48 protein-coding genes and 36 pseudogenes (1 of these 84 cut by a window edge) are annotated in these 57,487 nt (G+C 37.6%); 49 read left to right on the top strand and 35 right to left on the bottom strand.

The annotated features are described in order from the left end of the window. The 6 genes and pseudogenes from istB to AYJ55_RS33050 form a co-directional block, all read right to left on the bottom strand. A pseudogene (gene istB, locus AYJ55_RS11040) lies at positions 1–372 on the bottom strand (IS21-like element helper ATPase IstB) (it extends 369 nt beyond the left edge of the window). Next, positions 365–784, bottom strand: a pseudogene (locus AYJ55_RS11035) (helicase HerA-like domain-containing protein); the annotation flags it as partial. The pseudogenes AYJ55_RS11035 and istB, both read right to left, overlap by 8 nt. A gap of 174 nt (positions 785–958) precedes the next feature. Further along, positions 959–2,005, bottom strand: coding sequence for a 3-deoxy-7-phosphoheptulonate synthase (locus AYJ55_RS11030; protein ID WP_063656377.1), 1,047 nt, complete (start codon positions 2,003–2,005; stop codon positions 959–961). A gap of 138 nt (positions 2,006–2,143) precedes the next feature. After that, positions 2,144–2,749: pseudogene (locus AYJ55_RS11025) on the bottom strand (kinase/pyrophosphorylase). A 106-nt stretch (positions 2,750–2,855) separates the two neighbouring features. Beyond that, the gene (locus AYJ55_RS25860; RefSeq protein WP_063653499.1) at positions 2,856–3,344 is read right to left on the bottom strand and encodes an IS630 family transposase; all 489 of its coding nucleotides are present in this window, start codon (positions 3,342–3,344) and stop codon (positions 2,856–2,858) included. A 17-nt stretch (positions 3,345–3,361) separates the two neighbouring features. Then, positions 3,362–3,679 (bottom strand): annotated as a pseudogene (locus AYJ55_RS33050) (IS630 transposase-related protein); the annotation flags it as partial. Between the two features lie 29 nt (positions 3,680–3,708). Here AYJ55_RS33050 and AYJ55_RS35910 point away from each other — a divergent pair. Further along, a pseudogene (locus AYJ55_RS35910) lies at positions 3,709–3,906 on the top strand (IS701 family transposase); the annotation flags it as partial. Positions 3,907–4,236: 330 nt separating this feature from the next. Here AYJ55_RS35910 and AYJ55_RS11015 read toward each other — a convergent pair. Next, a pseudogene (locus AYJ55_RS11015) lies at positions 4,237–5,108 on the bottom strand (IS982 family transposase). Positions 5,109–5,226: 118 nt separating this feature from the next. Here AYJ55_RS11015 and AYJ55_RS30695 point away from each other — a divergent pair. Further along, positions 5,227–5,406 (top strand): annotated as a pseudogene (locus AYJ55_RS30695) (IS701 family transposase); the annotation flags it as partial. Between the two features lie 239 nt (positions 5,407–5,645). Here the strand turns inward: AYJ55_RS30695 and AYJ55_RS28735 are convergent. Further along, positions 5,646–5,888 (bottom strand): annotated as a pseudogene (locus AYJ55_RS28735) (IS701 family transposase); the annotation flags it as partial. 181 nt (positions 5,889–6,069) lie between these two features. Between AYJ55_RS28735 and AYJ55_RS11005 the strand changes: the two are divergent. The 5 genes and pseudogenes from AYJ55_RS11005 to AYJ55_RS10980 all read left to right on the top strand — a co-directional run bounded on the left by AYJ55_RS11005 (position 6,070) and on the right by AYJ55_RS10980 (position 9,340). Further along, a complete protein-coding gene (locus tag AYJ55_RS11005; protein WP_063656373.1) occupies positions 6,070–6,969 on the top strand; it encodes a transposase family protein in 900 nt (299 codons plus the stop codon). Positions 6,970–7,132: 163 nt separating this feature from the next. Continuing rightward, positions 7,133–7,864 (top strand): annotated as a pseudogene (locus tag AYJ55_RS11000) (IS91 family transposase); the annotation flags it as partial. Positions 7,865–7,984: 120 nt separating this feature from the next. Then, a pseudogene (locus AYJ55_RS33045) lies at positions 7,985–8,478 on the top strand (transposase); the annotation flags it as partial. 40 nt (positions 8,479–8,518) lie between these two features. Then, complete coding sequence (locus AYJ55_RS10985) at positions 8,519–8,884, top strand: IS630 transposase-related protein (RefSeq protein ID WP_063655504.1); 366 nt, start codon at positions 8,519–8,521, stop codon at positions 8,882–8,884. 90 nt (positions 8,885–8,974) lie between these two features. After that, positions 8,975–9,340, top strand: a complete 366-nt coding sequence (locus AYJ55_RS10980) for a transposase (RefSeq protein WP_281181110.1) — start codon at positions 8,975–8,977, stop codon at positions 9,338–9,340. An 84-nt stretch (positions 9,341–9,424) separates the two neighbouring features. Here AYJ55_RS10980 and AYJ55_RS33040 read toward each other — a convergent pair. Then, positions 9,425–10,038, bottom strand: a pseudogene (locus tag AYJ55_RS33040) (transposase); the annotation flags it as partial. Positions 10,039–10,119: 81 nt separating this feature from the next. Between AYJ55_RS33040 and AYJ55_RS28730 the strand changes: the two are divergent. Next, positions 10,120–10,296 (top strand): transposase, encoded by a 177-nt coding sequence (locus AYJ55_RS28730; protein WP_162505479.1) that lies wholly within the window; start codon positions 10,120–10,122, stop codon positions 10,294–10,296. 3 nt (positions 10,297–10,299) lie between these two features. After that, a complete protein-coding gene (locus AYJ55_RS30690; RefSeq protein WP_187153230.1) occupies positions 10,300–10,443 on the top strand; it encodes a hypothetical protein in 144 nt (47 codons plus the stop codon). Between the two features lie 1,091 nt (positions 10,444–11,534). On the opposite strand, the gene ydiK is transcribed toward AYJ55_RS30690, so the two are convergent. Continuing rightward, positions 11,535–12,644, bottom strand: a complete 1,110-nt coding sequence (gene ydiK, locus AYJ55_RS10965) for an AI-2E family transporter YdiK (protein ID WP_063656367.1) — start codon at positions 12,642–12,644, stop codon at positions 11,535–11,537. A 266-nt stretch (positions 12,645–12,910) separates the two neighbouring features. Here ydiK and AYJ55_RS25845 point away from each other — a divergent pair. The 14 genes and pseudogenes from AYJ55_RS25845 to AYJ55_RS10900 form a co-directional block, all read left to right on the top strand. Continuing rightward, a pseudogene (locus tag AYJ55_RS25845) lies at positions 12,911–14,299 on the top strand (FAD-binding oxidoreductase); the annotation flags it as partial. Positions 14,300–14,327: 28 nt separating this feature from the next. Beyond that, positions 14,328–14,645 (top strand): annotated as a pseudogene (locus AYJ55_RS33035) (IS630 transposase-related protein); the annotation flags it as partial. 17 nt (positions 14,646–14,662) lie between these two features. Then, positions 14,663–15,151, top strand: coding sequence for an IS630 family transposase (locus AYJ55_RS25835; protein WP_063653499.1), 489 nt, complete (start codon positions 14,663–14,665; stop codon positions 15,149–15,151). A 262-nt stretch (positions 15,152–15,413) separates the two neighbouring features. Continuing rightward, positions 15,414–15,854 carry a (Fe-S)-binding protein gene (locus AYJ55_RS10950; RefSeq protein WP_063656362.1) on the top strand — a complete coding sequence of 147 codons (441 nt, stop codon included), beginning with the start codon at positions 15,414–15,416 and terminating at the stop codon, positions 15,852–15,854. Between the two features lie 122 nt (positions 15,855–15,976). Beyond that, on the top strand, positions 15,977–16,312 hold the full coding sequence (locus tag AYJ55_RS10945) for a (Fe-S)-binding protein (protein ID WP_063656360.1): 336 nt from the start codon (positions 15,977–15,979) through the stop codon (positions 16,310–16,312). A gap of 344 nt (positions 16,313–16,656) precedes the next feature. Beyond that, the gene (locus tag AYJ55_RS35905) at positions 16,657–16,857 is read left to right on the top strand and encodes a hypothetical protein (protein ID WP_063656358.1); all 201 of its coding nucleotides are present in this window, start codon (positions 16,657–16,659) and stop codon (positions 16,855–16,857) included. Further along, positions 16,854–17,264: a hotdog fold thioesterase gene (locus AYJ55_RS10935; RefSeq protein WP_063656356.1), complete on the top strand. Its 411-nt coding sequence runs from the start codon at positions 16,854–16,856 to the stop codon at positions 17,262–17,264. Before AYJ55_RS35905 ends, AYJ55_RS10935 begins: the two co-directional genes overlap by 4 nt. Before the next feature lie 313 nt (positions 17,265–17,577). After that, complete coding sequence (sufA, locus tag AYJ55_RS10930) at positions 17,578–17,949, top strand: Fe-S cluster assembly scaffold SufA (protein ID WP_187153238.1); 372 nt, start codon at positions 17,578–17,580, stop codon at positions 17,947–17,949. A gap of 12 nt (positions 17,950–17,961) precedes the next feature. Further along, a complete protein-coding gene (gene sufB / locus AYJ55_RS10925; RefSeq protein WP_063656352.1) occupies positions 17,962–19,461 on the top strand; it encodes a Fe-S cluster assembly protein SufB in 1,500 nt (499 codons plus the stop codon). A gap of 44 nt (positions 19,462–19,505) precedes the next feature. Then, positions 19,506–20,246, top strand: a complete 741-nt coding sequence (gene sufC, locus AYJ55_RS10920; protein ID WP_063656492.1) for a Fe-S cluster assembly ATPase SufC — start codon at positions 19,506–19,508, stop codon at positions 20,244–20,246. After that, positions 20,227–21,546: a Fe-S cluster assembly protein SufD gene (sufD, locus tag AYJ55_RS10915; RefSeq protein WP_063656350.1), complete on the top strand. Its 1,320-nt coding sequence runs from the start codon at positions 20,227–20,229 to the stop codon at positions 21,544–21,546. Before sufC ends, sufD begins: the two co-directional genes overlap by 20 nt. Before the next feature lies 1 nt (position 21,547). Beyond that, positions 21,548–22,804 (top strand): cysteine desulfurase SufS, encoded by a 1,257-nt coding sequence (sufS, locus tag AYJ55_RS10910; RefSeq protein ID WP_063656348.1) that lies wholly within the window; start codon positions 21,548–21,550, stop codon positions 22,802–22,804. 31 nt (positions 22,805–22,835) lie between these two features. Then, positions 22,836–23,264 (top strand): cysteine desulfuration protein SufE, encoded by a 429-nt coding sequence (sufE, locus tag AYJ55_RS10905; RefSeq protein ID WP_063656346.1) that lies wholly within the window; start codon positions 22,836–22,838, stop codon positions 23,262–23,264. Positions 23,265–23,344: 80 nt separating this feature from the next. After that, the gene (locus AYJ55_RS10900; RefSeq protein ID WP_162505478.1) at positions 23,345–24,262 is read left to right on the top strand and encodes a L,D-transpeptidase family protein; all 918 of its coding nucleotides are present in this window, start codon (positions 23,345–23,347) and stop codon (positions 24,260–24,262) included. Positions 24,263–24,439: 177 nt separating this feature from the next. Here the strand turns inward: AYJ55_RS10900 and AYJ55_RS10895 are convergent, their stop codons facing one another. Beyond that, on the bottom strand, positions 24,440–24,676 hold the full coding sequence (locus AYJ55_RS10895) for a major outer membrane lipoprotein (protein ID WP_063656344.1): 237 nt from the start codon (positions 24,674–24,676) through the stop codon (positions 24,440–24,442). 247 nt (positions 24,677–24,923) lie between these two features. On the opposite strand from AYJ55_RS10895, the gene AYJ55_RS28720 reads away from it, so the two are divergent. Both AYJ55_RS28720 and AYJ55_RS10890 read left to right on the top strand, forming a co-directional pair. Further along, positions 24,924–25,133: a hypothetical protein gene (locus AYJ55_RS28720; protein ID WP_162505477.1), complete on the top strand. Its 210-nt coding sequence runs from the start codon at positions 24,924–24,926 to the stop codon at positions 25,131–25,133. Between the two features lie 238 nt (positions 25,134–25,371). Continuing rightward, positions 25,372–25,806, top strand: a pseudogene (locus AYJ55_RS10890) (transposase); the annotation flags it as partial. 545 nt (positions 25,807–26,351) lie between these two features. On the opposite strand, the gene pykF reads toward AYJ55_RS10890, so the two are convergent. The 3 genes from pykF to sodB form a co-directional block, all read right to left on the bottom strand. After that, on the bottom strand, positions 26,352–27,764 hold the full coding sequence (gene pykF / locus AYJ55_RS10885) for a pyruvate kinase PykF (protein WP_063656340.1): 1,413 nt from the start codon (positions 27,762–27,764) through the stop codon (positions 26,352–26,354). Between the two features lie 422 nt (positions 27,765–28,186). Further along, the gene (locus AYJ55_RS28715; RefSeq protein WP_162505476.1) at positions 28,187–28,396 is read right to left on the bottom strand and encodes a hypothetical protein; all 210 of its coding nucleotides are present in this window, start codon (positions 28,394–28,396) and stop codon (positions 28,187–28,189) included. Between the two features lie 192 nt (positions 28,397–28,588). Further along, positions 28,589–29,170, bottom strand: a complete 582-nt coding sequence (gene sodB / locus AYJ55_RS10880; RefSeq protein ID WP_063656338.1) for a superoxide dismutase [Fe] — start codon at positions 29,168–29,170, stop codon at positions 28,589–28,591. A gap of 244 nt (positions 29,171–29,414) precedes the next feature. Between sodB and AYJ55_RS10875 the strand changes: the two genes are divergently transcribed. Continuing rightward, on the top strand, positions 29,415–29,762 hold the full coding sequence (locus tag AYJ55_RS10875) for a Grx4 family monothiol glutaredoxin (RefSeq protein WP_063656336.1): 348 nt from the start codon (positions 29,415–29,417) through the stop codon (positions 29,760–29,762). Positions 29,763–29,834: 72 nt separating this feature from the next. On the opposite strand, the gene rnt is transcribed toward AYJ55_RS10875, so the two are convergent. After that, positions 29,835–30,476 (bottom strand): ribonuclease T, encoded by a 642-nt coding sequence (gene rnt / locus AYJ55_RS10870; protein WP_063656334.1) that lies wholly within the window; start codon positions 30,474–30,476, stop codon positions 29,835–29,837. Positions 30,477–30,594: 118 nt separating this feature from the next. After that, the gene (gloA, locus tag AYJ55_RS10865) at positions 30,595–31,005 is read right to left on the bottom strand and encodes a lactoylglutathione lyase (RefSeq protein WP_063656332.1); all 411 of its coding nucleotides are present in this window, start codon (positions 31,003–31,005) and stop codon (positions 30,595–30,597) included. Positions 31,006–31,858: 853 nt separating this feature from the next. Here gloA and AYJ55_RS25830 point away from each other — a divergent pair. Beyond that, positions 31,859–32,005 (top strand): annotated as a pseudogene (locus tag AYJ55_RS25830) (hypothetical protein); the annotation flags it as partial. Positions 32,006–32,027: 22 nt separating this feature from the next. Here the strand turns inward: AYJ55_RS25830 and AYJ55_RS10860 are convergent. Next, the gene (locus AYJ55_RS10860) at positions 32,028–32,516 is read right to left on the bottom strand and encodes an IS630 family transposase (protein ID WP_063653499.1); all 489 of its coding nucleotides are present in this window, start codon (positions 32,514–32,516) and stop codon (positions 32,028–32,030) included. Beyond that, positions 32,485–32,850: an IS630 transposase-related protein gene (locus AYJ55_RS10855; protein WP_063653415.1), complete on the bottom strand. Its 366-nt coding sequence runs from the start codon at positions 32,848–32,850 to the stop codon at positions 32,485–32,487. Before AYJ55_RS10855 ends, AYJ55_RS10860 begins: the two co-directional genes overlap by 32 nt. A gap of 35 nt (positions 32,851–32,885) precedes the next feature. Here AYJ55_RS10855 and AYJ55_RS25825 point away from each other — a divergent pair. Together AYJ55_RS25825 and AYJ55_RS25820 are read left to right on the top strand one after the other, a co-directional pair. After that, positions 32,886–33,032: pseudogene (locus AYJ55_RS25825) on the top strand (MarR family transcriptional regulator); the annotation flags it as partial. A 367-nt stretch (positions 33,033–33,399) separates the two neighbouring features. Beyond that, a pseudogene (locus AYJ55_RS25820) lies at positions 33,400–33,605 on the top strand (helix-turn-helix domain-containing protein); the annotation flags it as partial. 18 nt (positions 33,606–33,623) lie between these two features. Here the strand turns inward: AYJ55_RS25820 and AYJ55_RS10850 are convergent. Beyond that, a pseudogene (locus AYJ55_RS10850) lies at positions 33,624–34,030 on the bottom strand (transposase); the annotation flags it as partial. A gap of 75 nt (positions 34,031–34,105) precedes the next feature. Between AYJ55_RS10850 and AYJ55_RS10845 the strand changes: the two are divergent. From AYJ55_RS10845 to AYJ55_RS25810, 4 genes and pseudogenes are all read left to right on the top strand, one after another. Continuing rightward, a pseudogene (locus tag AYJ55_RS10845) lies at positions 34,106–34,575 on the top strand (transposase family protein); the annotation flags it as partial. A gap of 37 nt (positions 34,576–34,612) precedes the next feature. Then, on the top strand, positions 34,613–34,978 hold the full coding sequence (locus AYJ55_RS10840) for an IS630 transposase-related protein (protein ID WP_063653415.1): 366 nt from the start codon (positions 34,613–34,615) through the stop codon (positions 34,976–34,978). Continuing rightward, positions 34,902–35,435: an IS630 family transposase gene (locus tag AYJ55_RS10835; protein WP_162505291.1), complete on the top strand. Its 534-nt coding sequence runs from the start codon at positions 34,902–34,904 to the stop codon at positions 35,433–35,435. Before AYJ55_RS10840 ends, AYJ55_RS10835 begins: the two co-directional genes overlap by 77 nt. Before the next feature lie 65 nt (positions 35,436–35,500). After that, positions 35,501–35,728, top strand: a pseudogene (locus AYJ55_RS25810) (IS481 family transposase); the annotation flags it as partial. 351 nt (positions 35,729–36,079) lie between these two features. Here AYJ55_RS25810 and AYJ55_RS10830 read toward each other — a convergent pair. Further along, a complete protein-coding gene (locus AYJ55_RS10830; RefSeq protein ID WP_063656328.1) occupies positions 36,080–36,547 on the bottom strand; it encodes an outer membrane lipoprotein in 468 nt (155 codons plus the stop codon). A gap of 443 nt (positions 36,548–36,990) precedes the next feature. On the opposite strand from AYJ55_RS10830, the pseudogene AYJ55_RS33025 reads away from it, so the two are divergent. After that, positions 36,991–37,484: pseudogene (locus tag AYJ55_RS33025) on the top strand (transposase); the annotation flags it as partial. Positions 37,485–37,548: 64 nt separating this feature from the next. Here the strand turns inward: AYJ55_RS33025 and AYJ55_RS25805 are convergent. The 3 genes and pseudogenes from AYJ55_RS25805 to AYJ55_RS35900 all read right to left on the bottom strand — a co-directional run. After that, the gene (locus AYJ55_RS25805) at positions 37,549–38,133 is read right to left on the bottom strand and encodes a transposase family protein (protein WP_162505474.1); all 585 of its coding nucleotides are present in this window, start codon (positions 38,131–38,133) and stop codon (positions 37,549–37,551) included. Then, entirely contained in the window at positions 38,081–38,443 is a 363-nt protein-coding gene (locus tag AYJ55_RS28700) for a helix-turn-helix domain-containing protein (RefSeq protein ID WP_063656324.1), read from the bottom strand. Before AYJ55_RS28700 ends, AYJ55_RS25805 begins: the two co-directional genes overlap by 53 nt. A gap of 88 nt (positions 38,444–38,531) precedes the next feature. Continuing rightward, positions 38,532–38,644, bottom strand: a pseudogene (locus AYJ55_RS35900) (IS701 family transposase); the annotation flags it as partial. 211 nt (positions 38,645–38,855) lie between these two features. Between AYJ55_RS35900 and AYJ55_RS10805 the strand changes: the two are divergent. From AYJ55_RS10805 to pdxY, 4 genes and pseudogenes are all read left to right on the top strand, one after another. Next, positions 38,856–39,482, top strand: a pseudogene (locus AYJ55_RS10805) (anhydro-N-acetylmuramic acid kinase); the annotation flags it as partial. Between the two features lie 35 nt (positions 39,483–39,517). Further along, positions 39,518–40,171 (top strand): pyridoxamine 5'-phosphate oxidase, encoded by a 654-nt coding sequence (gene pdxH, locus AYJ55_RS10800; RefSeq protein WP_063656320.1) that lies wholly within the window; start codon positions 39,518–39,520, stop codon positions 40,169–40,171. 115 nt (positions 40,172–40,286) lie between these two features. Beyond that, on the top strand, positions 40,287–41,561 hold the full coding sequence (gene tyrS, locus AYJ55_RS10795; RefSeq protein WP_063656490.1) for a tyrosine--tRNA ligase: 1,275 nt from the start codon (positions 40,287–40,289) through the stop codon (positions 41,559–41,561). A gap of 168 nt (positions 41,562–41,729) precedes the next feature. After that, positions 41,730–42,206 (top strand): annotated as a pseudogene (pdxY, locus tag AYJ55_RS10790) (pyridoxal kinase); the annotation flags it as partial. Between the two features lie 19 nt (positions 42,207–42,225). Here pdxY and AYJ55_RS30680 read toward each other — a convergent pair. After that, positions 42,226–42,363: pseudogene (locus AYJ55_RS30680) on the bottom strand (IS701 family transposase); the annotation flags it as partial. 307 nt (positions 42,364–42,670) lie between these two features. Here AYJ55_RS30680 and AYJ55_RS25800 point away from each other — a divergent pair. Further along, positions 42,671–42,868: pseudogene (locus tag AYJ55_RS25800) on the top strand (transposase); the annotation flags it as partial. 22 nt (positions 42,869–42,890) lie between these two features. Here the strand turns inward: AYJ55_RS25800 and AYJ55_RS10785 are convergent. The 3 genes and pseudogenes from AYJ55_RS10785 to AYJ55_RS28695 all read right to left on the bottom strand — a co-directional run. After that, positions 42,891–43,715, bottom strand: coding sequence for an IS630 family transposase (locus AYJ55_RS10785; protein WP_063656318.1), 825 nt, complete (start codon positions 43,713–43,715; stop codon positions 42,891–42,893). A gap of 143 nt (positions 43,716–43,858) precedes the next feature. Further along, positions 43,859–44,646, bottom strand: a pseudogene (locus tag AYJ55_RS10780) (IS982 family transposase); the annotation flags it as partial. A gap of 28 nt (positions 44,647–44,674) precedes the next feature. After that, a pseudogene (locus tag AYJ55_RS28695) lies at positions 44,675–44,917 on the bottom strand (transposase); the annotation flags it as partial. A gap of 174 nt (positions 44,918–45,091) precedes the next feature. Here AYJ55_RS28695 and AYJ55_RS28690 point away from each other — a divergent pair. After that, positions 45,092–46,117, top strand: a pseudogene (locus AYJ55_RS28690) (IS481 family transposase). Between the two features lie 307 nt (positions 46,118–46,424). Here the strand turns inward: AYJ55_RS28690 and pta are convergent. Together pta and AYJ55_RS10760 are read right to left on the bottom strand one after the other, a co-directional pair. After that, a complete protein-coding gene (gene pta / locus AYJ55_RS10765) occupies positions 46,425–48,563 on the bottom strand; it encodes a phosphate acetyltransferase (protein WP_063656313.1) in 2,139 nt (712 codons plus the stop codon). A 73-nt stretch (positions 48,564–48,636) separates the two neighbouring features. Next, a complete protein-coding gene (locus tag AYJ55_RS10760; RefSeq protein ID WP_063656311.1) occupies positions 48,637–49,839 on the bottom strand; it encodes an acetate kinase in 1,203 nt (400 codons plus the stop codon). Between the two features lie 418 nt (positions 49,840–50,257). Between AYJ55_RS10760 and yfbV the strand changes: the two are divergent. From yfbV to AYJ55_RS10725, 7 genes and pseudogenes are all read left to right on the top strand, one after another. Next, positions 50,258–50,705 (top strand): annotated as a pseudogene (gene yfbV, locus AYJ55_RS10755) (terminus macrodomain insulation protein YfbV). 395 nt (positions 50,706–51,100) lie between these two features. Further along, a pseudogene (locus tag AYJ55_RS10750) lies at positions 51,101–51,597 on the top strand (YfbU family protein). An 18-nt stretch (positions 51,598–51,615) separates the two neighbouring features. Continuing rightward, positions 51,616–52,281 (top strand): sugar phosphatase, encoded by a 666-nt coding sequence (locus tag AYJ55_RS10745; RefSeq protein WP_063656309.1) that lies wholly within the window; start codon positions 51,616–51,618, stop codon positions 52,279–52,281. A gap of 95 nt (positions 52,282–52,376) precedes the next feature. Continuing rightward, positions 52,377–52,661 (top strand): annotated as a pseudogene (locus tag AYJ55_RS34595) (SLC13 family permease); the annotation flags it as partial. Positions 52,662–52,683: 22 nt separating this feature from the next. Further along, complete coding sequence (locus tag AYJ55_RS10735) at positions 52,684–53,049, top strand: IS630 transposase-related protein (protein ID WP_063653415.1); 366 nt, start codon at positions 52,684–52,686, stop codon at positions 53,047–53,049. Next, positions 52,973–53,506: an IS630 family transposase gene (locus tag AYJ55_RS10730; RefSeq protein WP_162505291.1), complete on the top strand. Its 534-nt coding sequence runs from the start codon at positions 52,973–52,975 to the stop codon at positions 53,504–53,506. The genes AYJ55_RS10735 and AYJ55_RS10730 overlap by 77 nt, the downstream gene beginning before the upstream one ends. A 26-nt stretch (positions 53,507–53,532) precedes the next feature. Further along, positions 53,533–54,206, top strand: a pseudogene (locus AYJ55_RS10725) (cation:proton antiporter regulatory subunit); the annotation flags it as partial. A 28-nt stretch (positions 54,207–54,234) separates the two neighbouring features. Here AYJ55_RS10725 and AYJ55_RS10720 read toward each other — a convergent pair. Continuing rightward, a pseudogene (locus AYJ55_RS10720) lies at positions 54,235–54,923 on the bottom strand (IS256 family transposase); the annotation flags it as partial. 7 nt (positions 54,924–54,930) lie between these two features. Continuing rightward, a pseudogene (locus AYJ55_RS25785) lies at positions 54,931–55,147 on the bottom strand (integrase core domain-containing protein); the annotation flags it as partial. 37 nt (positions 55,148–55,184) lie between these two features. Here AYJ55_RS25785 and AYJ55_RS10715 point away from each other — a divergent pair. Then, positions 55,185–55,550: an IS630 transposase-related protein gene (locus AYJ55_RS10715; RefSeq protein ID WP_063655295.1), complete on the top strand. Its 366-nt coding sequence runs from the start codon at positions 55,185–55,187 to the stop codon at positions 55,548–55,550. Then, the gene (locus tag AYJ55_RS10710; RefSeq protein ID WP_342668164.1) at positions 55,474–56,073 is read left to right on the top strand and encodes an IS630 family transposase; all 600 of its coding nucleotides are present in this window, start codon (positions 55,474–55,476) and stop codon (positions 56,071–56,073) included. The genes AYJ55_RS10715 and AYJ55_RS10710 overlap by 77 nt, the downstream gene beginning before the upstream one ends. Here the strand turns inward: AYJ55_RS10710 and AYJ55_RS10705 are convergent. From AYJ55_RS10705 to AYJ55_RS10695, 4 genes and pseudogenes are all read right to left on the bottom strand, one after another. After that, positions 56,037–56,610, bottom strand: a pseudogene (locus AYJ55_RS10705) (IS3 family transposase); the annotation flags it as partial. The gene AYJ55_RS10710 and the pseudogene AYJ55_RS10705 overlap by 37 nt on opposite strands. Positions 56,611–56,708: 98 nt before the next feature. Beyond that, positions 56,709–57,119, bottom strand: a complete 411-nt coding sequence (locus AYJ55_RS25780) for a transposase (RefSeq protein ID WP_342668163.1) — start codon at positions 57,117–57,119, stop codon at positions 56,709–56,711. Then, positions 57,088–57,264, bottom strand: coding sequence for an IS630 transposase-related protein (locus tag AYJ55_RS34590; RefSeq protein WP_162505852.1), 177 nt, complete (start codon positions 57,262–57,264; stop codon positions 57,088–57,090). The genes AYJ55_RS25780 and AYJ55_RS34590 overlap by 32 nt, the downstream gene beginning before the upstream one ends. Beyond that, entirely contained in the window at positions 57,206–57,454 is a 249-nt protein-coding gene (locus tag AYJ55_RS10695; RefSeq protein ID WP_281181131.1) for an IS630 transposase-related protein, read from the bottom strand. Before AYJ55_RS10695 ends, AYJ55_RS34590 begins: the two co-directional genes overlap by 59 nt. Positions 57,455–57,487 lie beyond the last annotated feature (33 nt).

Raw genomic sequence — 57,487 nt, 5'->3', positions numbered from 1 at the left:
TAATCCTAATCCAATAGCTAAATGCGTTTTGCCTACACCGCTTGGGCCAAGCAACACTACATTTTCATTACGCTCAATAAATGTTAATGCGCTTAATTCCTGTATTTGTTGCTTAGGAACGCCCGTTGCAAACTTAAAATCGAACGTACTAAGTTCTTTGTGCGTTGGGAATCCCGCCATCCGACTAAAGAGATTGCGAGTTCGTTCATTTCGTTGTTGTTGCTCACATTTTAATAGGGACAGTAAAAACTCTCCGTAGCTTTTGTCTTGGGCGATGCACTGTTCGGCAAGTGATGACCAATAAGTCGGAACAGAATTTAATTTCAATGACTCACACAGATGTTCAATTTGTTCATGCCACGAGTTTCGCATTTTTACCAACATATTGAATGGTGGAACGTAGATCTTTCATGTCCAGCAATAGTAAGCCATTGTCATCGGCAATTTTAAAAATAAGTTGTAATACACCACTTTGCACATCATTTAAATTCATTAGCCGTGATAATAGCAATGGTCCCATATCTGAGATGGTTGCCCGCACAGGGTGCCCAAGTTCTGCAAAAACATCCCAGAAAGTGACAGGGCAAGCAGCAGGGTGCCAGTCTGTTACGCCAAGCGCTCCGAGGCGTGATTGCAATTTAGGCGTTAATACACCTTTTGCACCAATACCCGAAAGATCACCTTTTACATCAGCCATAAAAACCGGTACCCCAATTTGAGAAAAACTTTCCGCCATTTTTTGTAGCGTTACAGTTTTACCTGTTCCTGTTGCACCAGTAATCAATCCATGTCAATTTGCCAGTGCAGGCAATATGGCTAATTCAGTTTCACTATTTTTAGCGATGACGAGAGATTTTTGCATCTAAAAATATCCTCTGTAGTCCGCATAATGGGTATAATTTTGTTGTCAGGCTTGATAGCAAATTTTAGTTAATTAAAAATTCTCCTTTATGATGACCTAAAATCGATGTTTTACCGCTTCAGCAAGTATAGTTAGTAATTGTTCAGTGTCCTGCCAGCCTAGGCAAGGGTCGGTAATAGACTGACCGTAGGTAAGTGGCTTGCCGGCAGTGACTTGCTGGGTACCTTCTATTAGAAAACTTTCTGCCATAATGCCGGCGATAGCCCTCGAGCCTTTTTGCAATTGTTGAGCAATGTTTTTAGCAACATCTATTTGTCGTTGATGAATTTTTTGGCAATTACCATGGCTAAAATCGATAACCAATTGTTCAGGTAATCCCAATTTGCGTAACTGACTGCAGGCTATGGCAATATCTTCAGCGCTATAATTAGGCCGTTTTCCTCCCCGCATAATAATATGGCCATAAGGGTTACCTTTCGTTTGATAAATAGTCATTTGGCCATTCTTATCAGGCGATAAAAATACATGGCTGGCACGTGCGGCACGAATAGCATCGATAGCAATATTAATATCCCCGTCGGTACCGTTTTTGAAACCAACCGGACATGACAGCGCTGATGCCATTTGTCGATGGATTTGGCTTTCAGTGGTTCTGGCACCGACGGCTCCCCAGCTAATAAGATCGGCTACATACTGACCGGTTATCATATCTAAAAATTCAGTTGCCGTCGGTAGTCCAAGTTGATTAATATTTGTTAGTAGCTCACGGGCTAAACGCAGGCCTTTGTTAACTTGGCAGGAATTGTTTAGGTCAGGATCGGAAATTAAACCTTTCCAGCCAATCACCGTACGTGGTTTTTCAAAATAGGTACGCATCACGATTTCAAGATAATCTTTATATTCGCCGCGCAATTTAGCCAGCATTTTGGCGTATTCAAGTGCCGCTTGGGTATCATGTACAGAACAGGGGCCAATGACCGCCAATAGGCGTTGATCTTGGCCAATTAAAATTGACTCAATCGATTTTCGTGACGTTGTCACATTTTCGGTAATTTCTTTGGATAGCGGAAATTCATCCACCAGCGCTTGAGGCGTAATAAGGCTATCAATAGGTTGAGTTCTTAACTCATCGGTTTTATACATATTTATCTCATATATAATTCAATATAGTCGATTTTCTGGCAAATAAACTAGCATTACCATAACTGAAAATAAACTGGATCTAATGGTTGTTTAAGATATCGTTAAAGTAATGAGCGTTTCTCAGCTAATTTTAAATTGTTAAAATATACGACGAGTTAGCCCAAATATTTCAATAATTTTGGCTGAAATCTCTTCGACAGAGTAATTAGTTGTATTTAAATAATTAATATTATGTCTTCTAAATAAAGCTTCTACCTCAGTTAATTCTATCCGACATTGATGCAAAGAAGCATAATGACTTTTTTCATAGCGCTCTTCACGAATAGCCGCTAGACGCTCAGGGCTAATTGTTAGACCAAAAAGTTTATTTATATAAGGTTTTAATGCAAGTGGTAATTGTAAATTATCCATATCGTCTGCGGTGAAAGGATAATTGGCAGCCTGGATGGCAAATTACATCGCTAAATAAAGGCTGGTGGGTGTTTTACCACAGCGCGAAACCCCAGGTAAAATAACCTGAGCCTGATCGAGATTTTTTAGTGATATACCATCATCGTGCTCTAATGTATATTCAATCGCCGCAATTCTAGCATCATATTGATTTAGATTAGATAGTCCATGCGTACGGTTGAGCTTTGGTTCGGGTTTCAAGCCGATCTCTTGCTGGATCGGATCAATCACGAGTTTCGCAAGCTCCGAAAAAGAAGTATAAAGTTCAAAACAAGAAAAAACTAGGATGTTTATATTTTGTCCGGTTATCCATGCATTAAAAATATCTATAAAACATTCTTACAAGTAAGCAGTGTGAGATACTCTGGTTTGGCGTTATAGCTAGGCGACTTAATTTTGATTACAGCATATGTATTAAAAACAGGTCATCGATAGTGCATCCTGTTTCCATCTTTTTACGTTTAGCTTGAGACCATTTATGTTCTATAGGATTTAAATCTGGTGAATACACAGGCAAATATTCTATCTGGTGTCCTGCGTTTATAATTGCCTGTTCAATATTCTTACCTTTGTGAAAGCTAGCGTTGTCCATAAAAATAACAGAATTTTCAGGAAGTTCTGGGAGCAATATTTTTGTGATCCAAACATAAAAAACATCACGGTTAATATTGCAATCAAATAATCCGATAGCAAAAAGGGTTGTTCCCAATAAAGCGCCAATAACATTTGTTCTTCCCTTAGCACCCCAGTTTTTCAGGCCAAAACAACGGTGACCTTTTGGGGAATAGCCGTGAGTTCGTGGAGTGTCATGTGAAAAACCACTTTCATCAATAAAAACAACAGATTTATCTTTTTTTTCATACTGTTGTCTTTTTTGCTGATGTGCCAGCCTGTCGCTTTCGTTGGTTTTTGGATGGAATAGAGTTTTTTTTTATAGGTTAATCCCAGCTTTTTAAGGGATTGCCAAATAGTCTTTTTACAAACACCGAATCGCTCTGCCCGTTCCTTTTGGTAAGCATCTGGATACTGTTCCACATCTTTTGCTAAAGCATTTTTATCGAGCTTCCTCTTACGTGGCGTTGAATTTTTTGGCTCTGGTCGTTTAAGCCAACGTACTAAAGACGCTTTTCCAATACGGAATTGTTTCGCAGTTTCTCGAATTGTTAAACCTTCGGCTTTCCTTACAGATATTACTTTACGTCGAAAATCAATTGTATAACTCATAACACACCTTGTAATCAAAATTAAGTCGCCTAGCTATATCAGAAGTAAGCCCATCACCTTTGTCTCATGACACTATTAGTCGATGGCTAAAAAGCAGGTGTTTTCGACCTAAAGACCTGTGGTGATTAGTTGAAACATCTATAGACAAAAAAAGCCCTTGTGTACTAATAGCTGACGATACACTAATTGCCAAAATACGTAGTAAAAAAATAGAGATGGTTCATTATCACACGAATTTCGCACCAATAAAAAAACGCTCTATTTTTAAGTTTAATTCAGCATAATATATAAATAGAAAAAACCTTATAAATTAAAAGCAACTTATTGTAATTTAAACAAATTTATACGTTTTAGTAACTTGCAAATTAACCATTGCTTTTAAGCCATTTCTGGAATTTTATATGCCTGTGCGAAACTCGTGTATCAGTATTCAGGTAACGAACATGATGTTATTGCTGGCATAGTTTAGTTAATTTACTTTGGCATAATCTAACAACTGTTGAATCAATTCCTATTGATTATCGTATTTAACCTGAGTTCGGGATAAGCATTATCAATTATGCTTGAAGATATGTTCCTGCCACAGGTATCTTTGGTTTAGATGGAATTAAACAATATGCAACCCGCCCTGCTAATAAATTCACTACAAAGTTAGCAGGAGAGCGGTGCCGCGTATGCGCTATCTGACAAAGATTTTTAACTCATCAAATACCGTTTCAATGACAGAACGATGACGCAAGATGGCTTTGTCGAAACAAGTCTGTTCAATAGGCTTCATTTTCTTCTTGATATTCGTTATAAGGTTAATTCCCATTGTTTTCAGTTGCTGTTTCAGTGAAGCCGATAAATACCCTTTATCCGCATACAAACAACCAGAAAGATCTTTTATCAGCTCAGGTAATGGTTTCCGATCATCTGTGTTTCCTGGTGTAAGTCGAAAACTGAGTATTTCCCCCAAATGATTGATAATTACATGAAGTTTGAAACCAAAGAACCAACCTGTTGAGGTTTTTCCTCGTTCAGCTATCCCATCGAAGACTCTATGCCGGCGGATCCGTAAGTTATCACACACAGCTATCGGAGTAGAATCGGCAACCGACAGACCTGTGCACTTTCCCTTAATTGACTCAAAAAGTGCCGTTAAAGCTAAGGCACTGCGCGGAAGTAACTCTACGCAGCGTGAATATGATGGCAAGTTAGGAAATTCCTTCCTGAGATATAAACGGACATAATAGAGATAAAATACCTTGAATTGTCTGAATCGGAGTTGATGAAACAAAACAACCAGTGTCATCATTTCAGCCAATGAAAGCTGAGTAGACCGTCTACGACGCTTACTACCGTTATTCAGCAAAATTTCATGCATTTTTGGCTCCAAGTCTTTACAAAAATCATCCATCAGGCAATAAAGTTCAGTAAGATTTTCCATCATTGTTTAACAATGCTCTACGCTTTAACCAGATTGTTAGAGTATTTTAACGAAATATGCGCATTCAACTATTTGAATAGCAAGACTTTCACTTTATTTCTTATTCCGAACTCAGGTTATTTATGATAAAGATTCGGATGGAAAAACAAAAAATACGCATTTTTCCGAAATGCTCGCACTTGCTAAAAAAAGAGGGATCAAGCCTGAAGCGGTAGCGATGGATGCTTGGTATTCTAGCCTGGATAATCTGAAATTAATTCGCTCTCATGGTTGGGTTTGGGTAACTACTCTGACACGAGTTTCGCACAGACATATAAAATTCCAGAAATGGCTTAAAAGTAATGGTTAATTTGCAAGTTACTAAAACGTATAAATTTATTTAAATTACAATAAGTTGCTTTTAATTTATAAGGTTTTTTCTATTTATATATTATGCTGAATTAAACTTAAAAATAGGGCGTTTTTTTATTGGTGCGAAACTCGTGCTTGTTTTGAACTTTATACTACTTTTTTGGAGATTGCGAAACTCGTGACTCTACGTGTTTTGGCAATCAATGTATCATCGGCAATTAGTACGCAAGGGCTTTTTTTGTCTATAGAAGGTTGAACTAATCGCCATAGGTCTTTAGGTCGAAAACATCTACTTTTTAGCCATCGACTAATAGTGTCATGAGATAAAAGCGATGGGCTTACTTCTGATAACGCCAAACCAGAGTATCTTACACTGCTTACTTGTAAGAATGTTTTATAGATATTTTTAATGCATGGATAACCGGACAAAATATAAACATCCTAATTTTTTCTTGTTTTCAAGATGGTCGCCTATGGCGACGACTTGTCATTGCTTGTTAATACTGGTATAACCCGATAGCTATTAAAATAGTTGCTGAATAGAGAGTTGCATTTTTTGTCACGCTATAGACAATAAAAAGAGGTTTAACTTAGAAAATAACGGTTTGAAATGATCAACAAAGAGCGGTTGTTACGAGATAATCGTTTATGTAAAGCAATCATTGGATTATCAGTCGAAGAATTGAAAAATTTAGCCGCTGAATTTTCAGCTTGTTATTTGATTTATCGGAAAAAGAATCGAAAAGATCACGAGCGGCAGATGGGTGCAGGGCAGAAAGGATTTATCCCAACCCCATTAGATAAACTGCTTTTTATTTTATTGTATTTAAAATGTTATCCGACCTATGATTTGCAAGGACTTCTTTTTGGTTTAGATAGAACACGGGTATGTCGCTGGGTAAAAATATTATTGCCGGTTTTAGAGATGACCTTGGGGCGAGAATGTGTTTTGCCCGCTCGTCAAATTCGCTCTGCTGAGGAATTTTTTCGCGCCTTTCCTGGAGTTAAAGACGTCTTTATTGATGGGACAGAGCGACCTGTCCAAAAGCCTAAGAATCTGCGTCGGCGAAAAAAAATGTATTCGGGAAAGAAAAGACAGACCACTCGAAAAGGGCTTATTATGACTGACGAAACGAGGAAAATTGGATTTATCCCCATGATCAAAAATGGGCGCCGTCACGATAAACGCTTACTCGATAAAGTCGATATAATTCGCCATATTCCCCCTGAGGTAACCATCTGGGTCGATACCGGTTTTCAAGGTATAGATAAACAGCATCCTAATACACAAATCCCAAAAAAAGGAACTCGAAAAAGACCTTTATCGCCTGAACAAAAACAAGAAAATAAAATAATCTCGGGCATCCGTATTACGGTTGAACACGCCATCGCGGGTATCAAGCGCCTCGGTTGTATGACCCAAATTTTACGGAATCGTAGACCCTTTATTGATGATACCTTTTTACTCCTTAGTGCCGGTCTTTGGAATTTCCATCTCAGAACAGCCTAAAATTTACTTCAATCACCGAAAATACCCTTATTTCACTATTAAGCAACACGCTTATTGTCTCAATCTTTTGATCCCTTTTATGTCACCGCGTTTTAGTCATGTTTTTCAATTTGGTCAACGCTGACTCAATTGGCTTAATCGCCAACCCCCCGATAGTGTCCGCACTATTGTGATGGAAACCATGGTAAAGATTATGGCTTGCGGCGCTTCGCTTATGGGGTGGTCAATTTGGCGCTGTCCTGACCCTCAATGTAATTCTGAGAAACGGGTTAAATTTACCTGCAAAAGTCGAAGCTGCCCACATTGTGGCGTCAAAGCTTGCCTACAAAGGATTAACAATACGCTAGCTTGGTTACCCGAAGTTCCTTGGCAGCAAATCACTTTTACCATGCCTTGTGAATATTGGCCTATTATTCGCGCCAACCGTTGGCTTCTCGGTAAAATGAATCGATTAGCCGCTGATGTGATATTAACCATCTGCCGTGACCTCAATATCACCACGGGCGTTTTCACTGCCATCCATACCTGGGGACGAGACCAAAAATGGCATCCGCATATTCATTTTTCAACCACAGCCGGCGGGGTGACTAAAAAGAATACCTGGCGGGATATCAGCTTTTATCGCGAAAACATTATGACAATGTGGCGATATCGGATAACGGCATTATTGAGAAAACATTATTACACGCTCACCATTCCCGATGAGCTTAAAGCTGAAGGAAGAAGTAAAGCATCATGGAATCAATTACTTAACACTCACGACAAGCGCGGGTGGAATATTAATCTTTCTGATATTCTTTCCAATATTACCCATGTCACCCTTTATCTCGGATTTTATCTAAAGAAATCCCCCTGCCTTGCTCAGTCGCTTAAAACATTATTCCGGCGAAGATAATAACATCACGTTACGCTATAAGAGCCACCGCACGAAAAAACAGGAAGTGTAGTGGCATACTAAATTTGGCCACCTAAGTTGAGGTGATATGCTTACCTCATAATTTTTATAGGTGCCGAAATGAGTAAAATAATTACTGCTGAATTTAAATGTGAAACCGCCAAATTAGTCCTTGACCAAAATTACACCTACCAGGAAGCCGCGAAAGGCATGAACGTCAGTCTTTCAGCGATTAGCCGGTGGGTAAGAGCCCTTCGTTTAGAACGTCAAGGGAAAACATCGCCTGGTCTGCCATTAACACCTGAACAAATTGAGTTCAGAGAAATGAAGAAAAAAATCCACCGGCTGGAAATGGAGAATGACATCTTAAAAAAGGCTACTGCGCTCTTAATGTCCGACTCACTGAAAAATTTTCGGTAGTTGAAAAGCTAAGAGTGCTTTATCCGGTGAAAACTTTGTGTCGTATTTTTAATGTTCACCGAAGCAGTTATCGCTATTGGTGTCGGCCTAAGGAGCCAGATATTGAGCGGACGATAAAACGTAGCCTAGTCAGCGAAGCGTGGAACGTTAGTGGCGGCTCTGCTGGCGCAAGGACTATCGCCACGATGGTTACCAATATAGCTAGGCGACTTAATTTTGATTACAAGGTGTGTTATGAGTTATATAATTGATTTTCGACGTAAAGTAATATCTGTAAGGAAAGCCGAAGGTTTAACAATTCGAGAAACTGCGAAACAATTCCGTATTGGAAAAGCGTCTTTAGTACGTTGGCTTAAACGACCAGAGCCAAAAAATTCAACGCCACGTAAGAGGAAGCTCGATAAAAATGCTTTAGCAAAAGATGTGGAACAGTATCCAGATGCTTACCAAAAGGAACGGGCAGAGCGATTCGGTGTTTGTAAAAAGACTATTTGGCAATCCCTTAAAAAGCTGGGATTAACCTATAAAAAAAACTCTATTCCATCCAAAAACCAACGAAAGCGACAGGCTGGCACATCAGCAAAAAAGACAACAGTATGAAAAAAAAGATAAATCTGTTGTTTTTATTGATGAAAGTGGTTTTTCACATGACACTCCACGAACTCACGGCTATTCCCCAAAAGGTCACCGTTGTTTTGGCCTGAAAAACTGGGTGCTAAGGGAAGAACAAATGTTATTGGCGCTTTATTGGGAACAACCCTTTTTGCTATCGGATTATTTGATTGCAATATTAATCGTGATGTTTTTTATGTTTGGATCACAAAAATATTGCTCCCAGAACTTCCTGAAAATTCTGTTATTTTTATGGACAACGCTAGCTTTCACAAAGGTAAGAATATTGAACAGGCAATTATAAACGCAGGACACCAGATAGAATATTTGCCTGTGTATTCACCAGATTTAAATCCTATAGAACATAAATGGTCTCAAGCTAAACGTAAAAAGATGGAAACAGGATGCACTATCGATGACCTGTTTTTAATACATATGCTGTAATCAAAATTAAGTCGCCTAGCTATATAACGGTGGATTAACGCCAAACGAATCAGAGCGACTGTTCCGTGAACAGTCAGGTAGGGTGGCCAATTTTAGTTGACCACTACAGTTGTATTTATGTTTTCGCTCTTGGCAACTGACGATGATTAATTCTTTCATCAACTTACCCGCTAACCACCGCCCAAGTTTCACGTTGTGTGTATTGGTAACCATCGTGGCGATAGTCCTTGCGCCAGCAGAGCCGCCACTAACGTTCCACGCTTCGCTGACTAGGCTACGTTTTATCGTCCGCTCAATATCTGGCTCCTTAGGCCGACACCAATAGCGATAACTGCTTCGGTGAACATTAAAAATACGACACAAAGTTTTCACCGGATAAAGCACTCTTAGCTTTTCAACTACCGAAAATTTTTCAGTGAGTCGGACATTAAGAGCGCAGTAGCCTTTTTTAAGATGTCATTCTCCATTTCCAGCCGGTGGATTTTTTTCTTCATTTCTCTGAACTCAATTTGTTCAGGTGTTAATGGCAGACCAGGCGATGTTTTCCCTTGACGTTCTAAACGAAGGGCTCTTACCCACCGGCTAATCGCTGAAAGACTGACGTTCATGCCTTTCGCGGCTTCCTGGTAGGTGTAATTTTGGTCAAGGACTAATTTGGCGGTTTCACATTTAAATTCAGCAGTAATTATTTTACTCATTTCGGCACCTATAAAAATTATGAGGTAAGCATATCACCTCAACTTAGGTGGCCAAATTTAGTATGCCACTACAGACTAGTCATGACATCCGATGAATTTATTACCCTGTTTGCGTCTCATGTGCCAGAAAAATGGTTTCACATGATCCGCTATTACGGCTTTTTAAGTCCATCAGCACGGATGCGAAAAATGTTAACGGAGGTTGTTTATCCTTTAGCCCAGCAAGATAAAAAACCCGCTAAAAAAATCACCTGGTGAAACATGTATCAACACGTCTTTAAAGTCGATCCACTTGCTTGTCTCTTATGTGGGAAAAAATTACTTTTCGCAGGAATGAATTTTGGATTGAATCGTAAAGAACTTATGGCACGTCACCATGATCTGGCTTGTTTGCGGTGGCGATAAAAACTCACGACAGGGTAGATCTATCCTTTTGTTCAAAATTGATTAATAATTGATCGGTTTTTAACCATCTATTCCGTTTCTTAATCTCAACCTTCAACATAATTTTGGCAAAATTTAGAAGAAAATAAAAAGGATTTCATCATGGCGCAGGTCAATGAGTAACCATTTCGGGTATTAATTTCTTATACATGAACTTTATACTTCTTTTTCGGAGCTTGCGAAACTCGTGTATATAATAAAATGTTATTATTTTAAATAATAGATTTTATTTGTTTATATTATAGTCAGCATATATCATTTAAAACTTTTATTTGATTTTCATGGTTTTCTATTCACTTATTTATTGTTAACTTTAGGTTATTTTTTCTATTTTATTTATATTCAGTGACGTTAAAAAAATAACATAGTTGAAATTTGTAAATTATATGTTTAATTATAGCTGGATGGATGACAGACCAGATTATGATATAGAATAAGGTTTATTTACTGTTATATAATAGAAATCAAATAATAATATATGGTATTAGATAATCAATTGAGTGGTAAATGAATAACAGGTAAAGTTTATGCATGTTATTATTATTAATCAATATTTGTCAGGCTTAATTAAAAATATGAATATTTGTAGGTAAGTATCTTATTTTATAGCAGATGCGATTTAGACTTTATAAATAAAAGTTAATAATATCATTATAAATCAATTATCATTAATATTACTATTCGCAATAGAAAAAAAAAGCCTATCATGGGCTGACAGGCAAAGACTACACACAGCAATATTCTGTAGGTTTCATGATTTTTTATTGCATAATAATGCCAAGAATATTGAAACCAATAATTTATAAAGAGGTTAATCTATAAGCATTATATTAAGATAATTCTAAGGTTTTATCACTAAGAATTATCTTAATGTAAATTTCACTTTCTAGTATAACTATATAAGATTATTATTTAATCATACTAATGTTAAAATTAATGAAATTTAATTCTACGGTATTATTTGGTATTTTGGAAAATTTTTAGCGCAACAAATTTCAAATAATTTAAGTATAATGATTAACAAGAATATTAATTAAGTCAATCATTTTAATTTAAGGATCTTTCTTATATAAATTAGATTTGGTTAAATTATTTGATAACTTAGCTGGTTTCGAAACCTCATTCATCCAGGTGGTTAGTAAATTATGTGAGACAGCTAAAACGACTGGACCAATAAAAAGACCAATTACGCCAAATGATAAAATTCCACCAATAACGCCAATCAAAATAAGTATCATCGATAAATTCGCCCCCATCCTTATTAAAATAGGACGTAGTACGCCATCCATTGTTGCGACAATTATGCTCCATACAATCATAATAATGGCCCAGCTGGTATTGTCTGACCAGAATAACCATACTATGGAGGGTACCATAATCAATAATGGTCCAAGTTGGGCAACACAACATACAAAGATAAGAATTGTTAATATTGCAGCATAAGGAATATCTGCTAAAGCTAAACCAATACCACTTGTAATCGCTTGTATTAATGCGGTAACTACTACACCTAATGCAACAGCGCGAATTGATTGGCCCGCAAGTAGGATCGCGGTATCGCCTCGTGTACCGGCCAGGCGAATGGCAAAATGCCGAATACTTAATATAACGCTTTCTCCCTTCAAGTAGAGTAATGCACTAAATAGTAACATTACGACAAGATGAAACACGAAACGCCCGGCATTAATGGCTTGCGCTAAGAACCAGCTGGTTGCTTCTCCAACATACGGTTGTAGTTTAGCAATTAATGTATTACCGCCATTAGCGACCAATGTATGCCAACCATAAAAGAGTTTATTACCTATAAAGGGTAGGTTTTTTAACCACAATAGCTCGGGTAATCTAATTTCAGTTGGTGATTTTGCCCATTCAATCAGTGGGCCACTATTTTGAATAATGCTACCAATTAGTATTGCAAAAGGAATAACAAATAATAATATTACTAATAGAGTCATCGCTATGCTTGCTAGCCATTTTTTATGCCATAGTTTGCTTTCAATTTTTTTAAATAATGGCCAGGTTGCAATAACCACCATGCCTGCCCAGAGAAAACCAAGTATGAATGGTTTCAATACCCAAAAACATGCAGCTATCATCAATAAAATAGCAATTATGCTAAAAATGAATTTGGGTAGATCATTAGGGGATTGCGCTTTTTCCATATATTAGCCTGATTATAAAGAATGATGGGTGCATATTATCAATTGTCTATTACATGATTAATCATGTTTTTTGTATCTAATAAAAGTAGGGTGATGATGGAAATTGTATTGTTTACAAAATGTTAATTGCCAAATTTTGTCTGGTATGTATTATCAATCAAAGATAGTACATAAATTGCAAAGTGAACACTAATTAAAAAGAGTTACTAGTATAATGATTCCACGTATAGGACGCGCTCATCAAATCAGTCAGTAGATAACAACCTATCTTAACTACATTAAAAGACGGAGGTTTTAGCTGAGATTTAACCACCAGTTATGCTGAACGTTTATCAATGGCAACAGATAATAGTATTTATCAACTTACACCTCAAGCTGTTGTCTATCCACGTTCGACTAGCGATGTTCAATTGTTGGCGAAACTTGCCATTGATAAACAATTTCAGTCATTAACCTTTACACCCAGAGGTGGCGGGACAGGGCACCAATGGCCAGGTTTTGACTGAAGGCATTGTGGTTGATATGTCGCGCTATATGCAAAAAATTTTGCAAATTAATGTGGCAGAAAAATGGGTTAGAGTCTAAGCTGGTGTGATAAAAGATCAACTTAACCAATTTTTGGCACCTTAATGGTTATTTTTTTTCACCTGAATTATCAACCAGTAACCGAGCCACTTTGGGTGGAATGATCAATACTGATGCATCAGGTCAAGGCTCATTAGTTTATGGTAAAATATCGGATCATGTACTAAGTGTTAAAGCTATTTTACTTGGTGGAGAGGTATTAGAAACCTATCCGATGACAGTTGAGTTGGCGGAGCGTTTTTCACAGCAGCAATAAACTATTGGTCGCATATATCGCACCGTTTATCACCATTGTCGTCAGCAGCGACAGCTAATTTTGGCTAAATTTCCGCGATTAAATAGATTTTAACCGGTTATGATTTGCGACACGTGTTTGACGATACTATGACGCAATTTGGTTTAACCCGAATTTTAACCGGCTCTGAAGGGACGCTGGCTTTCATTACCGAAGCTAAGCTAAATATTACCCCATTACTTAAAGTAAGACGATTAGTTAATATAAAGTATGACTCATTTGATTCAGCGTTACGTAATGCATCAGTTATGGTGGCAGCCAAAGCATTATCAGTGGAAACGGTTGATACTAAAATCCTCTCTTTAGCGCGTGATGATATTATCTGGCATTCAGTGAGTAAATTAATTAACGATGTTGATGACAAAAAATTATCAACATTAAATATTGTTGAATTTAGTGGGGATAGTGAAGAAAAAATTAATCAACAATTAACCCGCTTATGTTCACAATTGGATAAGTTAATCCAAGCCGGTAATTCGGGGATCCTTGATTATCATATATGCTATCAATTAGCAGATATTGAAAATATCTATACGATGAGAAAAAAAGCAGTTGGCCTGTTGGCTAATACTAAAGGATTAGCAAAACCGATACCGTTCGTAGAGGATACTTGCGTGCCACCGGAGCATTTAGCCGATTACATTGCTGAATTTCGTGCGTTGCTTGACCGCAATAATTTAGCTTATGGCAGTTTGGGCATGTTGATGCAGGGGTATTACATGTTCGCCCGGTGATGGATATGTGTGATCCTCAACAAAGAAGTATTATAGCTAGGCGACTTAATTTTGATCACAAGGTGTGTTATGAGTTATACAATTGATTTTCGACGTAAAGTAATATCTGTAAGGAAAGCCGAAGGTTTAACAATTCGAGAAACTGCGAAACAATTCCGTATTGGAAAAGCGTCTTTAGTACGTTGGCTTAAACGACCAGAGCCAAAAAATTCAACGCCACGTAAGAGGAAGCTCGATAAAAATGCTTTAGCAAAAGATGTGGAACAGTATCCAGATGCTTACCAAAAGGAACGGGCAGAGCGATTCGGTGTTTGTAAAAAGACTATTTGGCAATCCCTTAAAAAGCTGGGATTAACCTATAAAAAAAAACTCTATTCCATCCAAAAACCAACGAAAGCGACAGGCTGGCACATCAGCAAAAAAGACAACAGTATGAAAAAAAAGATAAATCTGTTGTTTTTATTGATGAAAGTGGTTTTTCACATGACACTCCACGAACTCACGGCTATTCCCCAAAAGGTCACCGTTGTTTTGGCCTGAAAAACTGGGGTGCTAAGGGAAGAACAAATGTTATTGGCGCTTTATTGGGAACAACCCTTTTTGCTATCGGATTATTTGATTGCAATATTAATCGTGATGTTTTTTATGTTTGGATCACAAAAATATTGCTCCCAGAACTTCCTGAAAATTCTGTTATTTTTATGGACAACGCTAGCTTTCACAAAGGTAAGAATATTGAACAGGCAATTATAAACGCAGGACACCAGATAGAATATTTGCCTGTGTATTCACCAGATTTAAATCCTATAGAACATAAATGGTCTCAAGCTAAACGTAAAAAGATGGAAACAGGATGCACTATCGATGACCTGTTTTTAATACATATGCTGTAATCAAAATTAAGTCGCCTAGCTATAATAGTCCAATGTGTCCTTCAATGAAAATTTCCCAGCAACGAATTCATTCGCCAAAAGGCCGAGTAACGTTAATGCGAGAATGGGTAAGATTACAGGTTAAGCAAGGCGTAAACTTAGCGTTATTTGCAGAAATATTAATAGTTATAAACTCTCTTGGCCGCAAAAAATAACACGCCTATACCATACCTTGCGAGCTAAGAGTGGACAGTATGATTTTTCCCATGAAGTAAAAGAGGCGATGGCGGGTTGTTTAGCCTGTAAAGCGTGTTCAACCCAATGCCCGGTTAAAATTGATGTTCCCTTGTTTAGGGCGAAATTTTTAGCCTTCTATTATAGTCGTTATTTGCGACCAATTAGTGACTATGTGGTTGCCAATATTGAATTAACTTTGCCGCTCATGGCAAAACAGCCACGCTGGTTTAATTTTATGTTACGGCAAGGGTGGATACAAACACTAGGTCACAAGGTGATTGGACTAACGGATTTTCCTCAACTGTATATATCCAGTTTACAACAACAATTAGCTGGTCATGCAGCATTGTCTCTGTCATTGCCACAATTAGAAAGCTTACCTGAAGAGACTCGCAGCCAATTTGTTTTTGTCGTCCAAGATCCATTTACTACACGAGTTTCGCACAGGCATATAAAATTCCAGAAATGGCTTAAAAGCAATGGTTAATTTGCAAGTTACTAAAACGTGTAAATTTGTTTAAATTACAATAAGTTGCTTTTAATTTATAAGATTTTGTCTATTTATATATTATGCTGAATTAAACTTAAAAATAGAGCGTTTTTTTATTGGTGCGAAACTCGTGTACTAGTTATTATGATGCGAAGGTAGTTGCAGATTTTATCTATTTAATTGAAATATTAGGTTATCGGCCTATATTGTTGCCATTTTCTGCTAATGGAAAAGCGTTGCATATTAAAGGATATTTAACCCGTTTTGCCAAAACAGCGCAAAAAACAGCGGATTTTCTTAACCGTTTAGCGCAATTATCAATTCCTATGGTCGGTATTGATCCAGCTTTAGTGCTCTGTTATCGCGATGAATATAGCCAGATCCTCGGTAATAAACGGGGTAAATTCGAAGTTAAACACGATTTTCGCACCAATAAAAAAACGCTCTATTTTTAAGTTTAATTCAGCATAATATATAAATAGACAAAATCTTATAAATTAAAAGCAACTTATTGTAATTTAAACAAATTTACACGTTTTAGTAACTTGCAAATTAACCATTGCTTTTAAGCCATTTCTGGAATTTTATATGCCTGTGCGAAACTCGTGTTAAATTAGTTAATTAGTGGCTGATGACAGTATTAGCGCCAAAGCCAGTAGCGAAGTTAACGGCTAAAAAATGGTATCTATTAGGGCATTGTACCGAAATGTCATAGTTAGTTGATAGTGCTCAGCAATGGATTAAAATTTTTGCTCAGTTTGGTCGTCAACTTATTAATGTTAATGTTGGTTGTTGCGGCATGGCAGGAACTTATGGTCATGAGGTTAAACATCTAGCTAATTCAAAGGGAATTTATGCCTTATCTTGGGGAAATCGATTACAAAAATTACACAAAACACGTTGTCTAGCAACAGGTTACTCTTGTCGCAGTCAAGTAAAACGAATTGAAAATGAAACAATAAAACATCCTTTACAAGCGTTATTGGAGATATTTAAATGATTTGGCAACGTTCTTATACCCTCGAAGAAATTAATAGTTGGAGTGGTAACAGTATGTTATCCCATTTAGGGATTGTTATGTTAAGTATCAGTGATGATACTATTGAAGCAACAATGCCGGTTGATCAACGTACCATGCAGCCGTTTGGATTACTACATGGTGGTGCTTCGGTGGTATTAGCCGAATCGTTAGGCTCGATAGCTGGTTATCTCTGTACTCAAGATAATCAAAAAGTAGTTGGTACCGAAATTAATGCTAGCCATATTAGGCCGGTATCTTCAGGAAAAGTCCGCGGTGTATGTAGTACAATTCATTTAGGTCGCCGGCAACAAGTCTGGTCGATAAAAATCTTTGATGAACAATTAAGACTAAGTTGTATTTGTCGTTTGACAACAGTAATCATTTAATGGTTAACATTTAAGGATAACTAAACGACAAAAACTCGATGATTTAGCGATACTTTGTTCGTCACGTTAAATATTGCTGAATTTGCGAGTTAATTTTATTTTTTTAATATTTATCAATATGTTAATCTGATTGATAAATTGAAAATCGTAAAATAAACGCCATTTTTTGCTGAAAAAACACTCTAATTAAAATATCCGCTTAAAATAAATAGTTGAAGTGAGAAATGTTATCATTACCATATATATATTAAGCAAAAAAAGTCTAGTTACATTGATAGTGTAATCTAGTCAAAATATTAGTTTCGTGAGGTCAATAATGGCAGAGCATGTTGATACTTTTTCTTTGAATGAAACAACTTGGCAGGGCCTTACCATAACCGATAAAGCAGTTGCTCAAATTCTTAAATTAATGAAAAAAAATCCTGCTAGTCAGGGATTATCTCTTAATATCAAGCAATCAGGTTGTGCAGGATTTGGTTATGTCATTGCATTGATAGATAATCCAACTAAAGAATATTTGCTGTTTGAAAATAATGGCGCCAAACTTTTTGTTCCTCTAAAAGCAATGCCATTTATTGATGGTACTGAGGTTGATTATGTTCGTGAGGGACTTAATCAAGTATTCAAATTTAATAATCCTAAGGCTCAACACGCTTGTGGTTGTGGTGAAAGCTTTGGTATTTAAGTGAATTAAATTATGTCACAGCGTAATATAGAAATTAGTGATGATGTTCAACAATGGTTAGCGGAGCATCGTTATAAAGAGGGTTTTTTCACTCAGGTTGCAACGGATGAATTAGCTAAAGGTCTCAATGAAGAGGTCATCAAAGCTATTTCAGCCAAACGTAATGAACCTGATTGGATGTTGCAGTTTCGTTTAGAGGCTTATCAACATTGGTTGGGTATGGAAGAACCACACTGGCTTAAAGGCTATTATCCTGATTTAAACTACCAGCAATATAGTTATTATGCAGCGCCATCCTGCAATAGTTGCGATGATACTTGTCAAACTGAAACTGATTCATCGGCAGCGGGTGGGGGTGAGCATAGCAATAATTATCTGACCGCCGAAGTTGAAGAAGCATTCAATAAACTTGGTGTACCAGTCCGTGAGGGTAAATCGGTTGCGGTAGATGCTATTTTTGACTCTGTTTCTGTTTCAACAACTTATCGTAGCGAATTAGCGAAACTTGGTATTATTTTTTGCTCTTTTGGTGAAGCTATCCAACAGTATCCTGAGTTAGTAAAAAAATATATTGGTACGGTCGTTTCTAATCGAGACAATTTTTTTGCGGCATTAAATTCTGCTGTCGCTTCTGATGGGACATTTGTTTATGTGCCAAGAGGGGTTCGTTGCCCGATGGAATTATCAACCTATTTTCGTATTAATTCGGCTAAGACCGGTCAGTTTGAGCGCACTATCTTGATTGCTGATGAAGGTAGTTGCGTTAGTTATATTGAGGGATGCTCTGCTCCGGTGCGAGATAGCTATCAATTACATGCTGCGGTAGTTGAAGTTATTATTCATAAAGATGCTGAAGTAAAATATTCTACCGTACAAAACTGGTTTTCAGGTGGTGAAAGTGAAACCGGTGGCATTTTAAACTTTGTCACCAAACGCGCTTTATGTGAGGGAGAGAATGCTAAAATGTCCTGGACACAGTCTGAAACAGGTTCGGCTATTACTTGGAAATATCCCAGTGTTATTTTGCAAGGGGATAATTCGGTGGGGGAATTCTTTTCAGTGGCATTAACCAATGGTAATCAACAGGCTGATACCGGTACAAAAATGATCCATATTGGTAAGAATACGCATTCCACCATCATCTCCAAAGGGATCTCAGCCGGTCGTAGTCAAAATAGTTACCGCGGTTTAGTAAAGATTTTACCGACGGCAGAAAACGCCAGAAATTATACCCAATGTGATTCTATGTTAATTGGCACTCAATGTGGCGCGCATACTTTTCCTTATATTGAAGTAAAAAATAGTAGCGCACAGTTAGAGCATGAAGCTACAACATCTCGTATTGGTGAAGATCAACTCTTTTATTGTTTGCAACGAGGTATTAGTGAGGATGACACCATTTCCATGATCGTAAATGGTTTCTGTAAAGATGTCTTTTCTGAATTACCATTAGAGTTTGCCGTTGAAGCACAAAAATTGTTAGCAATTAGTTTGGAACATAGTGTGGGTTGATGGTTCCTATTAAAAGAATACTCAGTTATTCAAAGGCCAATGAAATGTTAAGTGTTAAAAATTTAAATGTTAGTATTGAAGGTAATCAAATTCTTAACGGATTAAATCTAGAAGTAAAAGCGGGTGAAGTACATGCAATCATGGGGCCTAATGGATCAGGCAAGAGTACATTATCAGCGACACTGGCAGGACGTGAAAAATATCAAGTAGAACAGGGTGAAATTCTATTCAAAAATAAAAATTTGCTTGAGTTATCGCCGGAAGAACGTGCAGGTGAAGGTATATTTTTAGCCTTTCAATATCCGGTGGAAATTCCTGGCGTAAGTAATCAATTTTTCTTACAAACCTCGGTTAATGCAGTAAGAGAGTATCGTAAGCAGCCACCACTAGATAGATTTGATTTTCAGGATTTTATTGAAGATAAAATTGAACTACTTGATATGCCGAAAGATTTACTTACTCGATCAGTTAATGTCGGTTTCTCTGGTGGAGAAAAAAAGCGCAATGATATTTTACAGATGGCAGCGTTAGAGCCTGAGTTATGTATTTTAGATGAAACCGACTCGGGTCTTGATATTGATGCCTTAAAAGTTGTGGCTAATGGCGTGGACTCACTTCGTAGCGCTGAAAGAGCTTTTATCATCGTCACTCACTATCAGCGTATTTTGGATTATGTACAGCCTGATTTTGTTCATGTTCTCCATCAAGGCAAAATTATTCAATCAGGTGATTTTACCTTGGCCAAAAAACTGGAGGTACAAGGCTATGGCTGGCTTATTGACTAACAGTGAAAGAGCAGAAAAACAGCAGCAAGTCACAAAGTTAAATCAACAGGCGCTAAAAAGCTTTGCGGCACTTTTTTATGCCAGTAAAAGAGCAAATGAAAAACAAGCTCAGGCCTATTGGCAGCAGGTAGAAAAAATTGGTTTTCCGCCATTTCGTCATGAAGAGTGGCATTATACGCCGTTGGCAAAAGTACTTAACGCTCAATACCAATTAAATAGTGATAAAGTTAACACAATTACTGCTGAGCAATTAAAACAGCTGGCTATCTCCCTTGAGGGCTGGCGAATTGTTTTGTTTGATGGATGTCTTATCCCTGCCTTAAGTAGCGATAACTTTGGCCCTTATCAGATTCAAATGATGGATGCGCAGGCAAAGCTTCCGGCGCCTATCGTGACCGATGAAATATTCCTGTATTTAACTGAGAGTCTGGCTGCTCAACCCCTAATGATTAAATTGGCCGCTAATCAACAGGTAGAAAAACCGCTTTATATATTGAATATTACCTCTGGTTCAAATCACCATGATTATGTTAATACTAGTCACTATCGCTGTCATTTAGAGATTGGTGCTAATTGCAAATCGCAAGTTATTGAACATTTTGTTTCTGTTGATGATAAGCCGCATCTGACAGGCAGTCGATTGACCGCTAATATTGGTGATAATAGTCATTTTAGTCATATCAAACTTAGCGTTGAAAACAACCAAAGTCACCATTTTGCCCATAATGACATCTTGTCAGGTCGAGATAGTCAAATAAACAGTAGCGGTATTTTTATCGGCTCAGCATTACTTCGCCATCATACCAGTGTGAAATTAAATGGAGCGGGTAGCAGATTAACACTCAATAGCTTATTGTTGCCACAAAATAGAGAAATTGTTGATACCAGAACTTATCTTGAACATAATCAGCCATTTTGTGAAAGTCGCCAGTTGCATAAAACGATCGCGCAAGATGAAAGTAAAGCTGTTTTTAATGGTATGGTTAAAGTTGCGCCACAGGCATTTAAAACCGATGGCCAAATGACAAATAATAACTTGTTATTAGGTAAACAAGCCGAAATTGACACCAAACCGCAGTTAGAAATTTATGCTGATGATGTTAAGTGTAGTCATGGCGCTACAGTAGGCCGGATTGATGATGAACAGCTGTTTTATTTACGTTCACGGGGTATTCATCTCAATGATGCAAAACATATGATTATGGTGGCCTTTGCAGCTGAAGTCATCGAAGCTATTGATAGTGAAGGTGTAAGTAACAAGGTAATGGATATTATTCGGCAACGCTTGGCAGGGATTTAATATGACATTTTCAGTGGCATCCATTCGCAAAGATTTTCCTATGCTGGCAGAAAAAATTAACGATCAACCGTTGGTTTATTTGGATAGTGCTGCCAGTGCGCAAAAACCGCTTCAAGTGATAGAAAAGGAAAGGCAATTTCTTTGTCATCACTATGCGGCGGTACATCGAGGGATCCATCGCTTGAGTAGTGAAGCCACGGCGATGGTGGAAAATGTTCGTCAGCAAGTCGCTGATTTTATTCATGCTGCTAATGCTGAAGAAATTGTTTTTGTTAAAGGAACAACGGAAGGCATAAATTTAATTGCTAATAGTTATGGACATGGTTTTATCAAACCAGGCGATAATATTATCATTAGCCAAATGGAACATCACGCTAATATAGTTCCTTGGCATCTGCTTGCAGGCCAGATTGGTTTTGATATTCGTATATTACCTATTGATAATGATGGGAAATTAATTTTTGAACAATTAGATAGGTTAATCGATAGCCGGACGCGATTACTCTCTTTTACCCACATGTCGAATGTTTTGGGAACCGTTAATCCAGTAAAACAGATTATTGCTTATGCGCGCCAATGTGCAGAGCAAAAAGCAGCACAATTGCATGTTTTGCTTGATGGTGCGCAAAGTATTGTGCACCAAATGATTGATGTCCAAGATTTAGATTGTGATTTTTATGTTTTTTCCGGTCACAAACTGTATGGGCCTACTGGTATTGGTGTTTTATATGGCAAAAAGGCCTTATTAAATGCTTTACCACCTTGGCAAGGTGGGGGAGCCATGATTGATAAAGTGAGTATGACGTTATCTGAGCCAGCAATAATAAATATCACTTACGAAAAGGCGCCATCGCGATTTGAAGCAGGCACACCCAATATCGTTGGCATTATTGGTTTAGGTGAGACATTACGTTATGTTAATAATATTGGTTATCAACAAATATCTGCTCATGAAACTGCATTAATGCAGTATGCTAATCATCGTTTAAGTACGGTAAACTCTTTGCGTCTTTACGGCTCAGATGAGCGCCAAGGAGTTATTGCCTTCAATTTAGGCGAGCATCATGCTTATGATGTCGGTAGTTTTTTAGATAATTATGCGATTGCAATACGGACAGGCCACCATTGTGCGTTGCCATTGATGGATTTTTATCAAGTACCAGCTATGTGCCGAGCTTCGCTCGCGGTTTATACTACTAAAGAAGAGATTGATATTTTGGTTGAAAAACTACAACATATTGAAAAATTACTAGCTTAATCTGTTTTAAAGTACATATAAGGGTAGAATGATGTCAGCCTTACCTGATGAGAATAAATTGTTGCGTAATTTTTCACGTTGTCAAAACTGGGAAGAGCGATATCTTTATTTAATTGAATTAGGGGAAAAATTATTACCTCTTAGCGATAGACAAAAACAAGTGAAAAATCAGGTCTCAGGTTGTCAAAGCCAGGTTTGGATTGTTATGGAGCCAGATAGTGACGGTAGGATCCAATTTGCTGGTGACAGCGATGCTTCTATAGTTAAGGGTTTGATTGCATTAGTAATAATTATTTTTCAAAATAAAACCGGACAACAAATTTTGATCACAGATAGCAAAGCATTTTTTCAAAAATTGTCATTGGAGCAGCATTTAACGCCATCAAGAAGCCAGGGATTGCATGCTATGATCAGAACAATCCGCCAGCGAGCCGAAAAAATTATCCAATCAAGCACTTAAACATTTAGTTAACTACTGATATTATTAAAGTGACGCTTATTCATCAGATAAACTTTGTACGTTCCTTAGGAGGAAAAAGTATGAAGAGAATTCTATTTTTTATCGGTTTGTTGTTTTTAAGCGGGCTGACTTTCAATGTCAGTGCTGCTGAATACTCCTTGCCATCCACTACAGCACGCTTAATTGGAGAAAATAGTCATTATGTGGTGCCTAATGATGGGCGTCCACTGGAAGCTATTGCAAGTGAATTTCAGATAGGTTTGCTGGGTATGTTGGAAGCTAATCCAGGAACCGATCCTTATTTACCTAAAGCGGGTAAAACATTGATTATTCCATCACAAATGTTATTACCTGCGACTAAGCGTGATGGTATCATCGTTAATTTAGCCGAATTGCGACTGTATTATTTTCCTAAAGGAAGCAATAAAGTCATGGTTTACCCTATTGGTATCGGCCAATTGGGCGCCAATACTCCTAAAATGGTGATGACTGTTAGTCAATTAATTAAAAATCCAACCTGGACACCGACGCCGAATATTCGTAAACGTTATGCTGCCGATGGCGTTATTTTGCCGGCGGTATTTCCAGCAGGGCCTGATAATCCTATGGGGCTTTATGCCTTGCGATTATCTTATGGTAAGGGACAATATTTGATCCATGGTACTAATGCCAATTTTGGTATTGGATTACGTGTTAGTTCCGGTTGTATTCGTTTAAGACCTGAGGATATAGAAGCATTATTCTACTCTATACCGGTAGGAACTCGCGTACAGGTAATTAATGAACCGATTAAGTACTCTAAAGAGCCAGATGGAAGCTATTACATCGAAGTTCACCAACCATTATCTAAACGTGAATCTGATGATCCGCAAACGATGCCATTAGTATATAGCAATGAGTTTAAGGCATTTTTGCAACAACCTGGTATTGATCAGAGATTAGTTGCTCAAGCCGTAGAACGTCGCTCAGGAATGCCGGTTAGGGTAAATAAGACCTAATAAATTAATATTAGATGGCGATGTATTATGAGTAGATTTACTCTATTTTATAAAAAATAGTGAATTAATTAATGATCAGATAATGGTATTATTAAAAATTAGTTGTATGTAATAAATAATAAGGCACCCATCGGGTGCCTTATTATTATATCGAGTGATCCGTTAAATGCAATTGGATTACTTTTTATATCTACGAACTTGATTATCCAAACGTTGATTAGCACGAGCAGCTTCATCTTTAGCAGTCTGAACATCAGTACGTAATGACTGAACGTCATTGGATAGTTGATCGACTTTACCGTTTAACGTTTGTACATCTGAGGACAGTTTGTTAATTTGGCTACTGTTTGAACAGCCTGCTAACAAAGCAGAAGCCAGAATGATAGAGCCTAGTACAACTTTAGTACGCTTCATTATATTACCCTCTAGATTTATGTTAATCTCCAAGTAGCAAGGTAAGTATTACACATTCCTAGTAAAACAGAGAATAAATTTCTGTCTCTAACTTTGAATTATTAGATTTTTTTCAAATTCAGGCAGAATACTTACTTATTCTTATGCTAGTACTTAATTATAATATTTTCTACTTAAACACGAGTTTCGCAAGCTCCGAAAAAGAAGTATAAAGTTCAAAACAAGAAAAAATTAGGATGTTTATATTTTGTCAGTTTATCCATGCATTAAAGATATCTACAAAACATTCTTACAAGTAAGCAGTGTAAGATACTCTGGTTTGGCGTTATCAGAAGTAAGCCCATCGCTTTTATCTCATGACACTGTTAGCCGATGGCTAAAAAGTAGATGTTTTCGACCTAAAGACTTATGGCGATTAGTTCAACCTTCTATAGACAAAAAAGCCCTTGGGTACTAATTGCCGATGATACATTGATTGCCAAAACACGTAATAGAAAATAGACACGAGTTTCGCAACAATAAAAAAACGCTCTATTTTTAAGTTTAATTCAGCATAATATATTAAATAGACAAAATCTTATAAATTAAAAGCAATTTATTGTAATTTAAACAAATTTATACGTTTTAGTAACTTGCAAATTAACCATTGCTTTTAAGCCATTTCTGGAATTTTATATGCCTGTGCGAAACTCGTGATAGAGATGGTCCATTATCAATATTCAGGTAATGAACATGATGTTATTGCTGGCATAGGTTTAGTTAATTTACGTTGGCATAATCTAACAACTGTTGAATCAATTCCTATTGATTATCGTATTTATGATAAAGATTCTGATGGAAAAACAAAAAACACGCACTTTTCCGAAATGCTCGCTCTTGCTAAAAAAAGAGGGATCATACCAGAAGCGGTAGTGATGGATGCCTGGTATTCTAGCCTGGACAATCTGAAATCAATTCGCTCTCATGGTTGGGTCTGGGTAACCACGCTGAGAAAAAACAGGATTGTTAACCATAACAAACAACTGAACAAGTTAGACATCTCAGAAGAAGAAACTCCAATACACTTACGAGGCTACGGTTGGGTGACTGTTTTCAAATTTACAGCCAAAAACGGCTGTATTGATTACATACACGAGTTTCGCACAGGCACATAAAATTCCAGAAATGGCTTAAAAGCAATGGTTAATTTGCAAGTTACTAAAACGTATAAATTTGTTTAAATTACAATAAATTGCTTTTAATTTATAAGATTTTGTCTATTTAATATATTATGCTGAATTAAACTTAAAAATAGAGCGTTTTTTTATTGTTGCGAAACTCGTGAAGACAATAAATTTGTTTGTTTTTTGTTCATTTTGGTTGAGTAGACGGCAATTTTTAATTATCTCATGGCGTTATTTTGTCAATTATTTTTTACTGCAGATATAAAATAAAATTAACGCGATAACAGTTATTTTTTAAATAACATGTCGATTATGATCTTTTGGGCTGGAAATATTATTTTTTGGCTAATAGAATGCGTCTTAAATAAATGCTCAATGGCAAAAATGATTAATAGGTTTTTTGATTATAAATTACCAATATTAGATATTAGCGCTCTAATTTTTCTTTATTAAAAAAAGAAAAAATAAATTCCCCACTATTTTATTTGGAGGAATTTATTTGGCTAATAGAATTATAAGATATGGACAGATGAGGTATTTGTTGTACCACTTGGCACTAATGCACCTGAAACCATAACAACAACTTCACCTTTTTCGGCCATATTATTGGCTAAAGCAACTTGTTTACCAATACGATAAAAATCGTCTGTAGAGGCAATTTCTTTGACTAGTTGTGGAATAACGCCTTTAACTAATAATAATTGACGGGCAGTTTCTTCATTAGTTGTTAAAGCAAGGATCGGTGCTGTTGGAAAATATTTGCGTACTGATTTTGCTGATTTACCGCCATAGGTTGCCACGATAATCAATTGAGAGTTTAACTTTTCCGCCATTTCAACCGCACCACGACAAACTGCTTCAGTAATGCGTAATTTTTGGTTTATTTTACTATTATCAATGCGGCTTGGCATAACACGATCGGTACGATCGCAAATAGTCGCCATAATTTTTACCGCTTCGATAGGATATTTTCCTTTCGCGCTTTCACCAGATAGCATAACGGCATCTGTACCGTCTAAAATAGCATTAGCAACATCACCGGCTTCAGCACGAGTAGGGCGGGGATTTTTGATCATCGAATCTAACATTTGGGTGGCCGTAATGACAATTTTACGGGCATCAACGCATTTTTCGATCATCATTTTCTGCGCAAAGATAACTTCTTCAACCGGGATCTCGACGCCAAGATCACCACGTGCCACCATTATCCCATCAGAGGCTTCTAAAATTTCATCGAAGTTATTTAATCCTTCTTGGTTCTCAATTTTAGAGATTATTTGGATATTTTTACCACCATGCTGCGCTAGATGGGCGCGGATTTCTTCTACATCAGCGCGTTTACGGATAAAGGAAGCAGCAACAAAATCAACGCCTTGCTGGCAACCAAAAATCAGATCTTGTTTATCTTTTTCCGCCAGTGCAGGTAAGCCAATTGAAACGCCAGGTAAATTAACGCCTTTATTTTCACCTAAATCGCCATTATTAAGTACCCGACAGATGACATCATTAGTGGTAACGGATAAAACTTCCATGCCAATTAAGCCATCATCAACCAGAATAGTATTACCTGGTTTAAGGTCACCAGGTAAACCGGTGTAGGTCACAGCAACCCGGTCTTGATTACCAATCACTGAGGTGTCGGCGGTAAAGGTAAAATTTTGTCCAGCGATTAGCGATACATCGTTCCCATCTTTAAGCCGCATTGTGCGGATCTCTGGCCCTTTTGTATCTAATAATATCGCAGCCTGTTGGTTTTTTGGGCTACAGACAGCACGTAGATTTTTAATGCGTTGACCATGTTCTTCATGATCACCATGTGAGAAATTTAGCCGCATGACATTCATGCCAGCATTAAGTAATTGTGAGAGTTTTTCTTCAGATTCAGTTTTAGGGCCGATAGTACAAACAATTTTGGTTTTTTTCATGACAATTAATCTACAGGTTTTATAGCAGTATTTTATTAATTAATTGCGGTGTTTATATCAGTTTTTTGTTTTGATATAGGTTATACGCCGTAACGAATAGCTAAAAATCCACTGGTATTTAATAACGATAAAGCAAGTGGCACAAGTATAAATATCATGCCTTATTATTGCAACTGGCCACTAAATTGTCAGTTGAATCATTTGAATGATATATAACTCATTATGATATTGTAGTTATTACTATTCATGCTATCAACGAGAAATTAATACACGAGTTTCGCATAGGCATATAAAATTCCAGAAATGGCTTAAAAGCAATGGTTAATTTGCAAGTTACTAAAACGTATAAATTTGTTTAAATTACAATAAGTTGCTTTTAATTTATAAGATTTTGTCTATTTATATATTATGCTGAATTAAACTTAAAAATAGAGCATTTTTTTATTGGTGCGAAACTCGTAGGCAATAAGAGCAGCAGAATATCGGGCAATTTTAAGGGAAAACTCAGCGCTTACTGTTAATGATGAAGCTGAAATGCCAAATGAAAGCATTTCTTTAGTTAGAGCACCAATTGAAGATGATGATCCATCAATTAACTGAGCAATAGACGAATAATTAAGAGAAAAACTCACAGTTATGTAGCGGCTAGGTCAATGATAAAATTCGTTTATTTACTAACCTAGTATTATAAATAATGTAATTTATGATGGTATTTAATATTAATTATGTAATTGCTGTTCGTGACAATATTTAATAACAGCCATAGCCAGGAGCCTGTTATGGCTGTTTAACTTTTAACGCTTTTTCAAATCATATCCAATAAATTATGGCAACAAATTTTGTTCGACAAATTGCCAGTTAACCAGCGACCAAAAGTTTGTCAAATATTCTGCCCGTGCATTACGATAATCAATGTAGTAAGCATGCTCCCATATATCAACAGTCAGTAATGGTTTATCATCACCGCTGACTGGTGTTGCGGCATTAGAAGTATTGACGATAGAGAGCTTTCCATTTGCCTGTTTGACTAACCATGTCCAGCCTGAACCAAAATTTTTAATCGCCGCATCGGTAAACTGCTGCTTAAATTTTTCAAAATCAGCAAAATGTTGATTAATGACCTCAGCTATTTGACCTGTTGGTTTGCCACCGGCATTAGGCGCTAAGCAGTGCCAATAAAAGGTATGGTTCCAAACTTGGGCAGCATTATTAAAAATGCCTCCATGTGCGGTTCTTATAATTTCTTCTAATGATTTACCCTCAAAGTTAGTCCCTTTAATTAAATTATTTAGATTATTGACATAAGTGCTATGGTGTTTGCCATAATGGTATTCTAACGTTTTTTGAGAAATATGGGGCTCTAAAGCATTTTTAGCATAAGGTAATGGCGGTAATTGGAAAGACATTGCAGACTCCTTTTTTATTCGTATCGCACAACCAGTTGATAAATAAAAAATATAAACATATTGAAATTATCATTTTTTATATAGATAACTTGATAATTATATTAATCAGTTTTTATTAAATACGATTGGAACATAATAAAGATAGCAGCAAAGGGTTATCAAGTATTGATAGAAAATGGTATTCTATATCAATGTTATGTTCGCGTAGTGCAAAATAATAGATTTAGTTTTTAAGGAAGTAACAATGACGACAATAGAAAAAATTGAACGCCAGGTAAAAGAAAATCCAATCCTTTTATACATGAAAGGCTCACCTAAATTTCCAAGCTGTGGTTTCTCTGCCCAGGCGGTTCAAGCCCTTTCTGCTTGTGGTGAACGCTTTGCTTATGTAGATATTTTGCAAAACTCTGATATTCGTAGTGAGTTACCTAAGTATGCAAACTGGCCAACATTTCCTCAGCTATGGGTTGATGGTGAGCTAATTGGCGGTTGCGATATCATTATTGAAATGTATCAGCAGGGTGAATTACAGAAATTGGTCACCGCGACTGCCGATAAATATCGCACTTCAGAACAGCCTGGCGCTGAGTAGCTAAATAACCCTTATAAAATAAATAGTTAATTAGAAGGCAGTAAAATTATGCGTTACCACTGCCTTTGATTATTAATCGGTTATTAGTGGCCAGCCACCTAATTTTTTCCATTTATTGACGATTTCACAAAACAGTAATGCCGTTCTATCGGTGTCGTAAAGAGCACCATGCGCCTGTTTGCCGTCAAAGGGGATCCCTGCGGTATAACAAGCTTTAGCTAAAATTGTTTGACCAAAAACCAGCCCGCTGAGAGTTGCGGTATCGAAAGTCGCAAAAGGGTGGAACGGATTACGTTTTAGATTTGCTCGTTGAGCGGCAGCCATGATAAAACTATGATCAAAATTGGCATTGTGGGCAACAATAATTGCCCGATTGCAATCATTATTTTTAATGCCTTTTCTAACCATCTTAAAAATTGCATGTAAAGCGGTATACTCATCGACAGCGTTACGTAAAGGATTAGTTGGGTCGATGCCAGTGAAAGCGAGTGCAGTTGCTTCTATATTTGCTCCTGCAAAAGGTTCAACATGGAAATGGAGTTTTTCATCAATCTCTAACCAACCCCCTTGATCCATTTTTAGCGTCATAACCGCAACTTCTAATAGCGCATCTTGTTGTGCATTAAACCCACCAGTTTCTACATCGATAACGACAGGATAATAACCTCGAAAGCGCTTTGCCAGCGTGTTAACACCATTTTTTTTATTAGACATTTGCTTAAGACTTTATACTTGAGAATAAAGACATTATGCCAAATTTTGGCTAAAGTGCATAAAATTGGCTTAAGTATAGAAAATGTATGGATAGATGCTCGATCAATGACGAAAAGCGTCAGTTACCTAGGGCATTATTGGCATTTTTATTTTCAATCAATTCAATTTGATAGCCATCAGGATCTTCCACAAATGCAATAATCGTTGAGCCACCTTTTACTGGTCCTGCTTCGCGCGTCACCACCTTGCCGCCTGTTCGCCTTATGCTACTACAGGTATCTGCAACATTATCAACGCCTAATGCAATGTGACCAAAGGCGGTACCCATCTGATAATGCTCAACACCACAATTATAGGTTAATTCGATTATGGCACTTTTACTTTCATCGTCAAAGCTGACGAAGGCAAGGGTGTATTTGTACGTAGGATTTTCACTTGTGTGTAATAGACGCATACCTAATATTTCAGTATAAAAATGAATTGAGCGTTGGAGATCGCCAACCCGTAACATGGTATGAAGTAAGCGCATATAAGCCTCTTTTTAAGTTTAAAAACCATTCATTACTGATATTAATATAACGTGAACCTTACTATTATTTCAATTTATATAGTTGGTTTATTAATTAAAATTTACAATATAATTGATTGCGTTACTTTAGTGTCAACTGTTGACGGTTTAAAAATATCGTTCAGTTAGCTTTATAGTAGCTATTCAATTATAACTAATCGCTGATGTTGTTATAAGCTATTTGTTATCATAATATTGTAAACTGAACGGATATTTTTCATTTACAGGTTATGCATTACTAATGCATAACAATTGTTTTTTTATTATCGCTAGTGGTCAATGTATTAATTTATTACCTGGCTATAATTTTTATTTTCAAATTATTTGCTGACTTATTAGCTTATTTTATTTGGTATTATTTATTTAAGATATAATATGGTTTTATTAGTTTTTTTCAACTTTCAGGTAATTTATTAAAAATCAATATAGACTTAGTATCTAAGTATAGCTGAATAAATGCTTTTAAAAATATTTATAATAACTTGTTTTATAATGATTTTTATTTTTTATTGTCTATTTTTTGCAAATTAAAAATAATATTAATATAAAAACATATAGAATAGAATTTAGATGAAAGCTATTCTTATAAGGATATTTAACTAATAGCCTTTTGTTTTATATAGTAAATAAGTGGGTAATGATTAGAACACTAATTAAGTCAACTTAATATACTAATAATGAAATATAAGTTTATATATTATTATGTTAAATATCTTTACCCATTTCTATATTAATATCTTAGTGAATAGAAATAGATATATGTTTCTGGGATATCAATTGGCAATTTAATAATTATAGATGTAGATGGTATTCTATTTTTAAGAAGGAACAATTGGAATCAAGAATAGGAGCTGATCTTGCGCGTTTAGTTCGAGTCTGGCGGGTATTGATTGATCATCGTCTGAAACCATTAAAGCTCACCCAAACTCATTGGGTAACCTTATATAACATTAGCCAGTTATAGCTAGGCGACTTAATTTTGATTACAGCATATGTATTAAAAACAGGTCATCGATAGTGCATCCTGTTTCCATCTTTTTACGTTTAGCTTGAGACCATTTATGTTCTATAGGATTTAAATCTGGTGAATACACAGGCAAATATTCTATCTGGTGTCCTGCGTTTATAATTGCCTGTTCAATATTCTTACCTTTGTGAAAGCTAGCGTTGTCCATAAAAATAACAGAATTTTCAGGAAGTTCTGGGAGCAATATTTTTGTGATCCAAACATAAAAAACATCACGATTAATATTGCAATCAAATAATCCGATAGCAAAAAGGGTTGTTCCCAATAAAGCGCCAATAACATTTGTTCTTCCCTTAGCACCCCAGTTTTTCAGGCCAAAACAACGGTGACCTTTTGGGGAATAGCCGTGAGTTCGTGGAGTGTCATGTGAAAAACCACTTTCATCAATAAAAACAACAGATTTATCTTTTTTTTCATACTGTTGTCTTTTTTGCTGATGTGCCAGCCTGTCGCTTTCGTTGGTTTTTGGATGGAATAGAGTTTTTTTTATAGGTTAATCCCAGCTTTTTAAGGGATTGCCAAATAGTCTTTTTACAAACACCGAATCGCTCTGCCCGTTCCTTTTGGTAAGCATCTGGATACTGTTCCACATCTTTTGCTAAAGCATTTTTATCGAGCTTCCTCTTACGTGGCGTTGAATTTTTTGGCTCTGGTCGTTTAAGCCAACGTACTAAAGACGCTTTTCCAATACGGAATTGTTTCGCAGTTTCTCGAATTGTTAAACCTTCGGCTTTCCTTACAGATATTACTTTACGTCGAAAATCAATTGTATAACTCATAACACACCTTGTAATCAAAATTAAGTCGCCTAGCTATACCGCCTGATCAATCACAAATTCAATTGGCTAAAGCAATAGGTATTGAACAACCATCGCTAGTTAGAACTCTCGATCAATTAGAAGAAAAGAAATTGATCACGCGTCACACCTGTGTCAACGATAGACGAGCAAAAAGAATTAAACACGAGTTTCGCACAGGCATATAAAATTCCAGAAATGGCTTAAAAGCAATGGTTAATTTGCAAGTTACTAAAACGTATAAATTTGTTTAAATTACAATAAGTTGCTTTTAATTTATAAGTTTTTTCTATTTATATAATTATGCTGAATTAAACTTAAAAATAGAGCGTTTTTTTATTGGTGCGAAACTTGTGTTAAATTAACAGAAGAATCGATGCCATTTATTAAACAGGTTGATGATGTAATTGAAAAAACCCGAAAGGAGATATTAGGTGTATTAGTCTTAACTTAATCTGACGATTCTGATTTAAAAAAGAGCATTACCGGTTTTAATTAACATCATTAGATAATTAAATAAAAGGTAATTCTATGTATCAAACAAATAATCCTATCTCAAACATAAAGTCGGGTTACTTAACCTCGCTGAAGAGCTTAATAACGTCTCAAAAGCCTGTAAGATTATGGGGGTATCCCGAGATACGTTTTATCGCTACCAGGAACTTGTTAACGATGGTGGGATAGACGATTTAATTAATCAAAATCGACGGGTGCCTAACGTAAAAAATAGAGTAGATTGTAGTGGTCAACTAAAATTGGCCACTACACTCCTTAGGCCGACACCAATAGCGATAACTGCTTCGGTGAACATTAAAAATACGACACAAAGTTTTCACCGGATAAAGCACTCTTAGCTTTTCAACTACCGAAAATTTTTCAGTGAGTCGGACATTAAGAGCGCAGTAGCCTTTTTTAAGATGTCATTCTCCATTTCCAGCCGGTGGATTTTTTTCTTCATTTCTCTGAACTCAATTTGTTCAGGTGTTAATGGCAGACCAGGCGATGTTTTCCCTTGACGTTCTAAACGAAGGGCTCTTACCCACCGGCTAATCGCTGAAAGACTGACGTTCATGCCTTTCGCGGCTTCCTGGTAGGTGTAATTTTGGTCAAGGACTAATTTGGCGGTTTCACATTTAAATTCAGCAGTAATTATTTTACTCATTTCGGCACCTATAAAAATTATGAGGTAAGCATATCACCTCAACTTAGGTGGCCAAATTTAGTATGCCACTACACTACACCTGAACAAATTGAGTTCAGAGAAATGAAGAAAAAAATCCACCGGCTGGAAATGGAGAATGACATCTTAAAAAAGGCTACTGCGCTCTTAATGTCCGACTCACTGAAAAATTTTCGGTAGTTGAAAAGCTAAGAGTGCTTTATCCGGTGAAAACTTTGTGTCGTATTTTTAATGTTCACCGAAGCAGTTATCGCTATTGGTGTCGGCCTAAGGAGCCAGATATTGAGCAGACGATAAAACGTAGCCTAGTCAGCGAAGCGTGGAACGTTAGTGGCGGCTCTGCTGGCGCAAGGACTATCGCCACGATGGTTACCAATACACACAACGTGAAACTTGGGCGGTGGTTAGCGGGTAAGTTGATGAAAGAATTAATCATCGTCAGTTGCCAAGAGCGAAAACATAAATACAACCGCGGTGGAAATGAACGTATTGATATTCCAAATCTGCTCAATAGGAAGTTCGCTGTTATAGCTAGGCGACTTAATTTTGATTACAAGGTGTGTTATGAGTTATACAATTGATTTTCGACGTAAAGTAATATCTGTAAGGAAAGCCGAAGGTTTAACAATTCGAGAAACTGCGAAACAATTCCGTATTGGAAAAGCGTCTTTAGTACGTTGGCTTAAACGACCAGAGCCAAAAAATTCAACGCCACGTAAGAGGAAGCTCGATAAAAATGCTTTAGCAAAAGATGTGGAACAGTATCCAGATGCTTACCAAAAGGAACGGGCAGAGCGATTCGGTGTTTGTAAAAAGACTATTTGGCAATCCCTTAAAAAGCTGGGATTAACCTATAAAAAAAACTCTATTCCATCCAAAAACCAACGAAAGCGACAGGCTGGCACATCAGCAAAAAAGACAACAGTATGAAAAAAAAGATAAATCTGTTGTTTTTATTGATGAAAGTGGTTTTTCACATGACACTCCACGAACTCACGGCTATTCCCCAAAAGGTCACCGTTGTTTTGGCCTGAAAAACTGGGGTGCTAAGGGAAGAACAAATGTTATTGGCGCTTTATTGGGAACAACCCTTTTTGCTATCGGATTATTTGATTGCAATATTAATCGTGATGTTTTTTATGTTTGGATCACAAAAATATTGCTCCCAGAACTTCCTGAAAATTCTGTTATTTTTATGGACAACGCTAGCTTTCACAAAGGTAAGAATATTGAACAGGCAATTATAAACGCAGGACACCAGATAGAATATTTGCCTGTGTATTCACCAGATTTAAATCCTATAGAACATAAATGGTCTCAAGCTAAACGTAAAAAGATGGAAACAGGATGCACTATCGATGACCTGTTTTTAATACATATGCTGTAATCAAAATTAAGTCGCCTAGCTATATCTTCAAGCATAATTGATAATGCTTATCCCGAACTCAGGTTATTTTACGTATACTGACGGACAGAGGCAGTGAGTATTGTGGTAAAGTTGAGCATCACGATCATCAACTTTATCTCGCTATCAACGATATTGATCATACAAAAACTAAAGCTCGTTCACCTCAAACCAATGGGATTTGTGAACGCTTTCATAAAACTGTATTACAAGCGTTCTATCAGGTGGCTTTTCGTAAGAAAATCTTCGGTAATTTAGCCGAATTACAAGCTGACACGATTTTCGCACAGGCATATAAAATTCCAGAAATGGCTTAAAAGCAATGGTTAATTTGCAAGTTACTAAAACGTATAAATTTGTTTAAATTATAATAAGTTGCTTTTAATTTATAAGATTTTGTCTATTTATATATTATGCTGAATTAAACTTAAAAATAGAGCGTTTTTTATTGGTGCGAAACTCGTGGGGCTGATTTAGACAAATGGTTAGACGAATACAATATTATTCGGTTACATAATCATTCGTAATAAATGATAGCGTAATAAAAAAGATCAAATGGCGTTATAATATAATGCATACGCGGCTCTAATTATCTAAATCTAGTCGCGTATGCTATTTAAGTTGAGTTAACGAGGTGAAACAGTAATGTTATTTCCACTACCTATAATAGATACACGTTGGCCATTACGGAAGCTGTTTGGATCACCTTTTTGCACCACAGAGATAACTCGGCCATTATCCAACCTAATTTCCAGTTGAACGCCTTTTGTTTTGTTAAGTGCCCCTTGAACATTTTGACCGGCAACACCACCGGCGATCGCACCGGCTGCCGTTGCAAGGGTTTTTCCTGTGCCCCCGCCAACCGTATTACCCAATAACCCACCCAGAACAGCACCACCCAGTGCTCCTATGATGTTTTCGTCACCACCGGCCTGAATATTAACAGGGGTTACGCGAGTAACGGTACCATAGGTCACAGTTTGTACTTGTTTAGCTTGAGATGCGGTATAAGTGTCCCCAGAAAGACTACCTGTATTTATACAGCCCGATAAAGCTGTTATTGTAAAAATACCGACGAGAACTTGCTTTAACATGATTACTCCTTTTGGAAATCTGATTTACAGTGTAATAATAATCATGAATACACAAATATCATAATTTATTTATATAAACGAACTGGATAATCAGACAAATAGCAAAATTAATTTACTTTCTACAATCTAAATATAACCTGAGTTCGGGATAAGAAATAAAGTGAAAGTCTTGCTATCCAAATAGTTGAATGGAGGGTGTTCATAATTCTGTGTCAGGGGATTTTATACCATCTAGGCGCCCTTTAAAATAGATGGACAATTGAGCAATGGTTAACGCCCAGTTACTAATCGGCATAGTCCATTTGTTGGATACCTGATTGATGCCAATATAGAGTAATTTTAATAAGCTGTTTTCATTAGGAAAAGCCCCTGTAGTGGCATACTAAATTTGGCCACCTAAGTTGAGGTGATATGCTTACCTCATAATTTTTATAGGTGCCGAAATGAGTAAAATAATTACTGCTGAATTTAAATGTGAAACCGCCAAATTAGTCCTTGACCAAAATTACACCTACCAGGAAGCCGCGAAAGGCATGAACGTCAGTCTTTCAGCGATTAGCCGGTGGGTAAGAGCCCTTCGTTTAGAACGTCAAGGGAAAACATCGCCTGGTCTGCCATTAACACCTGAACAAATTGAGTTCAGAGAAATGAAGAAAAAAATCCACCGGCTGGAAATGGAGAATGACATCTTAAAAAAGGCTACTGCGCTCTTAATGTCCGACTCACTGAAAAATTTTCGGTAGTTGAAAAGCTAAGAGTGCTTTATCCGGTGAAAACTTTGTGTCGTATTTTTAATGTTCACCGAAGCAGTTATCGCTATTGGTGTCGGCCTAAGGAGCCAGATATTGAGCGGACGATAAAACGTAGCCTAGTCAGCGAAGCGTGGAACGTTAGTGGCGGCTCTGCTGGCGCAAGGACTATCGCCACGATGGTTACCAATACACACAACAAGCGTGTTGCTTAATAGTGAAATAAGGGTATTTCGATGATTGAAGTAAATTTTAGGCTGTTCTGAGATGGAAATTCCAAAGACCGGCACTAAGGAGTAAAAAGGTATCATCAATAAAGGGTCTACGATTCCGTAAAATTTGGGTCATACAACCGAGGCGCTTGATACCCGCGATGGCGTGTTCAACCGTAATACGGATGCCCGAGATTATTTTATTTTCTTGTTTTTGTTCAGGCGATAAAGGTCTTTTTCGAGTTCCTTTTTTTGGGATTTGTGTATTAGGATGCTGTTTATCTATACCTTGAAAACCGGTATCGGCCCAGATGGTTACCTCAGGGGGAATATGGCGAATTATATCGACTTTATCGAGTAAGCGTTTATCGTGACGGCGCCCATTTTTGATCATGGGGATAAATCCAATTTTCCTCGTTTCGTCAGTCATAATAAGCCCTTTTCGAGTGGTCTGTCTTTTCTTTCCCGAATACATTTTTTTTCGCCGACGCAGATTCTTAGGCTTTTGGACAGGTCGCTCTGTCCCATCAATAAAGACGTCTTTAACTCCAGGAAAGGCGCGAAAAAATTCCTCAGCGGAGCGAATTTGACGAGCGGGCAAAACACATTCTCGCCCCAAGGTCATCAACCGGCAATAATATTTTTACCCAGCGACATACCCGTGTTCTATCTAAACCAAAAAGAAGTCCTTGCAAATCATAGGTCGGATAACATTTTAAATACAATAAAATAAAAAGCAGTTTATCTAATGGGGTTGGGATAAATCCTTTCTGCCCTGCACCCATCTGCCGCTCGTGATCTTTTCGATTCTTTTTCCGATAAATCAAATAACAAGCTGAAAATTCAGCGGCTAAATTTTTCAATTCTTCGACTGATAATCCAATGATTGCTTTACATAAACGATTATCTCGTAACAATCGCTCTTTGTTGATCATTTCAAACCGTTATTTTCTAAGTTAAACCTCTTTTTATTGTCTATAGCGTGACAAAAAATGCAAGTCTCTATTCAGCAACTATTTTAATGTCATGAGATAAAGGCGATGGGCTTACTTCTGATAACGCCAAATCAGAGTATCTTACACTGCTTACTTGTAAGAATGTTTATATATATTTTTAATGCATGGATAACCGGACAAAATATGAACACTCTAATTTTTTCTTGTTCACGAGTTTCGCACAGGCATATAAAATTCCAGAAATGGCTTAAAAGCAATGGTTAATTTGCAAGTTACTAAAACGTATAAATTTGTTTAAATTACAATAAGTTGCCTTTTATTTATAAGATTTTGTCTATTTATATATTATGCTGAATTAAACTGAAAAATAGAGCGTTTTTTTATTGGTGCGAAACTCGTGTTAAATATTGGTGGTATCGCTAATCTTACTACTTTATTTGGGAATTCAATAATTAAAGGCTATGATACCGGACCTGGAAATATGCTGTTGGATATCTGGCCCAATCAACATTTAAATAAACCTTATGATAATAACAGCGATTGGGCGCGCTCAGGGCAGGTTAATAAGTCGCTTCTGACTGAAATGCTAGCGGATCCCTATTTTAAGCGGCCAGCGCCCAAAAGTACTGGTAGAGAATATTTCAATTTTGCTTGGTTACAAAAATATCTGACATCGTACTTAAATTTATCAGCCCAGGATGTACAGGCGACTTTGGCAGAATTAACCATCCGTTCGAGCGTTGATCAGGTTTTGCTTTATGACAAAGCAGATTGTTTGTTGGTTTGTGGTGGAGGAGCTAAAAATAGCTATCTTATGGCAAGGTTAAGCGAATTGTTAACCAATATTGTGGTGGCATCAACAGATGAATATGGTTTGAGCGGAGATAATGTCGAAGCTTTGGCTTTTGCTTGGCTAGCGGCTCGTACCTTATCGGGTTTGCCAGGCAATTTACCCTCTGTTACTGGCGCTAACCAGGAAACAGTATTAGGCACAATTTATCCGGCCAATAGTGAATAAAATGATATCTATCGTAACAAGACAGAGGCAAAAAAATGGTAGAAAAAATTCAGTTGGATATTGCTAGTTTAAGGCGGGAATATACCCAAGGTGGTTTAAGACGTAAGGATTTAACCGACCAGCCATTAGTATTGTTTGAGCGTTGGTTAAAGCAGGCTTATGAAGCAAAATTAGCCGATCCAACAGCCATGTGTGTTGCAACGGTAGACAGCGATGGACAACCATACCAACGCATTGTATTACTTAAACATTATGATAAAAATGGACTGATATTTTATACCAATTTATCTAGTCGTAAGGCACAACATATCGCTCATAACAATAAGGTCAGTTTACTATTTCCCTGGTATCACTTAGAACGTCAGGTTTGCTTTTTGGGTGAAGCAGAAAAACTCACTCCACTTGAGGTAATAAAATACTTTCATAGTCGACCAAAAGATAGTCAAATAGCGGCCTGGGTTTCACAGCAATCAGCAAAAATTTCTGCTAGAAGTTTATTAGAAAATAAATTTTTTGAATTAAAACAAAAATTTAAAAATGGGGAAATTCCCTTACCTAGTTTTTGGGGCGGATATCGCGTCAGATTTAACAGTGTTGAATTTTGGCAAGGTGGCACTAAACGGCTACATGATCGATTTTTGTATCAATGGCAACATAGTCATTGGCAAATTGATCGCTTGGCGCCATAAACGGAAAAAATGATTTTTAACTGGCACTTATTTGACTCGCGTTTTATTCTATTGCGCTTATTTATATTATATTTATCCACAAAATCAACGAAATAAAAAATTGATGGAGTTATTGATGTTTAGCAAGAACCTAATTGAACAATTGCAAGAGCGGGGTTTAATAGCTCAGCTGACGGATGAAAAGGCATTAATAGAGAAACTATCCCAGGGATCAGTGGCGCTCTATTGTGGATTTGATCCAACCGCTGATAGCTTGCACTTAGGGCATTTGGTTCCTTTGCTATGTTTAAAGCGTTTCCAGCAAATGGGACATCAACCAGTAGCTTTAGTGGGTGGGGCGACAGGTTTAATTGGCGATCCGAGTTTTAAAGCCACTGAGCGTAAATTAAATACGAGTGAAACGGTGCAGCATTGGGTAGAAAAAATTCGTCAACAGGTTTCGCCATTTCTTGATTTTGATTGTGGTAAAAATAGCGCCAAGGTAGTTAATAATTATGATTGGTTTGGTCAAATGGATGTCTTGACCTTCTTGCGCGATATCGGTAAACATTTTTCTGTTAATCAAATGATCAATAAAGAAGCTGTTAAACAGCGACTTGAGCGCGATGATGCAGGCATCTCTTTTACTGAGTTCTCCTATAATTTGCTTCAGTCTTATGATTTTGCCAACCTTTGTCACCAACATAATGTTGAATTACAGATAGGCGGCTCTGATCAATGGGGCAATATTACTTCAGGTATTGATCTCACTCGACGTTTATATCAAAAACAAGTTTTTGGTTTGACGGTGCCGTTAATTACTAAATCTGATGGAACTAAATTTGGCAAGACCGAAGCGAGGGCGGTTTGGTTAGATCCGCAAAAAACCAGCCCATATAAGTTTTATCAATTTTGGGTTAATACTGCTGATGCGGATGTGTACCGTTTTCTTAAGTTTTTTACCTTTATGCCAATCGAAGAAATTGACGCCTTGCAAAGAGAAGATCAAAATAGTGGTAAAGCACCACGAGCACAGTATGTATTAGCGGAGAGAGTTACCCAGTTAGTACATGGCGATGAGGGCTTACAGGCTGCCAAGCGGATCACCGAAAGCTTATTTTCCGATACGATTGCTGCATTAACTGCAGCTGATTTTGCTCAGTTGGCACAAGATGGCATGCCCATGATCAAATTAAATTCAGGAGCAGATTTACAGCAGGCATTAGTCGAGGCGAAATTGGTCCCGTCACGAGGTCAGGCTAGAACGATGATAAGCTTAAACGCGGTCGCGGTTAATGGTAAGAAATGTATTGATGTTGAATATATTTTTACTGCGGAAGATCGCCTATTTGGCCGTTATTCTTTGATCAGGCGTGGTAAAAAACATTACTGCTTAGTTAATTGGCAATAATGGGTGCATAGCAGGGTAAATTTAATCACTATAAGCTTTGTCTAACATAGATAGCGATTAACTTATTGGTATTTATTAGATTAATCACTGATGTGTTAATTGCTTGTTTAGAAAGTAACGACTTTGTTTTGTAACAGCGAGTATTATCAAAAATAAAATGAGTGATATATGAAAAGTGTTCTATCAATTCAGTCGCATGTTATTTTTGGCCATGCAGGTAATAGTGCCACGGTTTTTACCATGCAACGGATGGGAATTGAATGTCTGGCCCCTGAATACGGTGCAATTTTCTAATCATACACAATATCTACAATGGACAGGTAGTATTATGCCGCCTGAACATTTAACAGATATTGTTAACGGAATTGCTAGGATCCACCAATTAAAACATTGTGATGCGGTTCTGACGGGTTATATTGGTTCTGCCAAACAAGGTAAAGCGATTGTTGATATTGTTAAACAAATAAAAATAAGTAACCCTGCTGCTTGGTATTTCTGTGATCCGGTGATGGGACATGCTGAAAAAGGCTGTATTGTTGCCCCGGGTGTGGCTGAGTTTTTATGTCATGAAGCTTTACCTATCTGCGACATAATGGCGCCTAACTATTAGAGCTGGAAACATTAGTTGGAAAATCGATTACTAATGCACGAGTTTCGCACAAAACTAATTTGGGTACGCTAATAAAACACGGATGTGCTCAGTAATAGCATTTTTGATTACGTCCCAATTTTGTTGATAAAGGGTTATTTTTTCAGATATACGACGTTTATGTTGTTCAAACCACGCAGAAATAGCGAGAAAATATAACGAGTTTCGCACCAATAAAAAAACGCTCTATTTTTAAGTTTAATTCAGCATAATATATAAATAGACAAAATCTCATAAATTAAAAGCAACTTATTGTAATTTAAATAAATTTATACGTTTTAGTAACTTGCAAATTAACCATTGCTTTTAAGTCATTTCTGGAATTTTATATGCCTGTGCGAAACTCGTGTAGATATTTTTAATGCATGGATAACCGGACAAAATATAAACACCCTAATTTTTTCTTGTTTTGAACTTTATACTTCTTTTTTGGATTTTTGGAGATTGCGAAACTCGTGACATAGTAACAAACAAAGAGAATCCCACCCGTCAATACGTCAAATCTATCATGGATGCCCGTTGGTCTGTTGAAGTTTATCATCGAGAAGTTAAACAAAATTGTGGTATTGAACGCTGTCAGGCTCGCACAAGCCGAGCGCAAAGAAATCATATTTTTCTCGCTATTTCTGCGTGGTTTGAACAACATAAACGTCGTATATAGCTAGGCGACTTAATTTTGATTACAGCATATGTATTAAAAACAGGTCATCGATAGTGCATCCTGTTTCCATCTTTTTACGTTTAGCTTGAGACCATTTATGTTCTATAGGATTTAAATCTGGTGAATACACAGGCAAATATTCTATCTGGTGTCCTGAGTTTATAATTGCCTGTTCAATATTCTTACCTTTGTGAAAGCTAGCGTTGTCCATAAAAATAACAGAATTTTCAGGAAGTTCTGGGAGCAATATTTTTGTGATCCAAACATAAAAAACATCACGATTAATATTGCAATCAAATAATCCGATAGCAAAAAGGGTTGTTCCCAATAAAGCGCCAATAACATTTGTTCTTCCCTTAGCACCCCAGTTTTTCAGGCCAAAACAACGGTGACCTTTTGGGGAATAGCCGTGAGTTAGTGGAGTGTCATGTGAAAAACCACTTTCATCAATAAAAACAACAGATTTATCTTTTTTTTTCATACTGTTGTCTTTTTTGCTGATGTGCCAGCCTGTCGCTTTCGTTGGTTTTTGGATGGAATAGAGTTTTTTTTTATAGGTTAATCCCAGCTTTTTAAGGGATTGCCAAATAGTCTTTTTACAAACACCGAATCGCTCTGCCCGTTCCTTTTGGTAAGCATCTGGATACTGTTCCACATCTTTTGCTAAAGCATTTTTATCGAGCTTCCTCTTACGTGGCGTTGAATTTTTTGGCTCTGGTCGTTTAAGCCAACGTACTAAAGACGCTTTTCCAATACGGAATTGTTTCGCAGTTTCTCGAATTGTTAAACCTTCGGCTTTCCTTACAGATATTACTTTACGTCGAAAATCAATTGTATAACTCATAACACACCTTGTAATCAAAATTAAGTCGCCTAGCTATATCTGAAAAAATAACCCTTTATCAACAAAATTGGGACGTAATCAAAAATGCTATTACTGAGCACATCCGCGTTTTATTAACCTGAGTTCTGGATAAGCATTATCAATTATGCTTGAAGATATGTTCCTGCCACCGGTATCTTTGGTTTAGATGGAATTAAACAATATGCAACCCGCCCGGCTAATAAATTCACTACAAAGTTAGCAGGAGAGCGGTGCCGCGTATGCGCTATCTGACAAAGATTTTTTAACTCATCAAATACCGTTTCAATGACAGAACGATGACGCAAGATGGCTTTGTCGAAACAAGTCTGTTCAACAGGCTTCATTTTCTTCTTGATATTCGTTATAAGGTTAATTCCCATTGTTTTCAGTTGCTGTTTCAGTGAAGCCGATAAATACCCTTTATCCGCATACAAACAACCAGAAAGATCTTTTATCAGCTCAGGTAATGGTTTCCGATCATCTGTGTTTCCTGGTGTAAGTCGAAAACTGAGTATTTACCCCAAATGATTGATAATTACATGAAGTTTGAAACCAAAGAACCAACCTGTTGAGGTTTTTCCTCGTTCAGCTATCCCATCGAAGACTTTATGCCTGCGGATCCGTAAGTTATCACACACAGCTATCGGAGTAGAATCGGCAACCGACAGACCCGTGCACTTTCCCTTAATTGACTCAAACAGTGCCAGGCATTGCGCGGAAGTAACTCTACGCAGCATGAATATGATGGCAAGTTAGGAAATTCCTTCCTGAGATATAAACGGACATGATAGAGATAAAATACCTTGAATTGGCTGAATCGGAGTTGATGAAACAAAACAACCAGTGTCATCATTTCAGCCAATGAAAGCTGAGTAGACCGTCTACGACGCTTACTACCGTTATTCAGGAGGGTGTTCATAATTCTGTGTCAGGGGATTTTATATTTTGATTATACCATCTAGGCGCCTTTTAAAATAGATGGACAATTGAGCAATGGTTAACGCCCAGTTACTAATCGGCATAGTCCATTTGTTGGATACCTGATTGATGCCAATATAGAGTAATTTTAATAAGCTGTTTTCATTAGGAAAAGCCCCTTTGGTTTTAGTTAATTTCCTAAACTGCCGATGAACCGCCTCTACTGCATTGGTCGTATAAATGGGTTTTCTAATGGCTTTAGGTGTAGTAGCTCAGACTTGATCTGACAGTTGCCGGTTATTTATACAGTACCTGTCAGGTTAAATTTGATTTAAATCTTTTGTATTAGTCTTAACTTAATCTGACAATTCTGATTTAAAAAAGGGAGTTACCAATTTTAGTTAACATCATTAGATAATTAAATAAAAGGTAATTCTATGTATCAAACAAATAATCCTATCATTAAACATAAAGTCGGGTTACTTAACCTCGCTGAAGAGCTTAATAACGTCTCAAAAGCCTGTAATATTATGGGGGTATCCCGAGATACGTTTTATCGCTATCAAGAGCTTGTTAACGATGGTGGGATCGATGCCTTAATTAATCAAAATCGACGGGTACCTAACGTAAAAATAGAGTAGATGAACAGATTGAAAGCGCTGTAGTTGAGTATGCGATTGAATACCCTGATACGGACAACACCGCAGTAGTAATTAACTAAGAAAAAAAGCATTTTTGTTTCGGGAAGTGGTGTTCGTTCTATTTGGCTACGTCATCATCTTGAAAATTTAAAAAAATAGAAGATAAAATAGCGACAGAAGGGATTATCCTGTCAGAATCACAAATCAGCGCACTCGAAAAAAAAGCATAGGATGATGAGGCCAATAGTGAGATTGAAACAGCACATTCGGGTTATTTGGGGTCACAGGACACTTTTTATGTCGGTCATTTAAAAGGCGTTGGTCGTGTTTATCAACAGACTTACATTGATACTTACAGTAAAGTCGTTCATTGTAAGCTTTACACAACGAAAAACGGGATAACGGCGGCAGATTTATTAAATGACAAGGTTCTGCCTTTTTGCACCCAGCATGGATTACCGATTTTACGTATACTGACGGACAGAGGCAGTCAGTATTGTGGTAAAGTTGAGCATCACGATTATCAACTTTATCTCGCTATCAACGATATTGATCATACATAAACTAAAGCTCGTTCACCTCAAACCAATGGGATTTGTGAACGCTTTCATAAAACTGTATTACAAGAGTTCTATCAGGTGGCTTTTCGTAAGAAAATCTTCGGTAATTTAGCCGAATTAAAAGCTGATTTAGACAAATGGTTAGCACGAATACAATAACTAACGCACTCATCAAGGAAAAATGTGTTGCGGTCGAACTCCTATGGCAACTTTATACGAGGGAAAACAACTTTGGCGAGAAAAAGATTTAAATCAAATTTAACCTGACAGATACTGTATAAATAACCGGCAACTGTCAGATTAAGTCTGAGCTACTACGGATAACGCCAAACCAGAGTATCTCACACTGCTCACCTGTAAGAATGTTTTGTAGATATCTTTAATACATGGATAACCGGACAAAATATAAACATCCTATTTTTTTCTTGTTTTGAACTTTATACTTCTTTTTCGGAGCTTGCGAAACTCGTGTTTATTTCTTATCCCGAACTCAGGTTAATTAAGTGTTTAATGAATAAAAAAGCTGAAACACAATGTGTTTCAGCTTTTTCACTAGTGAGAAAAATCCATTATTTTTGATTTTGTGTTGCCTGAATAGCGGTGAGCGCAATGGTATAAACGATATCATCAACTAGCGCGCCACGGGACAAGTCATTAACCGGTTTACGCATCCCTTGCAACATTGGGCCGATAGAAACCAGATTAGCTGAACGTTGTACCGCTTTATAAGTGGTGTTGCCAGTATTGAGATCAGGGAAAATAAACACCGTGGCTTGACCGGCTACCGGTGAATTTGGTGCTTTAGATTTAGCCACATCGGCCATAATGGCGGCATCATATTGTAGTGGACCGTCGATCACCAGATCTGGCCGTTTCGCTTGCGCCAAACTGGTTGCTTCACGTACCTTGTCTACGTCACTGCCGGCACTGGAGTTACCGGTAGAATAAGAGATCATCGCCACGCGCGGTTCAATATCAAATGTTTTGGCAGAATCGGCTGACTGAATGGCAATTTCCGATAATTGTTCGGCCGTTGGGTCTGGATTTATCGCGCAGTCACCATAAACTAATACTTGCTCAGGTAACAGCATAAAGAATATCGAGGAGACGATTGAGCTACCTGGCGCAGTTTTGATCAGTTGCAGCGGTGGGCGAATAGTATTGGCGGTGGTATGAACCGCGCCGGAAACTAAACCATCAACTTCGTTTTTTTCCAGCATCATGGTGCCTAACACCACATTATCTTCTAACTGTTCGCGCGCAATAATTTCAGTCATGCCTTTATTTTTACGCAGCTCAACCAAACGCTCAACATAATTTTTCCGTACTGATTTAGGCGCCACAATTTCGATCCCCGCGCCTAATTCAATTCCTTGCGCGGTGGCAACCCGTTTTATTTCATCAGGTTCACCTAGCAAAATACAGGTGGCAATACCTCTTTCAGCGCAAATAGCCGCTGCTTTTACCGTACGAGGTTCATTACCTTCCGGTAGCACGATACGTTTGTTAGCTTTACGTGCGAGCTCGGTTAATTGATAACGGAAAGCCGGCGGTGATAGCCGTTTGGGTCGTTCTGAATCAGCAGTCAGTGAATTGATCCATTTTTGGTTGATATGCAAAGCAACATAATTTTGTATTTTTTCAATCCGCTCATGATCATCTGCATGTACTTCTAAGCTGAAACTTTGTAGACTTAATGAAGTTTGCCAGGTATTGGTATCTACCATCAGCACCGGTAAACCCGTTTCGAAAGCGCGGTGACAGAGATCGTGTATCGGCTTGGCAATAGGGTAACCGCCAGTTAACAGTAACGCGCCAATTTCGATACCATTCATGGCAGCTAGACAGGCAGATACGATAACATCAGGGCGATCAGAAGAGGTCACTAGCAATGTGCCGGGACGAAACAGCTCGACCATATTGGGCACACTGCGGGCACAGAAAATAACCGATTTTATGCGCCGGGTTTGTAATGCGCCTTCATTGATGATGGTGGCATTCAGATGATTCGCGATATCGATACCACGGATAGCTATCAGGTCAAAATTCCACGGAATACAACCCAAAATTGGTAGCGGACAATTGTCAGCTAACGTTTTGCTGTCAATTTTTGCGATTGTGGCTTTCGTTGATTCATCAAATATTTCTGATAAATCAGGAAGGGTACGGCCATGCTCATCAACTGGTGCATTGAGTTTATTGATAATTACCCCAGTGATATTTTTATTTTGTCCACCACCAAACTCTGCGCGGGCTAATTCAATGCGCTCTTTTAACTGTTCTGGTGTATTGTTACCCAGTGCGGTGACAAAAATAACGTCAGCCCCCAGTGTTTTAGCGATATCGTAATTTAACGATTGGGCAAAAGGGTGCTTACGGGTAGGCATTAAACCTTCGATCAGAATAACTTCAGCCTGCTGCGTATTGTCATGGTATCGCGCAACAATCTCTTCCATTAAAACATCTTTTTGATCATTAGCCAGTAGGGATTCAACATAACTCATTTTTAGTGGTTCAGCGACCTGAACACTAGAGTGGGAGCGTAATACTTCAGTTGTCTGATCTTTATTACCAAAACGGGGTTGAGCAATGGGTTTAAAAATCGTTAGACTAACCCCTTTTTGCTCCATTGAACGGACGACCCCTAAACTGACGCTGGTTAAGCCAACGCTAATGTCAGTCGGTATTAACATTATTGTACGGGACACAGGTACCTCTTTGACAATTGCAAGATGTTCAACTCAGTACTGCCAATCGGTCGACTGACAGTTTCTAATCTATTTATGCCGTTAGACGGCTCGCGTCCTGAGCAATAACTAACTCTTCATTTGTTGGAATAACCAGAGTAGGAATGCTATCGTCAGTTGTGATCTTGCCTGATTTGCCAAAACGGGCGGCTAAGTTGCGCTCGTGATCATATTTAATACCAATTAAAGATAGCTTCTTAAGGGTTAATTCACGTACTAAAGCTGAATTTTCGCCAATACCACCGGTGAAGATAATAGCGTCTAGGCGTCCTTCCATTAATGCACAATAAGCGGCGATATATTTGGCTAAACGATGACAATAGACATCCATCGCTCGTTTTGCATCTGCTTTAGTGTCATAATTGTCTTCGACATAACGACAATCGTTGGTAACTTCAGTTAAACCAAGTATGCCAGACTCTTTGGTTAATAATGTATTGATCTTATCAACACTCATACCCAAGGCGTCGTGAAGGTGGAACACAATAGCTGGATCGATATCACCACTGCGGGTTCCCATTACTAAGCCTTCTAGCGGTGTGAGACCCATTGAAGTATCTACAGATTGACCATTAACGACCGCGGTAACTGATCCGCCATTGCCCAAATGACAGGTGATTACATTCAGTTTATCGATCGATTTATTCAATACTTTGGCAGCTTGCTGCGAAACATAGTAATGACTGGTACCGTGCGCACCGTAACGACGAATACCATGCTCTTTGTAAAGATTATAAGGCAGAGCATATAAATAAGCTTCAACCGGCATAGTTTGATGGAAGGCGGAGTCAAATACAGCGACATGCTTGTCATTTAAATGTGGAAATGCTTTTTTAGCTTCTTCAAGTCCAATAATGCCAGCAGGATTATGTAGTGGTGCAAATGGAATAGAGGCTTTAATGCCTTCAATGACTTCATCATTGATGATAACCGATTGGGTAAATTTTTCACCACCATGAACAATACGATGGCCAATAGCCGAAATGGCTTGCGCTAATTCTTTTTTTGCGGTGAGAATTTGATTGACAATGAAAGCCATTGCTTCACTGTGGGCAGCGCCTGAACCTAAAGCAGCTTCGTTTTTAGTGCCATCTATTTTCCACTTAATACGGGCTTCCGGTAGATGAAAACATTCTGCTAAACCAGATAGTTGTTCTTCGCCGTTAATCGGATCAATGATAGCAAATTTAAGGGAAGAGCTACCGCAGTTGAGGACAAGTACCAGCTTACTTGACATGGAATTACCTACTATATCGTTATCATGGAGTCTTCTTTGTCAGATTAACCAGGAAGACTAGGGTTAATAAACATCAATCCAATAGAATGCTAGTAGCCTAGCTTATCCCTGGGATCATACTGAATGATTAATATCATATTTACATAATATTATGATATTTTAATTGTATTTATTGACTAAATAACTATGTTTGCAATGTTGATATTAAAGATGTAATATAATATTAACATTATGGATTGAAAATATAGTAATAGACCAAATATAAACTTTATATGTTATAAGTTTTTTCTATAGATTATAGAAGTCGTGGCCTCAGGCAACCAAAGTTACCCTATAAATTCTACTAAAAAGATTTTATGCTTTATACGTTTTTTTTTAATTTTGCATGAGAAATTGATTGAAGTCATATGAGGTATTAATGAATACGACACCAGAAACGACCCCAGGTTTCTTACAAAAGTTGAAACTAGGCCGGCAGTATGCAAAGACATTTCCGTTAGAAAAATGTTTGATGCCTATTTTTCCTGAACATCGCGTGATCACAGCTAGTCGCTTTGCGATTCGTTATATGCCTGCTTTTGCTGTTTTTACCCTTACCTGGCAGATTGCATTAGGTGGTCAGCTGGGACCGGCTGTGGCAACAGGGCTTTTTGCTTGTAGCTTACCTTTGCAGGGATTATGGTGGTTAGGTAAGCGTTCAGTTTACGCCACTACCGTCGGCATTACTAAGTTAGTTTTATGAAATTCGTGAAAAATTTAATCAAGCTGGAATTGCCATCACACCTGTCAAAGGAGCACCGACTTATCAGGCATTAGCAGAATTGTTAAAACGTGCTTTTAAACAATTAGATCGCTCTTTATATTGATGGTATTTAACATAATTTGAATAGTTATTGGGTTAGCTAGTCAGCAATAGAGATAACAGGTATTACAAAATAGGTTATTAATAGTTAAAGATTGAAAAGCCTTTTTAGATCAATAAAAGGTAAGTTATCACTATAAAAAGAAGGGCGATAATGCGATGATTTAGCAAATTTCCGAGTATAGGAGAACCATACACGAGTTTCGCACAGGCATATAAAATTCCAGAAATGGCTTAAAAGCAATGGTTAATTTGCAAGTTACTAAAACGTATAAATTTGTTTAAATTACAATTAAGTTGCTTTTAATTTATAAGATTTTGTCTATTTATATATTATGCTGAATTAAACTTAAAAATAGAGCGTTTTTTTATTGGTGCGAAACTCGTGCCATAATGTAAATGATTAATGCACAACGCTTAATTCTGTCTAACCAGTATAAAATGCTGATCAAGCTTGATCCGGATAATGCCAAACACTATCAACGCTGTCAAACTATCATTGAAAATGGTTTTGGCTTGCAAATGAGAGAGTTAGAGAAAGATTTTGCTGAGTTGTCAGAAGAAAATTGCCAGACTATCATTGATATTATGGAAATGTATCATAACCTTGCAAGTTTCCTGGGAAAATTTGTCATCTAAAACCGATATTACGGACAGAAGAGTTATCTTTTTAGGCTTTGATGCTGTTACGGAAGCACATTATCTCAATTATGTTCGTTTTTTGGTGAATAATGAGGGTCGCTACTGTCATTTTGTCAGTGGTAGGTAGTAGATGATTTTAATGCTCAGACACCTATGTGGGATAAATATCTTAAAGAATGTTAAATGTTTGGACATCTTGTCCGCGTCAGTATCATCTTTGTGCAGTAGAAATTAATCAAATCATTAATGCATGACTTATCTGAGGAGCATCAATGGTATTAAAATGTAAGGGATTTTTATTTGATTTGGATGGCACGCTGGTTGATTCGTTACCTAATGTTGAACATTGCTGGCGAGAATTTAGCCGTCGAATCAGTGTATCAGAAGCTGATGTATTGCACTATATTCATGGCAAACCGGCAATCAGTTCTATCCGTCATTTTATGCCAAGTGCTTCAGAAACTGAAATTGATGAAATTTTTTATTGGCTGGAAAAACTAGAAGCAGCCAATACTTCGAGTATTGTAGCACTACCTGGTGCAATTGCTTTACTAGAACAACTCAATACATTTGCTATTCCCTGGGCAATAGTGACTTCTGGCACAGTTCCAATTGCTTTTAATCGTAGTAAAGCGGCAGGTTTGCCGGAACCGAAACACTGGGTCACGATTGAACGAGTTGAACAAGGTAAACCGCAGCCAGATCCTTTTTTGCTTGGTGCACAACTACTAAATTTACCGCCTGAAGCCTGTATTGCGGTTGAAGATGCGCAGGCAGGGATCTATTCTGCTTTAGATGCGGGTTGCCAGGTTATCGCTGTTCATGCGCCAGCAGGTATGCCACGGCGAGAAGAAATTTCATTAATTATCAAATCATTTACTGAATTAAATATTTCAAAACCAGATAACCAAGGTATTGTTACGGTGACTCAGCGATAAAAATATGTCAGTTTCATAAATTAAGCCGGCAAATTTGCGCTACTTATTGGCAAATGAGCCCTATGATGAATAGACTTAATTTGAGGTCATTTTGAATAGCCAGCTGGTATGGGGTATGGGTATTAATTTTACTGCTAATAGTCGTCACTCATTTTATGACTAATAAGATCCGTATGGATGTTGTTGCATTATTAGTCATTGTGGCTTTAGTGTTGAGTGGAACTCTGACGCTTAAACAAGCAACAATCGGCTTTAGTGATCCCAATGTGCTGCTAATTGCGGCACTTTTTGTTTTTAGTGAGGGATTAGTCCGTACGGGTACTGCCTACCAAGTTGGCGACTGGTTAGTTGGTGTAGCCGGTAATATAGCTAGGCGACTTAATTTTGATTACAAGGTGTGTTATGAGTTATACAATTGATTTTCGACGTAAAGTAATATCTGTAAGGAAAGCCGAAGGTTTAACAATTCGAGAAACTGCGAAACAATTCCGTATTGGAAAAGCGTCTTTAGTACGTTGGCTTAAACGACCAGAGCCAAAAAATTCAACGCCACGTAAGAGGAAGCTCGATAAAAATGCTTTAGCAAAAGATGTGGAACAGTATCCAGATGCTTACCAAAAGGAACGGGCAGAGCGATTCGGTGTTTGTAAAAAGACTATTTGGCAATCCCTTAAAAAGCTGGGATTAACCTATAAAAAAAACTCTATTCCATCCAAAAACCAACGAAAGCGACAGGCTGGCACATCAGCAAAAAAGACAACAGTATGAAAAAAAAGATAAATCTGTTGTTTTTATTGATGAAAGTGGTTTTTCACATGACACTCCACGAACTCACGGCTATTCCCCAAAAGGTCACCGTTGTTTTGGCCTGAAAAACTGGGGTGCTAAGGGAAGAACAAATGTTATTGGCGCTTTATTGGGAACAACCCTTTTTGCTATCGGATTATTTGATTGCAATATTAATCGTGATGTTTTTTATGTTTGGATCACAAAAATATTGCTCCCAGAACTTCCTGAAAATTCTGTTATTTTTATGGACAACGCTAGCTTTCACAAAGGTAAGAATATTGAACAGGCAATTATAAACGCAGGACACCAGATAGAATATTTGCCTGTGTATTCACCAGATTTAAATCCTATAGAACATAAATGGTCTCAAGCTAAACGTAAAAAGATGGAAACAGGATGCACTATCGATGACCTGTTTTTAATACATATGCTGTAATCAAAATTAAGTCGCCTAGCTATAATGAAAATAAAATGCTGATTTTTTTGATGATCACAGTCGCAGGTTTAGGCGCTTTTATGAGTTCAACCGGCATAGTTGCCATCTTTATTCCCGTTGTTTTTAATGTTGCTAAACAAATGAAAATCCCACCAGGACGTTTGATGATGCCATTAGGCTTTGCTGGACTTATCAGTGGTATGATGACATTAGTAGCGACACCACCAAATATGATAGTTAATAGTGAACTGGTTAGAGAAGGTTATGCGGGATTCAAATTTTTTGCCATTACGCCGATTGGAATTGCAGTGCTGTTGCTGGCAATTATTTATATGTGTCTGGTTCGTCGTAGGTTAGGTAACCGCGAAATTGCAGCGGGTTCTGATCCTCATCGGCGCACATTTCAAGACTTTATTTGTGATTATAAGCTAACAGGTTGCGCTCGTTGTTTAGCCATTTGTCCAGGTTCCCTCTTAATATAGGCTACTCACTCGATGAGTTACATCTACGCACACGTTGTGGTGCGAATGTTATTGGTATTGAGCGTTGGCATCGTTTTCGTCGACTTATGCTAAGTGTAACAGCTGCAACAGAGTTACATGAACGTGATGTGTTATTAGTTGATATGTCGGATAGTGAGGTTGATCTCAATGAATTTTGTCATGAACAAAAATTGGCCCCAATGATTTTGAGATGTGAGGGTGTTCATAATTCTGTGTCAGGGGATTTTATATTTTGATTATACCATCTAGGCGCCCTTTAAAATAGATGGACAATTGAGTAATAGTTAACGCCCAGTTACTAATCGGCATAGTCCATTTGTTGGATACCTGATTGATGCCAATATAGAGTAATTTTAATAAGCTGTTTTCATTAGGAAAAGCCTCTTTGGTTTTGTTAATATCCTAAACTGCCGATGAACCGCCTCTACTGCATTGGTCGTATAAATGGGTTTTCTAATGGCTTTAGGGTATCGAAAATAAGCACTGAGCAACTCCCATTTACTTCGCCAGGATTCTAGCACTATCGGGTATTTTTCACCCCATTTCGTTTCCAGTTCATCAAGGGCAAGCTCAGCAGCCGCTTTAGTATCTGCACGATAAACCGGCTTTAAATCAGCCATAAAGGCTTTTTGGTCTTTACTGGCAATATATAAGCTATTGCGAATTTGATGAACTACGCATAGCTGAATTTCTGTCTGCGGGAAAATACTGGCTATCGCTTCCGGAAACCCTTTTAATCCGTCAACACAAGCGATTAAAATATCTTGTATACCACGGTTATGTAAGTCAGTCAGAACGCTCAGCCAATGATGTGCTCCTTCTGTTTCAGACATATAGAGTCCTAACAATTCCTTATGCCCATCGGTGGTTAGTCCAAGTGCTGTGTAGATTGCCTTATTGATATAGTGACCATTGTAGTGGTCAACTAAAATTGGTCACCCTACCTGACTGTTCACGGAACAGTCGCTCTGATTCGTTTGGCGTTAATCCACCGTTATACCAGTGAGGGTCTTATATCGCTATAGTAGTGGGTTATGTAGCGAATAATGGCTGACTGAGCAGTACTAAAGCTTTGGTAGCCAGTCGTTGGCACCCATTCGGTCTTCAGACTACGGAAGAATCGTTCCATCGGACTATTATAGCTAGGCGACTTAATTTTGATTACAAGGTGTGTTATGAGTTATACAATTGATTTTCGACGTAAAGTAATATCTGTAAGGAAAGCCGAAGGTTTAACAATTCGAGAAACTGCGAAACAATTCCGTATAGGAAAAGCGTCTTTAGTACGTTGGCTTAAACGACCAGAGCCAAAAAATTCAACGCCACGTAAGAGGAAGCTCGATAAAAATGCTTTATCAAAAGATGTGGAACAGTATCCAGATGCTTACCAAAAGGAACGGGCAGAGCGATTCGGTGTTTGTAAAAAGACTATTTGGCAATCCCTTAAAAAGCTGGGATTAACCTATAAAAAAAACTCTATTCCATCCAAAAACCAACGAAAGCGACAGGCTGGCACATCAGCAAAAAAGACAACAGTATGAAAAAAAAGATAAATCTGTTGTTTTTATTGATGAAAGTGGTTTTTCACATGACACTCCACGAACTCACGGCTATTCCCCAAAAGGTCACCGTTGTTTTGGCCTGAAAAACTGGGGTGCTAAGGGAAGAACAAATGTTATTGGCGCTTTATTGGGAACAACCCTTTTTGCTATCGGATTATTTGATTGCAATATTAATCGTGATGTTTTTTATGTTTGGATCACAAAAATATTGCTCCCAGAACTTCCTGAAAATTCTGTTATTTTTATGGACAACGCTAGCTTTCACAAAGGTAAGAATATTGAACAGGCAATTATAAACGCAGGACACCAGATAGAATATTTGCCTGTGTATTCACCAGATTTAAATCCTATAGAACATAAATGGTCTCAAGCTAAACGTAAAAAGATGGAAACAGGATGCACTATCGATGACCTGTTTTTAATACATATGCTGCAATCAAAATTAAGTCGCCTAGCTATATCTCAACAATTCCCTCTGCGACTGATACTTTGGGTCATCTGATAACGCCACAATGCCTGCCTATACTGACGACTGGTATAATGACTTCCCTGATCACTATGGAACATCACCTGTTTGGGATGCCCACGTAGTTCCCAAGCCATTTGTAGTGCTTTGGCGGTTAATTCTGAGTCTGGTGCAAATGACATTGCCTAGCCCACCGGTTTTCGGGCAAACAAATCCAATACCACAGCCAGATAGGCCCATCGTGAGCCTGTCCAAATATAGGTTACATCGCCGCACCAAACCTGGTCAGGCTTTGTAACAGCGAACTGCCTATTGAGCAGATTTGGAATATCAATACGTTCATTTCCACCGCGGTTGTATTTATGTTTTCGCTCTTGGCAACTGACGATGATTAATTCTTTCATCAACTTACCGCTAACCACCGCCCAAGTTTCACGTTGTGTGTATTGGTAACCATCGTGGCGATAGTCCTTGCGCAGCAGAGCCGCCACTAACGTTCCACGCTTCGCTGACTAGGCTACGTTTTATCGTCCGCTCAATATCTGGCTCCTTAGGCCGACACCAATAGCGATATAGCTAGGCGACTTAATTTTGATTACAGCATATGTATTAAAAACAGGTCATCGATAGTGCATCCTGTTTCCATCTTTTTACGTTTAGCTTGAGACCATTTATTCTATAGGATTTAAATCTGGTGAATACACAGGCAAATATTCTATCTGGTGTCCTGCGTTTATAATTGCCTGTTCAATATTCTTACCTTTGTGAAAGTTAGCGTTGTCCATAAAAATAACAGAATTTTCAGGAAGTTCTGGGAGCAATATTTTTGTGATCCAAACATAAAAAACATCACGATTAATATTGCAATCAAATAATCCGATAGCAAAAAGGGTTGTTCCCAATAAAGCGCCAATAACATTTGTTCTTCCCTTAGCACCCCAGTTTTTCAGGCCAAAACAACGGTGACCTTTTGGGGAATAGCCGTGAGTTCGTGGAGTGTCATGTGAAAAACCACTTTCATCAATAAAAACAACAGATTTATCTTTTTTTTCATACTGTTGTCTTTTTTGCTGATGTGCCAGCCTGTCGCTTTCGTTGGTTTTTGGATGGAATAGAGTTTTTTTTATAGGTTAATCCCAGCTTTTTAAGGGATTGCCAAATAGTCTTTTTACAAACACCGAATCGCTCTGCCCGTTCCTTTTGGTAAGCATCTGGATACTGTTCCACATCTTTTGCTAAAGCATTGTTTATCGAGCTTCCTCTTACGTGGCGTTGAATTTTTTGGCTCTGGTCGTTTAAGCCAACGTACTAAAGACGCTTTTCCAATACGGAATTGTTTCGCAGTTTCTCGAATTGTTAAACCTTCGGCTTTCCTTACAGATATTACTTTACGTCGAAAATCAATTGTATAACTCATAACACACCTTGTAATCAAAATTTAAGTCGCCTA

Origin of the sequence: Candidatus Arsenophonus triatominarum (assembly GCF_001640365.1) — a bacterium.
GTDB lineage: Bacteria > Pseudomonadota > Gammaproteobacteria > Enterobacterales > Enterobacteriaceae > Arsenophonus > Arsenophonus triatominarum.
This window is presented reverse-complemented; position numbering and strand designations above follow the sequence as displayed.

Excerpts from the sequence above, each read along its gene's own strand:
- AYJ55_RS11030 (WP_063656377.1), bottom strand. The coding sequence starts at position 2,005 with ATGTATAAAACCGATGAGTTAAGAACTCAACCTATTGATAGCCTTATT.
- AYJ55_RS11005 (WP_063656373.1), top strand. The coding sequence starts at position 6,070 with ATGATCAACAAAGAGCGGTTGTTACGAGATAATCGTTTATGTAAAGCA.
- AYJ55_RS10985 (WP_063655504.1), top strand. The coding sequence starts at position 8,519 with ATGAGTTATATAATTGATTTTCGACGTAAAGTAATATCTGTAAGGAAA.
- AYJ55_RS28730 (WP_162505479.1), top strand. The coding sequence starts at position 10,120 with ATGACATCCGATGAATTTATTACCCTGTTTGCGTCTCATGTGCCAGAA.
- AYJ55_RS30690 (WP_187153230.1), top strand. The coding sequence starts at position 10,300 with ATGTATCAACACGTCTTTAAAGTCGATCCACTTGCTTGTCTCTTATGT.
- ydiK (WP_063656367.1), bottom strand. The coding sequence starts at position 12,644 with ATGGAAAAAGCGCAATCCCCTAATGATCTACCCAAATTCATTTTTAGC.
- AYJ55_RS10950 (WP_063656362.1), top strand. The coding sequence starts at position 15,414 with ATGGCGGGTTGTTTAGCCTGTAAAGCGTGTTCAACCCAATGCCCGGTT.
- AYJ55_RS35905 (WP_063656358.1), top strand. The coding sequence starts at position 16,657 with ATGGCAGGAACTTATGGTCATGAGGTTAAACATCTAGCTAATTCAAAG.
- AYJ55_RS10935 (WP_063656356.1), top strand. The coding sequence starts at position 16,854 with ATGATTTGGCAACGTTCTTATACCCTCGAAGAAATTAATAGTTGGAGT.
- sufB (WP_063656352.1), top strand. The coding sequence starts at position 17,962 with ATGTCACAGCGTAATATAGAAATTAGTGATGATGTTCAACAATGGTTA.
- sufC (WP_063656492.1), top strand. The coding sequence starts at position 19,506 with ATGTTAAGTGTTAAAAATTTAAATGTTAGTATTGAAGGTAATCAAATT.
- sufD (WP_063656350.1), top strand. The coding sequence starts at position 20,227 with ATGGCTGGCTTATTGACTAACAGTGAAAGAGCAGAAAAACAGCAGCAA.
- sufS (WP_063656348.1), top strand. The coding sequence starts at position 21,548 with ATGACATTTTCAGTGGCATCCATTCGCAAAGATTTTCCTATGCTGGCA.
- sufE (WP_063656346.1), top strand. The coding sequence starts at position 22,836 with ATGTCAGCCTTACCTGATGAGAATAAATTGTTGCGTAATTTTTCACGT.
- AYJ55_RS10900 (WP_162505478.1), top strand. The coding sequence starts at position 23,345 with ATGAAGAGAATTCTATTTTTTATCGGTTTGTTGTTTTTAAGCGGGCTG.
- AYJ55_RS10895 (WP_063656344.1), bottom strand. The coding sequence starts at position 24,676 with ATGAAGCGTACTAAAGTTGTACTAGGCTCTATCATTCTGGCTTCTGCT.
- pykF (WP_063656340.1), bottom strand. The coding sequence starts at position 27,764 with ATGAAAAAAACCAAAATTGTTTGTACTATCGGCCCTAAAACTGAATCT.
- sodB (WP_063656338.1), bottom strand. The coding sequence starts at position 29,170 with ATGTCTTTCCAATTACCGCCATTACCTTATGCTAAAAATGCTTTAGAG.
- AYJ55_RS10875 (WP_063656336.1), top strand. The coding sequence starts at position 29,415 with ATGACGACAATAGAAAAAATTGAACGCCAGGTAAAAGAAAATCCAATC.
- rnt (WP_063656334.1), bottom strand. The coding sequence starts at position 30,476 with ATGTCTAATAAAAAAAATGGTGTTAACACGCTGGCAAAGCGCTTTCGA.
- gloA (WP_063656332.1), bottom strand. The coding sequence starts at position 31,005 with ATGCGCTTACTTCATACCATGTTACGGGTTGGCGATCTCCAACGCTCA.
- AYJ55_RS10855 (WP_063653415.1), bottom strand. The coding sequence starts at position 32,850 with ATGAGTTATACAATTGATTTTCGACGTAAAGTAATATCTGTAAGGAAA.
- AYJ55_RS10840 (WP_063653415.1), top strand. The coding sequence starts at position 34,613 with ATGAGTTATACAATTGATTTTCGACGTAAAGTAATATCTGTAAGGAAA.
- AYJ55_RS10830 (WP_063656328.1), bottom strand. The coding sequence starts at position 36,547 with ATGTTAAAGCAAGTTCTCGTCGGTATTTTTACAATAACAGCTTTATCG.
- AYJ55_RS25805 (WP_162505474.1), bottom strand. The coding sequence starts at position 38,133 with ATGACCTTGGGGCGAGAATGTGTTTTGCCCGCTCGTCAAATTCGCTCC.
- AYJ55_RS28700 (WP_063656324.1), bottom strand. The coding sequence starts at position 38,443 with ATGATCAACAAAGAGCGATTGTTACGAGATAATCGTTTATGTAAAGCA.
- pdxH (WP_063656320.1), top strand. The coding sequence starts at position 39,518 with ATGGTAGAAAAAATTCAGTTGGATATTGCTAGTTTAAGGCGGGAATAT.
- tyrS (WP_063656490.1), top strand. The coding sequence starts at position 40,287 with ATGTTTAGCAAGAACCTAATTGAACAATTGCAAGAGCGGGGTTTAATA.
- AYJ55_RS10785 (WP_063656318.1), bottom strand. The coding sequence starts at position 43,715 with ATGAGTTATACAATTGATTTTCGACGTAAAGTAATATCTGTAAGGAAA.
- AYJ55_RS10760 (WP_063656311.1), bottom strand. The coding sequence starts at position 49,839 with ATGTCAAGTAAGCTGGTACTTGTCCTCAACTGCGGTAGCTCTTCCCTT.
- AYJ55_RS10745 (WP_063656309.1), top strand. The coding sequence starts at position 51,616 with ATGGTATTAAAATGTAAGGGATTTTTATTTGATTTGGATGGCACGCTG.
- AYJ55_RS10735 (WP_063653415.1), top strand. The coding sequence starts at position 52,684 with ATGAGTTATACAATTGATTTTCGACGTAAAGTAATATCTGTAAGGAAA.
- AYJ55_RS10715 (WP_063655295.1), top strand. The coding sequence starts at position 55,185 with ATGAGTTATACAATTGATTTTCGACGTAAAGTAATATCTGTAAGGAAA.
- AYJ55_RS10695 (WP_281181131.1), bottom strand. The coding sequence starts at position 57,454 with ATGAGTTATACAATTGATTTTCGACGTAAAGTAATATCTGTAAGGAAA.